The 57,671-nt window shown below is 69.5% G+C and carries 39 protein-coding genes (1 of these 39 running past the window's edge); 17 read left to right on the top strand and 22 right to left on the bottom strand.

Annotation, left to right across the window (positions count from 1 at the left end; genetic code table 11):
* Together glfT1 and RC2_RS15765 are read left to right on the top strand one after the other, a co-directional pair.
* Nucleotides 1-299 carry the 3' end of a galactofuranosyltransferase GlfT1 gene (glfT1, locus tag RC2_RS15770; RefSeq protein ID WP_068149055.1) on the top strand. 589 nt of this gene lie to the left of the window's left edge, so 299 of the gene's 888 nt are visible here — the last part of the coding sequence; the start codon falls outside the window, past its left edge; the stop codon is at nt 297-299.
* Nucleotides 300-374: 75 nt separating this feature from the next.
* On the top strand, nt 375-1,190 hold the full coding sequence (locus tag RC2_RS15765) for a class I SAM-dependent methyltransferase (RefSeq protein ID WP_068149053.1): 816 nt from the start codon (nt 375-377) through the stop codon (nt 1,188-1,190).
* On the opposite strand, the gene RC2_RS15760 is transcribed toward RC2_RS15765, so the two are convergent.
* A complete protein-coding gene (locus RC2_RS15760) occupies nt 1,177-3,045 on the bottom strand; it encodes a glycosyltransferase (RefSeq protein WP_068149091.1) in 1,869 nt (622 codons plus the stop codon). The two genes, RC2_RS15765 and RC2_RS15760, sit on opposite strands and share 14 nt — an antisense overlap.
* A gap of 145 nt (nt 3,046-3,190) precedes the next feature.
* Nucleotides 3,191-3,979: a glycosyltransferase gene (locus RC2_RS15755; protein WP_068149052.1), complete on the bottom strand. Its 789-nt coding sequence runs from the start codon at nt 3,977-3,979 to the stop codon at nt 3,191-3,193.
* Between the two features lie 103 nt (nt 3,980-4,082).
* Between RC2_RS15755 and RC2_RS15750 the strand changes: the two genes are divergently transcribed.
* Complete coding sequence (locus tag RC2_RS15750) at nt 4,083-6,293, top strand: putative glycosyltransferase family protein (RefSeq protein WP_068149049.1); 2,211 nt, start codon at nt 4,083-4,085, stop codon at nt 6,291-6,293.
* A 13-nt stretch (nt 6,294-6,306) separates the two neighbouring features.
* Here RC2_RS15750 and RC2_RS15745 read toward each other — a convergent pair whose 3' ends face one another.
* Together RC2_RS15745 and RC2_RS15740 are read right to left on the bottom strand one after the other, a co-directional pair.
* On the bottom strand, nt 6,307-7,284 hold the full coding sequence (locus tag RC2_RS15745; RefSeq protein ID WP_245811148.1) for a Gfo/Idh/MocA family protein: 978 nt from the start codon (nt 7,282-7,284) through the stop codon (nt 6,307-6,309).
* Nucleotides 7,284-8,384, bottom strand: coding sequence for a DegT/DnrJ/EryC1/StrS family aminotransferase (locus tag RC2_RS15740; RefSeq protein ID WP_068149045.1), 1,101 nt, complete (start codon nt 8,382-8,384; stop codon nt 7,284-7,286). The genes RC2_RS15745 and RC2_RS15740 overlap by 1 nt, the downstream gene beginning before the upstream one ends.
* Nucleotides 8,385-8,539: 155 nt before the next feature.
* On the opposite strand from RC2_RS15740, the gene RC2_RS15735 reads away from it, so the two are divergent.
* Both RC2_RS15735 and RC2_RS15730 read left to right on the top strand, forming a co-directional pair.
* A complete protein-coding gene (locus RC2_RS15735) occupies nt 8,540-9,265 on the top strand; it encodes a DapH/DapD/GlmU-related protein (protein WP_068149043.1) in 726 nt (241 codons plus the stop codon).
* Nucleotides 9,262-10,248 carry a lysylphosphatidylglycerol synthase transmembrane domain-containing protein gene (locus RC2_RS15730; RefSeq protein ID WP_068149040.1) on the top strand — a complete coding sequence of 329 codons (987 nt, stop codon included), beginning with the start codon at nt 9,262-9,264 and terminating at the stop codon, nt 10,246-10,248. The genes RC2_RS15735 and RC2_RS15730 overlap by 4 nt, the downstream gene beginning before the upstream one ends.
* A 20-nt stretch (nt 10,249-10,268) precedes the next feature.
* On the opposite strand, the gene RC2_RS15725 is transcribed toward RC2_RS15730, so the two are convergent.
* Entirely contained in the window at nt 10,269-11,972 is a 1,704-nt protein-coding gene (locus tag RC2_RS15725; RefSeq protein WP_068149037.1) for a hypothetical protein, read from the bottom strand.
* On the bottom strand, nt 11,969-12,985 hold the full coding sequence (gene rfbB / locus RC2_RS15720; protein WP_068149035.1) for a dTDP-glucose 4,6-dehydratase: 1,017 nt from the start codon (nt 12,983-12,985) through the stop codon (nt 11,969-11,971). The genes RC2_RS15725 and rfbB overlap by 4 nt, the downstream gene beginning before the upstream one ends.
* A 54-nt stretch (nt 12,986-13,039) precedes the next feature.
* Here rfbB and rfbA point away from each other — a divergent pair, with 54 nt between their 5' ends.
* Nucleotides 13,040-13,912: a glucose-1-phosphate thymidylyltransferase RfbA gene (gene rfbA, locus RC2_RS15715; protein WP_068149033.1), complete on the top strand. Its 873-nt coding sequence runs from the start codon at nt 13,040-13,042 to the stop codon at nt 13,910-13,912.
* Nucleotides 13,909-14,469: a dTDP-4-dehydrorhamnose 3,5-epimerase family protein gene (locus RC2_RS15710; RefSeq protein ID WP_068149030.1), complete on the top strand. Its 561-nt coding sequence runs from the start codon at nt 13,909-13,911 to the stop codon at nt 14,467-14,469. The genes rfbA and RC2_RS15710 overlap by 4 nt, the downstream gene beginning before the upstream one ends.
* A gap of 39 nt (nt 14,470-14,508) precedes the next feature.
* On the opposite strand, the gene RC2_RS15705 is transcribed toward RC2_RS15710, so the two are convergent.
* Nucleotides 14,509-14,964: a GtrA family protein gene (locus RC2_RS15705; protein ID WP_072681614.1), complete on the bottom strand. Its 456-nt coding sequence runs from the start codon at nt 14,962-14,964 to the stop codon at nt 14,509-14,511.
* An 81-nt stretch (nt 14,965-15,045) separates the two neighbouring features.
* On the opposite strand from RC2_RS15705, the gene dprE1 reads away from it, so the two are divergent.
* The 6 genes from dprE1 (at nt 15,046) to RC2_RS15675 (ending at nt 27,567) form a co-directional block, all read left to right on the top strand.
* Nucleotides 15,046-16,452, top strand: coding sequence for a decaprenylphosphoryl-beta-D-ribose oxidase (gene dprE1 / locus RC2_RS15700; RefSeq protein ID WP_068149027.1), 1,407 nt, complete (start codon nt 15,046-15,048; stop codon nt 16,450-16,452).
* Entirely contained in the window at nt 16,449-17,213 is a 765-nt protein-coding gene (dprE2, locus tag RC2_RS15695) for a decaprenylphospho-beta-D-erythro-pentofuranosid-2-ulose 2-reductase (RefSeq protein ID WP_068149023.1), read from the top strand. The genes dprE1 and dprE2 overlap by 4 nt, the downstream gene beginning before the upstream one ends.
* Nucleotides 17,210-19,141: a galactan 5-O-arabinofuranosyltransferase gene (locus tag RC2_RS15690; protein ID WP_174552345.1), complete on the top strand. Its 1,932-nt coding sequence runs from the start codon at nt 17,210-17,212 to the stop codon at nt 19,139-19,141. Before dprE2 ends, RC2_RS15690 begins: the two co-directional genes overlap by 4 nt.
* On the top strand, nt 19,138-20,934 hold the full coding sequence (locus RC2_RS15685) for a glycosyltransferase family protein (RefSeq protein WP_068149018.1): 1,797 nt from the start codon (nt 19,138-19,140) through the stop codon (nt 20,932-20,934). The genes RC2_RS15690 and RC2_RS15685 overlap by 4 nt, the downstream gene beginning before the upstream one ends.
* On the top strand, nt 20,931-24,185 hold the full coding sequence (locus RC2_RS15680) for an arabinosyltransferase domain-containing protein (RefSeq protein ID WP_082895538.1): 3,255 nt from the start codon (nt 20,931-20,933) through the stop codon (nt 24,183-24,185). The genes RC2_RS15685 and RC2_RS15680 overlap by 4 nt, the downstream gene beginning before the upstream one ends.
* A 67-nt stretch (nt 24,186-24,252) precedes the next feature.
* Nucleotides 24,253-27,567 (top strand): arabinosyltransferase domain-containing protein, encoded by a 3,315-nt coding sequence (locus RC2_RS15675; protein WP_068149011.1) that lies wholly within the window; start codon nt 24,253-24,255, stop codon nt 27,565-27,567.
* Nucleotides 27,568-27,590: 23 nt separating this feature from the next.
* On the opposite strand, the gene RC2_RS15670 is transcribed toward RC2_RS15675, so the two are convergent.
* The 14 genes from RC2_RS15670 to glf all read right to left on the bottom strand — a co-directional run bounded on the left by RC2_RS15670 (nt 27,591) and on the right by glf (nt 50,583).
* A complete protein-coding gene (locus RC2_RS15670) occupies nt 27,591-28,859 on the bottom strand; it encodes a lipase family protein (protein WP_139277431.1) in 1,269 nt (422 codons plus the stop codon).
* A 51-nt stretch (nt 28,860-28,910) separates the two neighbouring features.
* A complete protein-coding gene (locus tag RC2_RS15665; RefSeq protein ID WP_068149005.1) occupies nt 28,911-30,455 on the bottom strand; it encodes an acyl-CoA carboxylase subunit beta in 1,545 nt (514 codons plus the stop codon).
* Nucleotides 30,452-35,641 (bottom strand): polyketide synthase Pks13, encoded by a 5,190-nt coding sequence (pks13, locus tag RC2_RS15660; protein WP_068149085.1) that lies wholly within the window; start codon nt 35,639-35,641, stop codon nt 30,452-30,454. Before pks13 ends, RC2_RS15665 begins: the two co-directional genes overlap by 4 nt.
* A gap of 140 nt (nt 35,642-35,781) precedes the next feature.
* Nucleotides 35,782-37,704, bottom strand: coding sequence for a long-chain-fatty-acid--AMP ligase FadD32 (gene fadD32 / locus RC2_RS15655; RefSeq protein WP_068149003.1), 1,923 nt, complete (start codon nt 37,702-37,704; stop codon nt 35,782-35,784).
* A gap of 198 nt (nt 37,705-37,902) precedes the next feature.
* Nucleotides 37,903-38,892 carry an LLM class F420-dependent oxidoreductase gene (locus RC2_RS15650; protein WP_068104241.1) on the bottom strand — a complete coding sequence of 330 codons (990 nt, stop codon included), beginning with the start codon at nt 38,890-38,892 and terminating at the stop codon, nt 37,903-37,905.
* A gap of 244 nt (nt 38,893-39,136) precedes the next feature.
* Nucleotides 39,137-40,123 carry a cutinase family protein gene (locus RC2_RS15645; protein WP_072681610.1) on the bottom strand — a complete coding sequence of 329 codons (987 nt, stop codon included), beginning with the start codon at nt 40,121-40,123 and terminating at the stop codon, nt 39,137-39,139.
* A gap of 5 nt (nt 40,124-40,128) precedes the next feature.
* On the bottom strand, nt 40,129-40,665 hold the full coding sequence (locus tag RC2_RS15640) for a DUF732 domain-containing protein (RefSeq protein WP_068148995.1): 537 nt from the start codon (nt 40,663-40,665) through the stop codon (nt 40,129-40,131).
* A 122-nt stretch (nt 40,666-40,787) separates the two neighbouring features.
* Complete coding sequence (locus tag RC2_RS15635; RefSeq protein ID WP_068148992.1) at nt 40,788-42,653, bottom strand: alpha/beta hydrolase-fold protein; 1,866 nt, start codon at nt 42,651-42,653, stop codon at nt 40,788-40,790.
* A gap of 225 nt (nt 42,654-42,878) precedes the next feature.
* A complete protein-coding gene (locus tag RC2_RS15630) occupies nt 42,879-43,832 on the bottom strand; it encodes an alpha/beta hydrolase (protein WP_245811147.1) in 954 nt (317 codons plus the stop codon).
* 388 nt (nt 43,833-44,220) lie between these two features.
* Nucleotides 44,221-46,095, bottom strand: a complete 1,875-nt coding sequence (locus RC2_RS15625; protein ID WP_068148990.1) for an arabinofuranosyltransferase AftB family protein — start codon at nt 46,093-46,095, stop codon at nt 44,221-44,223.
* On the bottom strand, nt 46,073-46,978 hold the full coding sequence (locus RC2_RS15620; protein WP_068148987.1) for a decaprenyl-phosphate phosphoribosyltransferase: 906 nt from the start codon (nt 46,976-46,978) through the stop codon (nt 46,073-46,075). Before RC2_RS15620 ends, RC2_RS15625 begins: the two co-directional genes overlap by 23 nt.
* Nucleotides 46,975-47,487: a phosphatase PAP2 family protein gene (locus RC2_RS15615; protein ID WP_068149080.1), complete on the bottom strand. Its 513-nt coding sequence runs from the start codon at nt 47,485-47,487 to the stop codon at nt 46,975-46,977. The genes RC2_RS15620 and RC2_RS15615 overlap by 4 nt, the downstream gene beginning before the upstream one ends.
* Before the next feature lie 28 nt (nt 47,488-47,515).
* Nucleotides 47,516-49,375 carry a glycosyltransferase gene (locus tag RC2_RS15610; RefSeq protein WP_169818384.1) on the bottom strand — a complete coding sequence of 620 codons (1,860 nt, stop codon included), beginning with the start codon at nt 49,373-49,375 and terminating at the stop codon, nt 47,516-47,518.
* The gene (gene glf, locus RC2_RS15605) at nt 49,372-50,583 is read right to left on the bottom strand and encodes a UDP-galactopyranose mutase (protein WP_245811146.1); all 1,212 of its coding nucleotides are present in this window, start codon (nt 50,581-50,583) and stop codon (nt 49,372-49,374) included. Before glf ends, RC2_RS15610 begins: the two co-directional genes overlap by 4 nt.
* Nucleotides 50,584-50,831: 248 nt before the next feature.
* On the opposite strand from glf, the gene RC2_RS15600 reads away from it, so the two are divergent.
* Nucleotides 50,832-52,904: an N-acetylmuramoyl-L-alanine amidase gene (locus RC2_RS15600; protein WP_174552343.1), complete on the top strand. Its 2,073-nt coding sequence runs from the start codon at nt 50,832-50,834 to the stop codon at nt 52,902-52,904.
* Nucleotides 52,905-52,923: 19 nt separating this feature from the next.
* On the opposite strand, the gene RC2_RS15595 is transcribed toward RC2_RS15600, so the two are convergent.
* Entirely contained in the window at nt 52,924-53,745 is an 822-nt protein-coding gene (locus tag RC2_RS15595; RefSeq protein WP_068153031.1) for a Cof-type HAD-IIB family hydrolase, read from the bottom strand.
* Nucleotides 53,746-53,825: 80 nt separating this feature from the next.
* Between RC2_RS15595 and RC2_RS15590 the strand changes: the two genes are divergently transcribed.
* The 3 genes from RC2_RS15590 to RC2_RS15580 all read left to right on the top strand — a co-directional run bounded on the left by RC2_RS15590 (nt 53,826) and on the right by RC2_RS15580 (nt 57,562).
* Nucleotides 53,826-55,508, top strand: a complete 1,683-nt coding sequence (locus tag RC2_RS15590; RefSeq protein WP_068153028.1) for an ABC-F family ATP-binding cassette domain-containing protein — start codon at nt 53,826-53,828, stop codon at nt 55,506-55,508.
* Nucleotides 55,509-55,626: 118 nt separating this feature from the next.
* Complete coding sequence (locus RC2_RS15585) at nt 55,627-57,009, top strand: GntP family permease (RefSeq protein WP_068153026.1); 1,383 nt, start codon at nt 55,627-55,629, stop codon at nt 57,007-57,009.
* Nucleotide 57,010: 1 nt separating this feature from the next.
* The gene (locus RC2_RS15580; RefSeq protein WP_371828719.1) at nt 57,011-57,562 is read left to right on the top strand and encodes a gluconokinase; all 552 of its coding nucleotides are present in this window, start codon (nt 57,011-57,013) and stop codon (nt 57,560-57,562) included.
* The last annotated feature ends 109 nt before the right edge of the window (nt 57,563-57,671 follow it).

Below are 57,671 nucleotides of genomic sequence, written 5' to 3'. Positions count from 1 at the left end.
GGCTGCGCTTCGGGACGTGCCTGCAGACGGCGTACCTCCATCCCAACGGCAGCGACGAGTTCAAGCCGATCCTGGGCGGTCGCATGCACACCCAGTACCCCGACGACGCCGTGAAGCGGTACTTCACCTACCGCAACCGCGGGTACGTCCTCGCCCAGCCGGGCATGCGAAAGCTGCTGCCGCAGGAATGGATTCGGTTCGGGTGGTACTTCCTGATCACCACCCGAGACCTCGCCGGACTCCGGGAGTGGCGCCGCTTGCGCGCCCTCGGTCGGACCGAGCGCTTCCGCCGTCCCTGACCCGACGAACCGGACGCGTGGTCGACCGGGCGGTCCACTACGGTAGGTGTCCATGACACGAGTGCGGGGGCCGCGATGAGGTGGGGTCGGCGCATCCGGTCGTCGGCGCGCGCGAAGGTGGTGCGGGCCGTGCACGAGGTGGTCGCGGAGACCACCGAGGGCGCCGAACGTCGGCACCGCGAGCTGCTGGATCTGCTGGTGGGCCAGGCCCGCACGATCGCCGAGCTCCAGGAATCGGTGTCCACCCTCGAGTTCCGGATGCGACGTGATCTGCCGTTCGCCTCCGACGTCGAGGCGGCCGCGTCGAGTGCCGACTTCGTCGAGCAGCACCTGCCGAAGGTCCCGTCGTTCACCCACCCCACCGCCACCCTGCGGCACGCCGTCGACGCCGTGTCGATCGACGGCATGGCGCTCGAGTTCGGGGTCGCCACGGGCACGACGTTGAACGTCATCGCCGAGCAGTGGGCCGCGAACGCCAACGTCGGTGTCGTGGCGGGCTTCGACACGTTCGAGGGGCTCCCCGAGACCTGGCGTACCGGCTTCGAGGCCGGCACATTCGCACAGGACACGCTGCCCGAGGTCCCCGGAGCGCACCTCGTTCGGGGCCTGTTCCAGGAGACGCTCGGCCCGTTCCTGTCCAAGAACCGCGGCCCGGTGGCGTTCGTCCACATCGACGCCGACCTCTACTCCTCGGCCGACTTCGTGCTACGCCGCCTCGAATCCCGTCTCCGGGCGGGCACGGTGATCGTCTTCGACGAGTTCTTCAACTTCCCCGGGTGGCAGGCACACGAGTACCGGGCGTGGACCGAGTTCGTCGACCGAACCGGCGTCGACTTCGAGTACCTCGCCTACACCTCGAACAACGAGCAGGTGGCCGTCAGGCTCGGGTGACCTCACGGACGTCGAGGCCGTAGAGGCGGGCCCAGTTCTCGCGCGTCGTCAGGTCGGATCGCGCGGCGCGATAGGCCTGCGTCACCGCCGGCGTCTCCTTGCGCAGTCGGTCCAGCACCCGGCGACCGCGCTTCAGCAGCTCCAGCGCCCGCTGACGGTCGCGTACCCGTACGCGGACACCCTCCTGCGACCGGTCGGTGACGACGGCGTGAGCGAAGAGCGAGACGTGCCACCAGTGGGCGTCGTCGGCCGAGATGGCGACGGGGCCGGGATGAACCCTGCCGCGGAACTGCTGCACGATGCGCTTGGCCAGCACCGCCCATTCCATGCTGGGCTTGGGATTCGGTCCGGCCGGCGTGATGACCATGTCCGCGGGACGGACCCCTGGAACGTCGTTGGCGTTGTGCCGCTTGGTCTCTCCGTAGCGGGCGCGTTCCCGACGGATCGCGGCGGCGGCCTCCATGCCGCCGTCCGCCAGCAGCGCCGGACCGCCGAGGAAGTCCTCGACGGACTTGATGAGGGTGTACGCCATGCCGTACTGCATCGACACGAGATACCGCAACAGATCTCGCCGCAACTGCTTGGCCAACGCGACGCCGTCGAGTTCGGTGTGCAGTGCGGCCGTGATCATGCCGTTCCGGAGGTTGAAGTAGCGGTGCCACTCGTCCCAGTCCTTCCAGGCGAAATCGGCATGCCAGACCGCCGCCCCGGGCAGCGTGACCGTCGCGAATCCGTGTGCGCGCGAACGGTAGCCGTACTCGATGTCGTCCCATTGGAAGAACAGGGGAAGCGGGTAGCCGACCTCCGCCACGATCTCGGACGGGATCAGGCAGGACCACCAGCCGTTGTAGCCCGCGTCCACGCGGACTTCCTGCTGCTTCTTCTTCAACACGCTACGGTCGGCGAACGCGTCCTTGACGTGCAGTCCGGCCTCGAGCCGCTGGAGGTTCGCCACCTCGGCCCCGACGTGCACGCGATCCGGGTGCAGCAGGTAGAGCATCTGCGCACCTACGATGGCCGGCTCCACCGTCTTGTTGGCGAACGCGTTCATCCGCACGAATGCTTCCGGCTCGCACAACACGTCGTCGTCCATGAACACCACGTTGGCCGGATCGCCACCCTTGCCCTGCACCTCGTACAGACCGCGGGTGAACCCGCCCGCACCGCCCAGGTTCGGCTGGGTGATGTACACCAGCTTGTCTCCCAGATCGCCTGCCACACGCTGGAATTCCGCCCGCGTCTCGACCCGGTCGGTACCTTGGTCGACGACGTAGACGTGGTCGACGTCCCGCAAGGCGAGGGGATCGTCCGCCAGTGCGGCCACGGTGGCAGCGCAGTCGTCCGCCCGGTTGAACGTGCACACCACCACCGAGGTGGGGCGCATCCGTTCCGGTGCCGCCACCCGCCACGTCGCATCGTCCAGAACGAACTCGTCGGCCGACGTCATGATGCGCACGAACAGCGCCCCGCCGTCGAGGAACTGCGTCGTCGGCACGGTGAGGCTCACGCGGTCGTCGGCGTCGCTGATCGCGCGACTGTCCATGATGCGCTCGCGACCCAGGTAATCGGTGGCCACCACGTCGAGTCGCGCCCGACCGTCGACCCGTGCATCGAACGTCACCTCGGTGACGGTGGTCCACCGCTGCCAATAACTCGCCGGAAAGCGGCCGAAATAGCTGTTGGTCGAGACGACGCTGCGTTTGGCCACCGTGACCGCTGCGCGTGAACGCTCGGCGGATCCCTTGGTGATTCCGGCGTACATGTCTGCGCTGACCAGCGGTGACGGCCCGTCGAACAAGACCCGCTGTGCCACCATCGTTCCGGTCGGCGTCGGAACGACGGCGTCGCTGTTCATGATGGAAATCACCCTCCGCGTCGCATTCTCTCGGCATTGCCCGACGAGAAGCGGACAATCGATTGTCGAACGGAGTCAGGCTATCAATGTGGGCCTGTCAGGCCCGCATTCGCGACGGAGCGGCGGCGGCGAGCGCTCAGCTCGTTCAGTGCCGACGTAGCGCCGCACCCGCGGCCTCGCGAAGCCCGCGGCGGCGCGTACGGAGCTGCCAGAGTCCGCGCGCCATCGCGACGATGTCGGCCGGCGCGACCCGGCTGGGCTGATCGTGGTGCCGATCGGACAACCGAACGGGAACCTCCACGGGGCGGATCCCGGCGAGTTCCACGGCGTAGTCGAGTTCGGTGGTGAACAAGAATCCGGGTTCCGTCAGCGCGGGTGCGAGGTCACGCGCCATCGGCCCGTCGAGCAGGAATGTGCCCTGGGGGTCCCCGGTTCTGGTCCGCAACACGACTCGGCGGAGCGTGGCGAAACCCAGAGTCATCGCCGCCCGAAGAACGCCCCGTTCGACCTCCGATCGCGGGTGCGACTTCGAACCGATGTAGACGGGCGCCTGCACTGCCGACCGACGTGCGTGCTCGTCTGCGCCCGCCAGGTCGTCGAATCCGAAGGGCAGATCGTCGGCAGTGAGCAGCACCCTGTCGCCTCGAGAACGCAGGATTCCGAGGCGGAGGGCATTTCCCATGCCCTTGTCGCTGTGCAGCACTCTCAGTGCTGTCCGTTCCGCGTCCCAATCCCGTTCGAGTCGGTCGCAGATCGCCGACGTATCGTCGGTCGACCCGTTCTCGACGACCACGATCTCCGCGATTCGGTCGACGAGATGGTCCGCGAACGCCGTCACGGTCGACTCGATGACGGCCGCGGAGTTGTGCGCCGGGATGACGACGGACAGTTCCACCGCCCCGGCACCGTCGCGCGAGGGCGAGTCAGTGGGCACGACGGGGGCCTTTCGTGGTCGACGGCGGTGTGACGCGGAGGAACACTACGCTGCATTGAGCGAGTCGAACCATTGCTCGCCTCCGAACCGACGAAGGTGAGTCGTGCAACACCCTCCTGCGCTGGCCGGACGTGTCGGCCCGGCCGCCCTCCTCGCGGTCGCGGTCGTCGTCACTGCCGCCATTCCCCTCCTATACGACCGCTGGTTCTTCTACTGGGACGACAGTGCGGCCGCCTTCACCCCGGGCTGGCGGGTGATCGGACAGGAGCTGCTCGACGGCCGGTGGCCCGCCCTGGTCCCGGAGATGTGGGCGGGCGGCAACGTCACGGCCGAGGCCCTCTACGGGATCTACAACCCCGTGCTGCTCGCGGCCGCCGTGGTGATCGCCCTGGTCCCCAATCTCGCAGTCGGCATCACGCTCGTGAAGATGTTCTTCCTCGCCGTGCTGGCGGTGGGAACGTACGTACTGGCCAGGCAGTTCGGTGCATCGCGGCCGATGGCGTTCACCGCCGGCTACGTAATGCCGTTCGCGACGTACACGCTGTACTTCGACGCCTCGAGTTGGGCGTCGGGCCTGATCGCCTTCGCCTGGATTCCGCACGTGTTCTGGTCCGTTCGCGCGTCGGCGCACGGCCGGATCAACCCTCTGTGGGCAATCCTGTTCTCCGCCCTCGCGCTGACCACGGGAAATCCCTACGGTGCGGTCGGCGTGGTGGTGGTCTACCTGGCCGTCGGAGTCGAACTGCTCCGGCACCGAGGCCCCCGCGCCCTGTCCTCCATGGTGGTCACCGGGCTGTCGGCGCTCCTGATGTCGATCGTCGTCTATCTCCCCCTCGCGTTCACGACCGGCGTCTCGGTCCGAACGGCCACGGGCGTGACCAACGACGGCATGCTCCGACCCGGCCTCGGCGACATTCTCGACCTGTCCAATCCGACGCGACTGCCGATGATCGACTCGTTCGGTGATCCGTTCCTCACGATGCCGGTGGGGTACCTCGCGTGGTTCGTCGTGCCGCTGCTGCCGTGGATGCGCTGGCGAACGATGCGGACCTCGCTCGCCGGGGCGTCGTCGCTCGTGGTGTTCTTCGGCGTGTACGCCGTCCTGCTGCTCGGCCCGTCGCAACTGTGGCTGTTTCGGTGGCCACTCAGGCTGCTCGAGTACGCGCAGCTTCCGGTGATCGTCGTCGTCGCGGTCGTGCTCAGTGCGGGCCTGGAACGCGACCGCCTCCGCCTCCGCGCGGGCCTGACCGCCCTGCTGGTGGCGTTCCAGTTCTACACCGCGTGGTCCAGTGTTCCGGAGGACCTCGGCTACCACGCGACGGCGCTCGGCGTCGTGGCGGTGCTGACCGCACTGGTGCTGATCGTGCGCGCCGCGGACGCCCGGATTCACGCCGCCGTGTTCGCAGCAGGAACCGCTACGATTCTCGCACTGCAAACCACTCTGTGGTTCCCGGGAAATTACACCGTGACCCCGTGGTTCTTTCCGAGACAGGCGTCCTTCACCGCGGACCGGTTCGCCGACCGCTACGTCGGCAATACCTTTGCGATCGCCGACACCGAGAACATCCCGCTCGACCAGCCCCGCTCGCAGTGGGGCGACCTGGTCTTCGGCAACCAATGGCAGGCGGCAGGGGTCGACGCGGTCAACAGTTACGCCGGCATCAGTTACGCCGACTTCGTGGAGGCCCTCTGCCTCAACTACTACGGCGGGGTCCAGTGTTCCGACGCCGTCGACCGGCTCGAACGCACCGCCCCGGGAACGACCGTCTCCTGGATCGACGCTTTGCGGTTGCAGACCATCGTGGTGCAGAACAGCGGGCCCTACGGCGGGCCGCGTGCCTTCGACGGACTGTCGCCGACGGACTGGACCGTGATCGACGGGCCGATCGTCACCGTGGCTCGGCGCACGACCCCCCTCCCGTTCCCCGACGGGCGTGTGTCGGCGACGGCCGCAGGACTCGAGGTGCAGGACGACGTGACGACGTCGCCCACCCGAGAGAGCTTGCGCTACAGCGGATCCGGCGCGGTCACGTTCGCAATGCTGGCGTGGCCGGGCTGGTCCGCGACGGTCGACGGGCGACCCGTCGAGGTGGACGCCACCTCCGGTGGGCTGCTGCAGATCGATCTGCCCGCCGCTTCTGCGAACGGATCGACCGTCGATCTCGCGTACACCCCGCCGGGTCAGAGCCTCGGCGTGAGCGCCGCGGCAGCCGGCGTCCTCCTGGCACTGGCCCACTCGGTCCTGTGGAGCGTGCGACGGCGTCGAGCGACACCCGACGTCCGACCCGAGGCGGTCGAGACAGGCTCGCCGTGACCCCGAGATCGAGTCACCCGCCGAGGAGAGCGTCTCCTCGAGCGGCCGTGGTGACCTGATCGACCACGCGGTGGGCGGGCAGGATTGCCGCGCGCTCCGCCGCGGCGTCGTCCCTTCCCTCGACCAGATCGAGGAACCGATCCAGCTGTGCCGCGAGGGGTTCTTGGCTGTACTGCAGGGTGGGAATCTCGATGACGGTCTGCTGCTGGTAGCCGTCCCGGTCGGCGGGCATGTCGTCGGAGATGTGCTTGTAGATCGTGATGTCCCGACGGAGCAGGTCGATCTCGATGAGCCGCTCGGCTTCGAGGACCGACAGTTGCCGGACCTTGCGCTGGCTGACCCGGCTGGCCGAGATCGTGGCCACTGCACCCGAATCGAACCGCAGCACGGCATCGGCGCAGTCCTCCGCCACGTTCTCGCGTGACGACTCGTGGAAGTAGCCGAACTCCCCGCGCGCCGACACCGGATCGGCACCCACGAACGAGATCGCGAGATCGACGTCGTGGATCAACAGATCCGTCGCTACCCCCGTCGAGATTCTGGAAACGAAGGGTGAATGCCGAATGCCGTTGACCTGCCACACGTCTCCGACGAATTCGCGAGCCGTGCGGACTGCCGGGTTGAATCGCTCGAGCAGCCCGCACATCAGCGGTGTGCCGGACTTCTCGGACCGTGCCACCAACTCCGCGCTCTGTTCGTAGGTCGCGGCCAGCGGCTTCTCCACGAGCACCGGCTTCCCCAGCGCGAGTACGCGCGAGGCGATGTCGTAGTGGGCCGGAGTGGCAGCGGCGACGACCACGGCGTCGATGCCGTCCAGGTCGTCGAAGTCGGGGGCCCACCGGCATCCGAAGCGGTCCGCGACCGCCGCGCCGTTCTCCTCGCGCGGTTCGACCAGGACGGTCAGGTCGCACCGATCCGACGACGCGATCACCCGCGCGTGCAGCGACCCCATGCGACCGGACCCGATGAGCGCGACTCGTGGGGTGGCCATCATGCCTCCATTGCCGAACGGACCGCCGAGACGACGGTGGCGACGTCGTCCTCGGACAAGCGTGCGTGGACGGGGATCGACAGACAACGGCTCGCCACGGACGATGCGACCGGAGTCTCGTCGATCTGCACTCTCGGGTGCGCGCGATAGCAGTCGTAGTCGTACGCGGTCCGTGGGTAGTAGATTCCCGAACCCACCCCGGCCTCGGTCAGGCGATCGGACAGAGTGTTCCGGTCGATCGGCGCGTCCTCGTCGACGAGCACGGTGAACTGGTGCCAGACGTGTCCGCGACCATTCGATTCGGTCGGCAACGTCAGTCCGGGGACGTCCTTCAGGCCGGTGGACAACGCCTCTGCGTTGCGTCGCCGTTGTGCGATCTGCGCGTGGTACGCGCTCATCTGCGGCAACGCGAGGCTGGCCTGCAGATCGGTCATGCGGTAGTTGTGACCGACCATCTCGTACTCGTACCGCGCCCGCATGCCCTGATTGCGGAGGACGCGCAGGCGATCCGCCACGGCGTCGTCGTTCGTGGTGATCATGCCGCCCTCACCGGTGGTGAGATTCTTGGTGGCGTAGAAGGAGAAGCACCCGAGGCCGAAGGTACCCACGCCCCGCCCGTCGTAGGTGGCGCCGTGCGCCTGCGCGGCGTCCTCGACGATCGCGAGGCCGTGGCGCTCGGCGATCGCGATCAGCGGTGCCATGTCCGCCGACTGGCCGTAGAGGTGCACGGGGAGCAGCACCCGTGTGCGCTCGTTCACCCGCTCGGCCACGCTGGCCGGATCGAGCGCGAAATCGGTGGCCGCGATGTCCGCGAACCGCACCGTCGCACCCGCCTCGAGGATGGCGTTCACTGTCGCGACGAACGTGAACGGACTGGTCAGCACCTCGTCGCCCGGCTCGAGGTCCTGCACGCTCACCGCCGCGACGAGCGCGGTGGTGCCGTTGTTGACGGCGACCGCATGCCGCGCCCCGACGAGAGCGGCGAACTCCTCCTCGAGTCGGCGCACCTTCGGCCCTTGCGCCACGATCCCGGAGCGGAGCGTGTCGAGGACTTCTCGCTCGACATCCTCGCCGAACGAAACGCTCGAAATTGCAATCACTTGTTTTCTCCCGCGGCAAATAGCGTGGCCCGATAACGGACCGAGATCCGTTCGACACTAACGCCCGGACGTCGGTACCGGTCACCAGGCTCGCACCCACGGGTACGGTCGACCGAATTCGGCTCGACGGATTCACTCATGGAGGATGGTCTCTCGTGTCCACAACTCGAGGTCGAGACTGCCGTATCCACGACACCGCTGTCGTCGGCGACGGAGTCACCATCGGCGACCGGGTCACGATCGGTCCCTTCGTCGTGGTGACGGGGCCGGTCACCATCGGTGACGACTGTTGGATCGGAGCGCAGGTGGTGCTGGGTGCACCGCCGGAGATACTCGGAGCCGACCACTTCGCCGATTACGAGGAACCCAGTGACGGAACGGGAATCGTGATCGGCCCGGGCACCGTGATCCGTGAACTCACCGCGGTGCACCAGGGCAGCGTTCGCCCGACCGTGATCGGCGAGAACTCGTTCGTCATGAACCGGATTTCGGTGGGCCACGACGTTCAACTCGGCGCGAACACGATCGCGGCACCCGGGGTCACGTTCGGCGGACACGTCACCTTGGGTCCGGGGTGCAACATGGGCATGAACAGCACCATCCACCAGCACCGAGTGATGGGAGCGGGTGCCATGGTGGGCATGGGGGGCATCGCCACCAAGGACGTCCCTCCCTTCGCGACCGTCACCGGCAACCCCGCGCGCCTCCACGCCGCCAACACCGTCGGGATGTCTCGCAAGGGCTACGAGCAGTCGGACATCGACGTCGTGGCCGCCGCCTACACCGACGGACGTCTGCCGTCGGCCGACGCACTGACCACGGCGACAGCGGACCACTTCACCTGGTGGCGGGAGCGTTCCACCAAACCGCTCGTCTCATGACGGAGCCGACCACGACGACCCACGGCGCTCGGACTCACCTCGCGACCGCCGTGCGCGTGCTCGTCGTCGCCGCCATCGTCGTCACCGTCGCGCTGGCGGTTCGGTCGCAGTGGGCCGACGTCCGGGACACCATCACGACGCTGGGTATCTGGTCGCTGATCGGCGCCACGTTCTTCGTCTTCCTCGGAATGGGAGCGGCAGTCCGCGCGTGGCAGCACGCGCTCGGCTCGCTCCACTTCCCCATCCCCGCGTTCGACGCCGCACGCTGCTACCTCGTCGGACAGCTCGCGAAGTACCTGCCGGGCAGTGTCTGGGCTTTCGTGCTGCAAGCCGAACTGGTCCGCCGCGCCGGGGTCACCCGTGCCGCGGGCTTCACCGCGGTGCTGGTCACCGTGGGGCTGAGCACGACGTCCGCGCTCGTCGTGGGCCTGTTGGCCCTGCCGGCACTGTTCCAGCTCAGTTCGGTAGCCGCTGTCGGGGTGCTGTGCCTCGTCCCGATCTCACTGATCTGTGCATACCCGGCCGTGCTGACACGACTGGTGAACATGCTGCTGCGGCTGTTGCGTCGACCCCCGCTCACCGAGCCGCTGACCCGCCGCAAGATCGCCCTCGCACTCGGCTGGTGCGCGACCAGCTGGGTCTTCTACGGAATCCACCTCTGGATCCTTACCTCGAACTCCGTGGGACTGCACCCGGCAGGCCTGGTGCAGTGCATCGGCGCCCTCGCCCTGGGCATGTGCGCCGGGGTGCTCGTCTTCGTCGCCCCCTCCGGCATCGGTGTCCGCGAAGCCGTCGTGGTCGCCGCTCTCTCACCCTTCATGCCGTCGGGCGTCGCCCTCGGCTTGGCCCTGGCCAGCCGCCTGATCTTCACGCTCTGCGAGGTGGTGGCCGGCGCCGCCGCCGCCGCGTTGACCTCCGCATCGCTGCGTAACCGGCTGGTGCACAGCCGCTCTCGCACCAAGCCGACCGGGACACTCGGGTAGCTCCACACCGGAGTAGGAGCTCAAACCCCTTCTTTCCAGATTCCCGTGAAGGTCCCGCAGGTGATTCGGGACCCATTCAACGCACTGTCGATCGCACCGAGCAGCCCGGTCGGATCCTGCGGGCCGACCGCACCAGCGTCGATTCCCCTCGCACCGTCGCCTCCCGCCAGTTGTTCCGGAGTCACTCCTGCGAACAGAACGAGGTAGGAACCCATGCTGTCCATCTCGGTGGCGGTGTCGAGAATGCGATCCCGCGTATCTGCCACCAGCTCCATCGGCAGCATCCAATCGATCGGGAACGGATTCGTGAGATTCAAGGCTGGATAGACGACAGCATTGTCGGGGAGCACAGCCACCTTGCGTGCCGGATATGTGCGGACGCACCTATCTATGTCAGCGAGATAGGCGACCGTGGCGGGCGTTGTGCGGATACCCCTCATTTCCGCGGTCACCGACCCGAGGGAGGCCGTCAACAGCTCCCTCGGCTGGTCACGGTACGCGTCGACCGATTGCTTCGCGACGAGGAACGAGCCCGCGAGTAGCACGCCTACCACGGAGGCCGCGACGCCTACCAACCTCGATCCGCCGGCGTCCACCGAGTCCCCAGAGACGAACGACACAACGATCGCCGCGATCGACAACGCCATACTTCCGCCGAGCAGCGTCGGTGAATCGTATCCCCAGGACAGAGAAGACATCCACGCCAGAAACGGGAGCGCGAGCAGTCGCCACTGCACCCTGGCCCGACCGAGAATCGCAGACTTCAGAAACTCGAACGCAATAGCCAGCACCAGCATCCAGAGGAGAACGATGCCCCAATCACCAGCCCTGGAAAGGCCACCTCTCACGACGACCGCCAGGACACACATCAGGCTCGCCGCTGCACCACAGCGGCCCATGATGGTGGCCCACACGGATTCGTGAGTCGAGGTCCACGCAGCCACTGCACACGCCACGAGGAATACGACGAGGTAGATGCCGAACCCCTCTGCGGACTCGGCGGAGAGCAGGCGGTCCCCGACGGTTCCCGCGCCTCCGGTCAGCTGATCGAGAGCCTGGGCGCCGCCGTTCGCCGCACCGACAACGATCGCGTAGAGCGCCGGACACGCTGCCAGTATTGCCAGATCCAACAGAAGCCGATCTCTGCGACCTCGGCGGTGTTCGATCAACAGGAAGATCAACCCAGCGACCAACGCGGGCGCGAAGCTCTGTTTGGTCGTTGTTGCCGCGCCCAAGGCCAGTAGCCCCAGGCGGAACAGCCAGGTCGACGACCCCCGGGCTCCGCGGTCGAGCGCCCACCAACCAAGCGCGACGAAGAAGATCCCGTCGATCGTGTGCCACGCGTTCATGGGAAACAGGTGGATGTTGACCAATGCGGCCACCACGACGCCTACCGATCCGCAGAATCGGAGTGAGTCCAGCTTCACTCGGAGAGTCAGGAGGGCGAGCCACACCGTTGCCGCCATCATCTGAAGTGTTGCGATCATGACCGAGGCCGGGTACGAGGGGCCAGGCAACACGATGTCGACGACATGGAAGAAAGCCGACCCCAACGGTCGCGCCGAGATGAAGTCACGGTGCGGAATCTCGCCCTGCAGGACTCGCCAACTTTGCGCCAGCACGAACCCCTGGTCCGTGGGATTGAATCCGAACCGTTCCACGAAAAAGGCGACCCACACCGAGACGAGAGCGAATATCGAAATGCTCAGCCAGGACCATCTCACTTGGAGATGCCGGTGACGATCCGCTCGGTGCCGGCGTAGACGGCTTCGGTGGCGTCCTTCTGGGGTCGCCACCAGTGCTCGTTGGTTCGGTACCAGTCGATGGTGGCGGTGAGGCCGGCGCGGAAGTCGGAGTAGGTGGGGGTCCAGCCGAGTTCGGTGCGCAGGCGGGTGGAGTCGATGGCGTAGCGCAGGTCGTGGCCGGGTCGGTCGGTGACGAAGTCGAAGTCGTCGGGCGCCTTGCCGCAGAGCTCGAGGATGGTCTCGACGACGGTGCGGTTGTTCGCTTCGCCGTCCGCGCCGATGAGGTAGGTCTGGCCGAGTTCGCCGCGCTCGACGATGGTCCAGACGGCGTCGTTGTGGTCGTCGACGTGGATCCAGTCGCGGACGTTGGCGCCGGTGCCGTAGAGGCGGGGGCGCACACCGGTGAGGACGTTGGTGATCTGGCGGGGGATGAACTTCTCGACGTGTTGGTAGGGGCCGTAGTTGTTGGAGCAGTTGGAGATGGTGGCGCGGATGCCGAAGGAGCGGGCCCATGCGCGCACGAGCAGGTCCGAGGAGGCCTTGGTGGAGGAGTAGGGGCTCGACGGGTTGTACGGGGTGTCCTCGGTGAACCGGGCCGGGTCGTCGAGTTCGAGGTCGCCGTAGACCTCGTCGGTGGAGATGTGGTGGTAGCGCACGTCGTGGGTGCGGACGGCCTGGAGGAGGGTGGTGGTGCCGACGACGTTGGTGCGGACGAAGGGCCAGGGGTCGGCGAGGGAGTTGTCGTTGTGCGATTCGGCGGCGAAGTGGACGACGAGGTCGGTGTCGGCGACGAGTCGGTTCACCAGGTCGGCGTCGCAGATGTCGCCGTGGACGAAGGTGATGCGGTCGGCGACCGGGTCGAGGGAGGCGCGGGTGCCGGCGTAGGTGAGGGCGTCGAGGACGGTGATGTCGACGTCGGGGCGGGTGCGCAGGGTCAGGTGAACGAAGTTCGCGCCGATGAAGCCGGCACCGCCGGTGACGAGCATCCTCATGCGCGGAACAGTACGTGGCGAGCGGTCGCTTCTGCAGTCTGGGAGACTCCCCCGGTGCGAGGAATCATTCTGGCCGGGGGCACGGGCTCGCGGTTGCATCCCATCACGCAGGGGATCAGCAAGCAGTTGGTGCCGGTCTACGACAAGCCGATGATCTACTACCCGTTGTCGACGCTCATGCTCGCCGGGATCCGTGACATCCTGATCATCACCACCGCGCAGGACGCCGACCAGTTCGCCCGCCTGCTCGGCGACGGCTCCCGGTTCGGCATCTCCCTGACCTACACCGTCCAGCACGAACCCAACGGTCTCGCCCAAGCGTTCGTCCTCGGCGCCGACCACATTGGCGACGACGCCGTCGCCCTGGTGCTCGGCGACAACATCTTCTACGGCCCCGGCCTGGGCTCGCAGCTCTCCCGCTTCGAGGGCCTCGACGGCGGTGCGGTGTTCGCCTACGAGGTCGCCGACCCCACTGCCTACGGCGTCATCGAGTTCGACGAGCACGGCCGCGCGATCTCCCTCGAGGAGAAGCCCGCCGCCCCGAAGTCGACCTTCGCGGTGCCGGGGCTGTACTTCTACGACAACGACGTCGTCGGGATCGCCCGCGGCCTGACCCCCTCCCCGCGGGGCGAGTACGAGATCACCGACGTCAACCGCCACTACCTCGACGCCGGCCGCCTGCAGGTCGAGGTGCTGCCCCGCGGCACCGCCTGGCTCGACACCGGCACGGTCGAATCGTTGCTCGAGGCATCGAACTACGTGCGCACCATCGAACATCGCCAGGGCCTGAAGATCGGCGCCCCCGAGGAAGTGGCGTGGCGACGCGGATTCCTCAGCGACGACGAGCTGCGCACCCGCGCGGAGGGTCTGGTGAAGTCCGGCTACGGGTCTTACCTGCTGAACCTGCTCGAGAGAGGCCACCGATGAACATCCGGGAACTGCGGGTGCCGGGGGCGTTCGAGATCACCCCACGCCAGTTCGGCGACGACCGCGGCGTGTTCTTCGAGTGGTACAAGTCGTCCGCGTTCACCGAGGCCGTCGGGCACCCGGTGGACCTGGTGCAGGCCAACTGCTCCGTCTCCGCCGCCGGAGTGCTGCGCGGCATCCACACCACCGTCGACCCGCCCGGGCAGGCGAAGTACGTCACCGCCGTCACCGGCGCGTTCCTCGACGTCGTGGTCGACCTCCGCCCGGAATCGCCCACCTACGGCACCTGGGACTCGGTGATCATCGACGACGTCGACCGCCGCGCGGTGTACCTGCCCGCCGGCCTCGGCCACGCCATCCTCTCCCTCGAGGACCGCTCGACGGTGATGTACCTGTGCAGCCTCGAATACAGCCCCCATCTCGACCGCGACATCCACCCCCTCGACCCCGACCTCGCCATCGACTGGCCCACCCACGGCCGCGACGGCACCCCCCTGACCCACCAGCTCTCCGACAAGGACGCCGCCGCCCCCGCCTTCGCCGACTGGAACCACTGACCGGGCGGCAGGGACACCGCGCACAGGGACACCGGAGCGTCAGGACACGCGGAAGATGACCGTCCGCTGCACCACGAAGTTGATGACGGTGGCCGTGCCCTGCGCGATGACGAAGGCCACAGCGCTGTAGATCACGGTCTCCGGCCAGAGGTGGCCGAACAGGGTGTAGAGCACGTTCTGTACGCCGAACGTCGCGAGGTAGAGCAGCACGACGGCGACGAACCGCTTCCGGCTCGGCGCGGCGGCGAACGTCCACCGCCGGTTGATCAGGTACGCGACGGTGGTCCCGACGACGAACCCGACGGCCTTGGCCAGGGAAAGCTGCACGTCCAGCCCGTACTGCAGGGCGATGGTGATGGAGAAGTCGACGATCGCCGAGAGCACTCCGGTGACGAGGAAGCGCACGATCTGCGTGCGCAGATCCGGAGCGGCGTCGGCCGTGTTCTCCGTCAGGGGGAGCTCGACCGGGAGCGGTGCATGGGGCTGGTCCGACACGCGTGCGAGCCTAACCCTCGGGGCCCCGGACGCCTCCGCACCGCAGAGGACGGGAGCTGCGAGCCTGTAACCTGACTACCGATGTCCATCACCGATATGCCCCCTACCAGCGCGCGCACTCTCACCGGGTGGGCTCGCACGTCGCCCACCACGGCGCAGGTTCTCTCCACGCCGGACCCGGCCGTCGTCGCCGACGCCGTCCGCGTGGTGGCCGAGCAGAACGACAGCAAGCCGTCGCACCTGCGTCGCGGGGTCATCGCCCGTGGGCTGGGGCGCAGCTACGGCGACAACGCGCAGAACGGCGGCGGCCTCGTCGTCGACATGAGCGCGATGAACCGCATCCACTCGATGAACGCGGAGACGCACATCGTCGACGTCGACGGCGGCGTGAACCTCGACCAGCTGATGCGCGCCGCGCTGCCACTGGGTCTGTGGGTTCCGGTGCTGCCGGGTACGCGCCAGGTCACGATCGGCGGCGCCATCGGCTGCGACATCCACGGCAAGAACCACCACAGCGCGGGCAGCTTCGGCAACCACGTGCGGTCGATGGATCTGTTGCTCGCCGACGGCACCGTCCGGCACATCACGCCCGACGGCGAGCACTCGGCGTTGTTCTGGGCCACGGTGGGCGGCAACGGGCTGACGGGCATCATCCTGCGCGCCACCATCGAGATGACTCCGACGGAGACGGCGTACTTCATCGCCGACGGCGACGTCACCGCGAGTCTCGACGACACCATCGCGTTCCACAGCGACGGCAGCGAGAGCAACTACGACTACTCGAGCGCTTGGTTCGACGCGATCTCCGGTCCGCCGAAGCTGGGCCGGGCCGCCATCTCGCGGGGCTCGCTGGCTCGGCTGGACCAGCTGCCGACCAAGCTGCAGAAGGACCCGCTGAAGTTCGACGCCCCCCAGCTGCTGACGTTCCCCGACGTCTTCCCCAACGGTCTGGCGAACAAGTGGACGTTCGGGCCGATCGGTGAGCTCTGGTACCGCAAGTCGGGCACCTACCGCGGCAAGGTCCAGAACCTGACGCAGTTCTATCACCCGCTCGACATGTTCGGTGAGTGGAACCGCGCGTACGGATCGGCCGGCTTCCTGCAGTACCAGTTCGTGGTGCCGCCGCAGGCCGTCGAGGAGTTCAAGCGCATCATCGTCGACATCCAGCGCTCGGGGCACTACTCGTTCCTCAACGTGTTCAAACTGTTCGGCGAGGGCAACCAGGCCCCGCTGAGCTTCCCCATCGCGGGCTGGAACGTCTGCGTCGACTTCCCCATCAAGGCCGGACTCGGCCGCTTCGTCGCCGACCTGGACAAGCGAGTCCTGGAGTTCGGCGGCCGTCTCTACACGGCCAAGGATTCGCGGACCTCGGCCGAGACGTTCCACGCGATGTACCCCCGACTCGACGAGTGGATCGCTGTCCGCCGCTCCGTCGACCCCACCGGCGTGTTCGCCTCCGATATGGCCAGAAGGTTGGAATTGCTGTGACGATCGATGCCGTAGGCGACCCGCAGACGATCCTGGTGCTGGGCGGCACCAGCGAGATCGGTCTCGCCATCACCGCGGAGTACCTGGCCACCGCGCCCGCGCGGGTGATCCTCGCGGCGCTGCCGAACGACCCGAAGCGCGATGCGTCGGTGGCCCAGATGGAGGCGGCCGGTGCGCGCGAGGTCGAGGTGATCGACTTCGACGCCCTCGAGACCGACGCGCATCCCGCCGTCATCGAGAAGGCCTGGGCCAAGGGCGATGTCGACGTCGCGATCGTCGCGTTCGCCGTCGACTTCGACCCCGAGGAGCTGTGGCAGGACCAGCGCAAGGCAGTTCTCACCGCGAACATCAACTACACGGCGTCGGTGTCGGTCGGCGTACTCCTGGGCCAGAAGATGAAGGCGCAGGCCTCGGGACGCATCATCGTGATGTCCTCCGTCGCCGGTGAGCGGGTCCGCCGCTCGAACTTCGTCTACGGCTCCACCAAGGCGGGCCTCGACGGCTTCTACCTCGGACTGGGAGAAGCGTTGCGCGAGTACGGTCCTCGCGTGACGGTCATCCGTCCCGGCATGGTGCGCACCGAGTTCAGTGCCCACGTCGACGAGGCTCCGCTGACCGTGGACAAGGAAGACGTCGCCAAGCTCGCCGTCGCGTCCGCCCGCAAGGGCAAGGACCTGGTGTGGGCACCGGGCCCGTTCCGCTTCGTGATGATGGGGCTGCGGCACGTGCCGCGTCCGATCTTCCGCAAACTTCCCATCTGACAGTGCGGGCGGCAGCCCCGGCGCGGACGGCTCTCACCGTCGCCGCCGAAGCACTGGCGGCTGCGGCGGTGGCTGCGCTCGTCGTCGCGGTGGGCCTGACGGCCTTCTCGGTGGTCCAGTGGCCGGCGTTCAACTCCTCCAACGTCACGCGGGCCGTCACCACCGTGGGCCAGGTGGTCGCGATGGGCGTCCTCGCCGTCGCGGTGGTGCTGGCGCGCCGCCACGTCCGACCGCTGTGGTGGAAGCCGCTGTCCTGGATCGGGTTGTCCGCCTTCGTCACCGTCACGCTGGGCATGCCGCTGGCGGCGACGAAGCTCTACCTGTTCGGCGTCTCCGTCGACCAGGAATTCCGCACCGAGTACCTGACGCGTCTGACGGATTCGCCGGCGCTGCAGGACATGACGTACGCCGACCTCCCGCCCTACTATCCGGCAGGCTGGTTCTGGGTGGGCGGACGCATCGCGGACGCCCTCGGCCTCGCGGGCTGGGAGGCGTACAAACCCTGGGCCATCGGCTCGCTCGCGATCGCGGCCGTGATCGGCCTCGTGCTCTGGTCGGCCCTCGTGCGCCGTGACCTGGCGATCCTCGCGGCCCTCGGAGTCACCGCCCTGGTCCTGGCGTACGCCTCGCCCGAGGCGTACGGCGCGGTGATCGCGGTGTTGATCCCCCCGATCCTGGTACTCGCCTGGGGCGGTCTGCATCGTCCCGGCGCCTCCCGCGGCGCCGGCTGGGGCGCCGTCGTCGCCACCGGGCTGTTCCTGGGTGTCTCGGCGACCGTCTACACGCTCTACCTCGGTTTCACCGCGTTCGCCGTCACGCTCATGGCGCTCACGTCGGCGTTCCTGCGGTACCGCGCGACGAGAACGGTGCGCGCGGTGCTGGACCCGGCCCTGCGCCTGATCGTCGTGGCGGTCCTGTCCGGACTTCTCGCGCTCACCGTCTGGGCGCCCTACCTGGCGGCGGCGCTGACCGGTCGCACCGCCGAATCCGGTACCGCACTGCACTACCTCCCCGCCACGGGTGCCGAACTGCCGCTGCCGATGGCGCAGTTCACCCTCCTCGGCGCGCTCTGTCTCGTCGGCTCGGTGTGGATCCTGGTCCGCCTGAAGGATTCCCGACGTGCTCAGGCCCTCGGGATCGGGGTGGTCTCGGTGTACCTGTGGTCGCTGCTGTCCATGCTGGCCACCGTCGCCGGAACCACGTTGCTGGGCTTCCGGCTCGAACCCGTCCTGATCGCGCTGCTCGGTGCGGCCGGAGTGTTCGGCGTCGTCGACGGCGCCCGAGTGCTGTACCTCGTCGCCTCGGAGTCCCCCCGCGTGCGGACGGCGACCGTCGCCGTCGCCGTGGTCGGGTCCGTCGCGTTCGCGCAGGACATCCCGCACGTGCTGCAGAACGAGATCACCGTGGCGTACACGGACACCGACGGCAACGGCGACCGCGCGGACCGTCGCGCGCCCGGCGTGGCGTCCTACTACGGCGAGGTCGACGCCGCGCTGCAGGCCGCCCGTCCGGGGCCGCGGACCGACACCGTCGTCCTCACCTCGGACACGTCCTTCCTGGCGTTCCTGCCCTACTTCGGTTTCCAGGGACTCACCAGCCACTACGCCAATCCGCTGGCCGAGTTCGCGGCGCGGGCGGACACGATCGAGAACTGGAGCGAGCTCACCACCGCGGACGAGTTGATCGCCGCGCTCGACGCCTCGCCGTGGCGTGCACCGGACGCCTTCCTGTTCCGTCGTGGCGCCGACGGGTACACGCTTCGCCTCGCCGAGGACGTCTACCCGAACGATCCGAACGTCCGCCGCTACACCGTCACGTTCCCCGAAACCCTGTTCGACGACCCGCGATTCGACGTCCAGGACATCGGTCCGTTCGTGCTCGTCGTGCGGGAAGCCGACGCCGGTGCCGAGAGGACAGCCGGCTCGTGACCGGGGTGCTGACCGAGCCGACCGCCGGCGACGACACGACGGTCGCGCCGCGACGACGTCGTCCCGACGTCGTGGCCGCGAGCGTCTACCTCGTCCTCGCCCTGATCGTCCTCGGCGGTCAGTGGCGGCATCTCGGCTCGGGGTACCTGCGGTACTCCGGCCAGGATCAGACCATGTGGGAGTGGTTCTTCGCCGTCACCGCGAAATCGGTGGCGTCGCTGCAGAACCCGCTGTTCTCGGATCTGCAGAACGCCCCCGCCGGGGTCAACATGATGGCGAACACCGCCATGCTGGGCCTGTCCGTTCCCCTGACCCCCGTGACGCTCGCCTTCGGCCCGACGGTGACCTTCGCACTCGCCCTGACGCTCGGCCTCGCGACCACCGCCTTCGGGTGGTACTTCCTGCTCTCCCGCACGGTGATTCGCGCGCCTCTGGCCGCCGGCCTCGGCGGCCTGATCGCGGGGTTCGCGCCGGGCATGATCAGCCACGCGTCGGCCCACCCCAACTTCACGGTGCTCGGCGTCCTTCCCCTCCTGCTCTTCTGCCTGATCCGGCTGGGACAGGGCCGGAACGTCCGTCGACACACGGTGGCACTCGGTCTGCTGGCGGCGTGGCAGGTGCTCCTCGGCGAGGAGCCCCTGTTGATCTTCGCCATCGCGGTCGCGCTGATGCTGGTCACTCACACCGTGTTCGCGCCGCGCGTCACGCTCGCCGCGGTGCGGCGGGCCGCCGGGCCCGTCGTCGTCGCCGCCGTGCTCGCGGGAGTCCTGGTCGCCGGGCCCCTCTGGTGGCAGTTCCGGGGGCCCCAGAGCTACAGCCACCTGGACCACCAGCTGCCGGGCAATTCCCTCCTGTCCTTCGTCGCCTTCCCTCCTCAGTCGCTGGGGGGACTCGCCGTCCCGGTGCAGGACGTCGCGCTGAACCCGACGGAACAGAACGCCTACTTCGGCATCCCCCTGCTCGTCCTCGTCGCGGCGTGCGTCGTCGTGCTCCGGCGTCTGCCGCTCGCCCGAGCCGCGGCCGTGACGATCCTGGTGCTCGCCGTCCTGTCGATCGGCACCGAACTGGCGATCACCGAGGACCCCGTCGTCGGCTGGGCGCCGGGCGAATGGCTCGACCGCACTCCCCTGCTGGAGTCGGTGCTCGAGACCCGGTTCGTCCTCGCCGCCGTTCCCCTCGTGGCGACGCTCGTCGCCCTGGTGACCGATCGCGTCCTCGCCGCCCGGCCGACCGGCAGGCGCCGTCGCGTCGGCATCTGGGCCGGCGCCGTCGCGGTCGCGCTGGTCCCGCTGGTCCCCGTTCCGCTGCCGACGGCCGAGCGCACCCCGGCCCCGACCGTCCTCGCCGACGGCACCTGGCGCAGCGGTGTCGGCGGTGTCGAGGACCTCGACGGTGTGCACGGCACGGTGGTCACGGTGCCGATCCCGAGCCCCGGCAACGCCGACGCGCTCCGGTGGCAGATCGACGCGGGCCTCGACTACCGGATCGCCGGCGGCTATTTCGTCGGCCCCAGCGGGGAGGCCGACGGCGAAGCGAAGTACGGCGCCATCGACCGGCCCACCGCACTCCTGCTCGGCCGCGTCGCCCGGTCCGGGGAGGTCCCGGACGTTGCGGACATCGATCGCTCCCGTGCGCGCGAGGATCTCGCCTACTGGAACGCCGACGTCGTGATCCTTCCCGACGACGCCTCGCAGGCCGACGCCCTGCGCCGCACCGTCGCGACCCTCCTCGGCGACCCCGGGGCACGAACCGGCGACGCCACCGTCTGGGACGTGCGAGGCGTGCGGGAATGACGGGACGACAGGGGTCGTCGCCTAGCATCGGGGCCGTGTCGAACGCTGTCGCCGAGTCTCCCTCCACCACCCACCCGGCAGCACGGTCGTTCCGCACGGCCCGTCTCGTGGCCGTGATCACGGGCGTACTCGGCACCCTGCTCGCGCTCGTCACCCCGTTCCTGCCGGTCGAGCAGGATGCCGCGACGATCTCGTGGCCGAACGGCGAGTTCGAGTCCGTCTCCGCCCCGCTCGTGTCCTACCGCCCCCTCGCGCTGGATGCGACCGTGCCCTGCTCGGCGCTCGCCGCGGCGCCGGCGGACAGCACGGTGCTCTCCACGGCGGCGCCGGGCGCTCCCGACGCCCGTCGGGTCGGGCTGGTGGTCTCGACCGAGGCCGACCGCACCCTGTCGGTCGTGCTGCGGGACCAGTTGCTGCTCTCGGCTCCGGCCGATGCGCTCACTGGATGCGACGCCCTCACGATCACCTCGACGCAGGACGGCACCACGGTCACGCTCGGCGACCGGATCGGCGAGGTCGCCGGTGACCAGCGTCCGCAGACCGTGGGACTGTTCACCACGCTCGGCGGTCCCGCGCCCGACGGCACCGCGGCCACGGTCGACGTCGATTCCCGCTTCTCGTCGTCCCCGTCCGCCCTCAAGCTCCTCGCGATGATCGTGGGCGCCCTGCTCACCGTCGCGTCCCTGGTGGCTCTGCATCGTCTGGACGGCTCCGACGGACGTCGGCCCCGGCGCTTCCTCCCCGCGCACTGGCTCCGGCTCACCGGGGTCGACGTCGTGGTCCTGGGCACCCTCGTCGTCTGGCACGTCATCGGCGCGAACACCTCCGACGACGGCTACCTGCTGAACATGGCCCGCGTGTCCGAGAACGCCGGATACATGGCCAACTACTACCGCTGGTTCGGCGTCCCCGAGGCGCCGTTCGGCATGCCGTACTACGACATGCTCGCGGCGCTGACCAAGGTCTCCACGGCCAGCCCGTGGATGCGACTGCCCGCCCTGATCGCCGGCATCCTCTGCTGGCTGATCATCAGCCGCGAGGTCATCCCGCGACTCGGCCGTGCGGTCCGCACGCGCCCGGTCGCGGTGTGGACGGCGGGTCTGGTCTTCCTCGCCTTCTGGCTGCCCTACGACAACGGCCTGCGGCCCGAGCCCGTGATCGCGCTCGGCGCGCTCGTGACGTGGTGCTCGATGGAACGGGCCATCGCGACGGGCCGGTTGCTGCCCGCCGCGGTCGCCGTCGTCGTGGCGGCGTTCTCGCTCGCCGCCGGCCCGACGGGCCTCATCGCCATCGCGGCTCTGCTCGCCGGATCCCGTCCGGTCCTGCAGATCGTCGTACGACGACGCCACACGCTGGGACTGCCGGCGATGATCGCGCCGATCCTCGCGGCCGGAACGGTGGTGCTGACCGCGGTCTTCGCCGATCAGACGGTGGCGTCCGTGCTCGAGGCGACGCGCGTGCGGTCCGCCGTCGGACCCAACGTCGCGTGGTTCGACGAGCGGTACCGCTGGGACGCGCTTCTGAACATCTCACCCGACGGGTCGCTCGCTCGGCGGTTCGCGGTGTTCGCCATGCTGCTGTGCCTGGTGACGTGCATCGTCGTCATGCTGCGCCGCGGCGGTCGCATTCCGGGCACCTCGCTGGGCCCGTCGCGCCGCATCCTCGGCATCGTGATCGGCGCCCTCGCCCTCATGATGTTCACCCCCACCAAGTGGACCCACCACTTCGGCGTCTACGCCGGGCTCGCCGGCTCCCTGGCCGCTCTGGGTGCGATCGCCGTCATCTCCGCCACCGAACGCTCACCCCGCAACCGCACGCTCTTCGGCGCCGCGGTGCTGTTCCTCACGGCGCTCGCCTTCACCGGCTCGAACGGCTGGTGGTACGTCTCGAGTTACGGCGTGCCGTGGTTCGACAAGCCGCCGTCCATCGCCGGCAAGGGCTTCGCGACGGTCCTGTTGGGGCTGACCGTCCTCGCACTCGCCGTGGCCGCGTGGCAGCACTTCCGTGCGCCGTTCCGGCCGCCGCAGCCCACCCGATTGCGCCGATGGAGCGGAGCTCCGCTGACCGTCGTCGCTGCCGCCGTCGTCCTCTTCGAGGTCCTCTCGCTGGTGAAGGGCGCCGTGGCGCAGTACCCGGCGTACTCCGTGGCGCGGTCGAACCTGAACGCCCTCACCGGTGAGACGTGCGGCCTCGCCCGCGACGTGCGCGTGGAGTCCGATCCGAACGCCTCGATGCTGCAGCCCCTGACCCCCACGCCGGGCGTCGACCCGCTGGCCGGCACGTCGTCCACCGGCTTCACCCCCGACGGCGTCGCGAGCGACCTCTCCGCGGACCGGGAGACCTCGGGCACCACCGGCGGCGCCAACTCCGTCGACCCGTCCGACACCGATCAGACCAGCACCGCGAACACCGCCGGGACCGGCGGCGGTACCACCGCGGGCACCGGGGTGAACGGCTCACGCGTGGCCCTGCCGTTCGGGCTCGATCCCGCGACGACACCGGTCCTCGGCAGTTTCGGATCCGGCGATGCCGCCCCGGCGACCCTCGAGTCGAGCTGGTACGCGTTGCCGCGGACCGACGACTTCCTCGCGATCACGGCGGCCGGACGCATCAGGTCCGTGGACGCCGACGGCATCGTGACCCCCGGAGCGTCCCTCGAGGTGGAGTTCGGTGTCGTCTCGGGCGACGACGAGCAGGCCCTCGGCCGGGTGACCCCGATCGACATCGGCCCCGCACCGTCGTGGCGCACGCTACGAGTCGACTCGGCCGACATCCCCCGCGAGGCGAACGCGGTGCGGCTGGTGGCCACCGACGACGACCTCGCCGGGGACCAGTGGCTCGCCGTCACACCCCCACGGTTGCCGCGGACCGAGACGCTGAACACCGTCGTCGGGCCGACCGCGCCGGTCCTCCTCGACTGGTCCGTCGGACTGGCTTTCCCGTGCCAGCGGCCGTTCGACCACCGCTTCGGTGTCGCCGAGCTGCCGGAGTGGCGGATCCTGCCGGACCGCACCGGCGCCGAGTCTACCAACGCCTGGCAGGACTCCATCGGCGGCGGGCCGCTCGGCTGGACCCCGCTCGTCCTGCGGGCGGACACGGTGCCGACCTACCTCGCCGACGACCTGCGTCGGGACTGGGGGTCGCTCGAGAAGTACACCCCGATCGACCCGGACGCGGCTCCGGCCGGCGTGGACGTCACCACCGTGACCCGGTCCGGTCTGTGGTCGCCGGGTTCGCTGGGCTACCAGTAGGTAACCGGCGATTCGGGCGCGGCGTCACGGTCGCATAACATCGGTAGCCGTGCCTGACGCTCCCTCCGTGCCGCCCGCGACGACACCCGACCGCGAGAGCAGTGCAGCCGACTCGCGACCGGGCCGCGGGGACGACGCCCGGGCGCGGTACCGCACCACCCGGCTGATCGCCGTCGTCGCCGGTTTGCTGGGCACGCTGTTCGCCGTCCTGACGCCATTCCTGCCGGTCACGCAGGACGACGCGTCGATCCGCTGGCCCCAGAACGGGACGCTCGAGAGCGTCGACGCTCCGCTCATGTCCCAGGTCCCGCAGTCGATGAGCGTGACGGTGCCGTGCACGGCGGTGGCCGCCCTCCCCGCCGGCGGCGGCCTGCTGCTCTCGACGGCGCCCGCCCGCGGCGAAGGCGCGGCGCTCAACGCGATGTTCGTCCGCGTCTCCGACACCTCGGTGGACGTCCTGGACCGCAACGTCGCGATCGCGTCGGCACCGCGGTCGCAGGTCGAGTCGTCCGCCTGCACCGCCATCCGCTTCGACTCCGACATCACCGCCACCACCGCCGCGTTCGAGGGCCTGACCGACGACGCCGGCGTCCCGCGCGCCGGACGTCTCGACGGGGACTTCCGTCCCCAGGTGGTGGGCATCTACTCCGACCTGTCCGGACCGGCGTCGTCGTTCCCCGGCCTGACGGTGGACATCTCGGTCGACTCGCGGTTCTCGTCGTCGCCGACGCTGCTCAAGCTGCTCGTCATGGTCGGCGCGATCGGCACCACCGCCCTGGCGCTCGGTGCACTGGCCCGGCTCGACGGCATCGACGGGCGCAGGCATCGACGCTTCTTCCCGGCCGGGTGGTGGCGGCCCTCGGGTATCGACGGCGTCGTGGTCGGTGCGCTGGTCGGCTGGCACTTCTTCGGCGCGAACACCTCCGACGACGGCTACCTCCTCACCATGGCCCGTGTGTCGGAGAACGCCGGCTACATGGCCAACTACTTCCGCTGGTTCGGTGTCCCCGAAGCCCCCTTCGGGTGGTACTACGACGTGTTGGCCGCCTTCGCGAAGGTCTCCACCGCGAGCCCGTGGATGCGCCTGCCCGCACTGATCGCGGGTGTGCTCTGCTGGCTGGTCATCAGCCGCGAGGTGGTTCCGCGGCTCGGCCGCGCCGTCCGCACCAACTCGGTGGCGCTGTGGACCGGCGGGCTGGTCTTCCTCGCGTTCTGGCTGCCCTACGACAACGGTCTGCGGCCGGAACCGATCGTCGCGCTCGGTGCCCTGCTCACGTGGTGCTCGGTGGAACGCGCGATCGCCACCGGACGCCTGCTGCCCGCCGCGGTCGCCGCGATCGTCGGCGCGTTCACCCTCGCGGCGGCGCCGACCGGATTGATGTGTGTCGCCGCCATTCTCGCCGGCATCCGGCCGCTGACCCGCATCGTGGTCAAACGGCACCGTGCCGTGGGGACACTGCCGCTCCTCGCGCCGATCCTGAGCGCCGGAACGTTGGTGCTGATCGTCGTGTTCGCCGATCAGACCTTCGCCGCCGTCCGGGAATCCACCCGCGTCCGGACGTTGATCGGCCCCAACCTGCCCTGGTACAACGACTTCCTGCGGTACTACTACCTCTTCGTCCAGACCGTCGACGGCTCGCTCGCCCGCCGCTTCGCGTTCCTGGTGATGCTGCTGTGCCTGTTCACCACGCTGGTGGTGCTGTTGCGGCGCAAGCGGATTCCGGGCGTCCCGTCCGGTCCGGCGTGGCGATTGATCGCCGTCGTCTTCGGCACGATCTTCTTCATGATGTTCAACCCCACCAAGTGGACCCACCACTTCGGGGTGTACGCCGGCATCGCCGGGTCGCTGGCCGCGCTCACCGCCGTCGCGGTGTCCGCGAGCGCGTTGCGGTCCCGCCGCAATCGCACCGTCTTCGTCGTCGGACTCGTCTTCGTTCTCGCCCTGTCCTTCTCGGGCATCAACGGCTACTGGTACGTCTCGAGCTACGGCGTTCCGTGGTTCGACAAGGTGGTCTCCGTCAGCGGCATCCAGTCCAACACCGTGCTGCTCGGGCTGTTCTTCGCGGCCGTCGCGCTGGCCGGCTGGCACTACCTTCGTGAGGGATTCGCGGCGCCGCAGCCGAAACCCGGCACCGTCCGCGGGCGTCGAATCCGGAAGTTCGCCGCGGCTCCGCTCACCGTGGTGGCCGGGCTGATGGTGCTGTTCGCGCTGGCGTCCCTGCTCAAGGGCGCGGTGTCGCAGTACCCCGCGTACTCGCTGGGCCGCTCGAACGTCCAGGCGCTCGCCGGCAACTCGTGTGGTCTCGCTCGCGACGTCCTGGTCGAGTCCGACCCGAATCAGGGCATCCTGCAACCGCTTCCGGGCCCGACCGATCCCGAGCTCGGCCCCCTGGGCGGCGAGGATCCGATCGGCTTCAGCGCGAACGGCGTGCCTACCGACCTCAGCGCGGACGCGGTGGAGGTCAAGCCCGGCCAGGGCAACACCGACTCCCAGTCCGTCGGCGCCTCGTTCGAGGAGGGCCAGTCGTCCGGTACCGCCGGCGGTGTCGGCGCCGTCGGCGTCAACGGCTCCACCGCCGCACTGCCGTTCGGTCTGAACCCCGCCACCACCCCGGTGCTGGGCTCGTACCAACCCGGTGTTCAGACCCCGGCGCGCGCCTCGTCCAGTTGGTACGGCCTGCCGGCCGCGTCCGACGACGCCCCGCTGATCGTCGTCTCCGCCGCCGGCCGCATCTGGTCCGAGGACCCGGTCGCGGGCACCACCACCTACGGCCAGTCCCTGCGTGTCGAGTACGGCCGCACCCAGCCCGACGGCACCGTCGCCGTCCAGGGCGACTACCTGCCCAGGGACATCGGCCCCGCGCCGTCGTGGCGCAACCTGCGGATCCCCCGCGCGGACCTGCCCGCCGACACCGACGCCGTCCGCATCGTCGCCAACGACCCCAACCTCACCGGGGATCAATGGCTGGCGTTCACTCCGCCTCGGGTGCCCGTGGTGACCACCCTTCAGGACGAGATCGGGTCCGAGCAGCCGGTGCTGCTGGACTGGGCCGTCGGCCTGCAGTTCCCGTGCCAGCGGCCGTTCGACCACCGCGTCGGCGTCGCCGAGGTGCCCGGCTACCGAATCCTGCCGGACCGAGGTCTGGCCGTGTCCTCCACGGACACGTGGCAGGCCGCCGAGAACGGCGGTCCGCTCGGATTCACGGAGATGCTCGCCTCCCCCGTCGCGATCCCGACGTATCTGAACCACGACTGGGGCCGGGACTGGGGTTCGCTCGAACGCTACGACCGGTTCGACCCGTCGGCGACCGCCGCGGACGTCGAGGTCAGCGAGCGCACCCGCTCGGGTCTGTGGTCGCCGGGGACGCTGCGGGTCTACTGATCCCGCTGGTCCGACGCCGAGGACTACGGGCCCGCCGACGCGGGCTCGACCGGTAACGGGTCACCGCAGGTGGATCCGGCGGGCACGCCGGCCAGCCGATCGGCCAACCAGTCGACCGCGAGCAGGCCCCCGGTCATCGCCGTGTCCTGGTGCGAGATCTGGCCGAGCCACGCCATGGTCAGCGCGGGTTCGGCTGCGCTGCAGGCATTCCGGGCGAGAAGTGCGGTGGTGTTCGGCAGCACGATCTGATCGGCGAGGGACTGCACCACGAACAGCGGCACCCCCAACCGGGCCACGTCGAGGGTCTGCTCGGCGACGGCGCGCTGCCACGCCGGGTCCTGCAGCGGATCCTCCGCGAAGAACTGCGCCCCGCTCGCCCGGTCCACCAACAGCTCCACCGCCTGCTGCGACAGGCACCCTCGCCCCAACGACTCGTAGCGGTCCCGCGCCCGCTCGGTCAGCACCGACAGCGGCAGGTCCGGGTAGACCGACGGCCACGTCACCGCCACGCTGGGACCGATGCCCCACGCGACGACGGACCGGTACTGCTGGGAGAACAACGGGCCCAGCTCCACGGCGGGCGCGGCCGCCGCGACCGCCGCCAGCGTGAGCTCCGGCGCGTAGTCCGCGAAGGCCGCCGTCGCGAGCGCTGAGTGCCCGCCCTGCGAGTGGCCGAACGCCACGTAGGTCGTATTCGCCTGCGCCGGCGCATGACCCCGCGCCGCACGCACCGAATTGACGACGTCCTGCGCCTCGCTGCGAGCGATGAGGTAGTACGGATCGCCCTCCGTCCCCACGCCGACGTAGTCCGTCGCGGCCACCACCCAACCGCGAGCCATCACCGCGGGCACCCAGTTCGCCATGTCGAGAGCCGCGAGCGTCGGGTTCCGGTGCCGGGACGGCGTACAATCGTCGCCCAGCCCGAGCGTGCCGTGAGCCCACGCGAGCACCGGACGCCCGCCGGGTGGGGCCGGAGCGTCGGGAATCAGCAGCATGCCCGAGGACACCCGCGGCGACCCGTCAAACCCTTCCGAGCCGTAGAGCATGCGCAGCGCGGTACCGCCGGGCACGTCGAGATCGGCGATCTCCTCGACGCGAATCAGCTCGCCGGGAGCGACGCGCTTGTCGGGAGTCGCGTAGAAGTCGGCGAGCGACGCCTGGAACGTGTCGTCGTCGCGCCGGGTCTCGCCGGTGCGCGTCGCGATCACCACCACCACGACCGCCACAGCGATCACCACGACGGCGCCCAGCACCGCCGACACGGTCACCAGGCGTCGTCGTCTCACGGCCACGGGCGGAACGCTAACCCACCTGCGCAGCGGAGCACCGCGAAAACGGGTGGATCAGATGGGGAACAGGTGCTGCTTGCGAGGACGACGCTCGGGCGCCCGGTCACGCAGCAACCGCATCGCCTTGCGAATCTCGAGGCGCGTCGTCGACGGCTCGATGACGGCGTCGATGTACCCACGCTCGGCGGCGATCCACGGCGTCGCGACGTGCTCGTTGTAGAAGTCGATGAACTGCTGGCGAATCGCCGGCGCGTTCTCGCCCGCCTCGGCGAGCTGCTTGCGCGCCATGATCGACACGGCCCCCTCGGCACCCATAACGGCGATCCGTGCCGTCGGCCACGCGAAGTTGATGTCCGCGCCGAGCTGCTTCGAGCCCATCACGGCGTACCCGCCGCCGTAGGACTTGCGCACCACCACGGTCACCTTGGGAACGCTCGCGCAGACGTACGAGAAGATGAAGCGCCCACCGCGCTTGATGACGCCGATCTTCTCCTGCTCGAGACCCGGCAGGAACCCCGGCGTGTCGGTGACCAGCACCAACGGGATGTCGAACGCGTTGCAGATGTTGATGAAGTGCGACGCCTTGTCCGAACTCGCCGCGTCCAACGCACCCGAGAGCACCATCGGCTGGTTGGCGACGACACCCACCGGACGACCGTCGACGCGGGCGAAGCCGACGATGACGTTGTTGGCGGTCTGGGCGGTGAGCTCGTGGAACTCGCCGTCGTCGAAGATGCGCAACAGGATGTCGTGCATGTCGTACCCGGCGTTGTCCGAGTCCGGCATGAACACGTCGAGCGCGCGATCGTCCTCGGTGATCTCCGGCTCGAGGCCCGGGTTGATCACCGGCGGCGCCGAGTTGCAGTTCGACGGCATGTACGACAGGTACTTGCGCACCCACTCGAACGCGGCCTTCTCGTCCGCCGCCACGTGGTGGACGTTGCCGTACTCGGCCTGCTTCCGCGCACTGCCGAGATCGTGCAGGCTGACGTCCTCGCCGGTGACCGACTTGATGACGTCGGGACCGGTGACGAACATGTAGGCCTCTTCGGTGGCCACGACGATGTCGGTGTTGATCGGCGCGTACACGGCACCGCCCGCACACTTGCCCAGGATCACCGAGATCTGCGGGCACATGCCGGACAGCGGCTCCTGGCGGCGGCCGAGCTCGGCGTACCAGGCCAGCGAGGTCACCGCGTCCTGCACCCGAGCGCCACCGGAATCGTTGATGCCGATGCAGGGGCACCCGATGTCGGCCGCGAACTCCATGATGTGCGCGACCTTGCGGCCGAACATCTCGCCCACCGTGCCGCCGAACACCGTCTGATCGTGCGAGAAGACGGCGACGGGCCGACCGTCGATCAGGCCGTGCCCGGTGACGACGCCGTCGCCGTAGAGCGCGTTCGGGTCGCCGGGTGCGCGCACCAGAGCGCCGATCTCGACGAAGGTGCCTGGATCGAGGAGCATGTCGATCCGCTGGCGGGCGCTCGGAATACCCTTCTTGGCGCGCTTGGCGATGGCCTTCTCGCCCGCCGGTTCCTTCGCCTGATCGAGCTTCTCCCGAAGCTCGGCGAGTTTGGCGGCGGTGGTCGACGTCACGGGTGCGACTCGCTTTCCTTCGGTGTGGATGCTGCCGAGATCGTCTGCAACTTCGTCGTCAGGTCCGCCGCGATCGCCGAGATGTACGGCTCGTCGATCACGGCCAGGTGGTCACCACCGATGTACACGACGTCCAGGTTCGGCGCGTACGGACCCCACCCACCGTGCTCCTCGCGCTTGCCGAGTCGCGGCTCGAGGGCGATCGCGTCGTCGTGATACTTGTCCGCCATGTACAGCGTGACGTCGCCGTCGTAGTGCTCCGGCTGCGCCGTCTGGATGGCGCGGTTGTCCAGCCACGACGTCCGCTGATGCTCGATGATGCCACTCGGGATCTTGGCGCTGCTCATCTTCAACAGATCCATGATGATCGCGATCTGACCGTCGTCGTCGGCCTTCGCCAACCGCTCGTACGGCAGCGGATAGTCCACGTTGTAGAGCTTCTTGCCCACCTGCGCGTACCGCTTCCAGCGCAGCTCGATCTCCTCCGGGGTGTCCGGAATCGGCTCGTACGGCATCACGGTGTCGATTAGACCGACGTAGCGCACGTCCGCCCCCTCCGCCCGCAGCAGCGTCGCCACGGCGTAGGACAGCACCCCGCCGAGCGACCAGCCCATGAGGACGTACGGGCCGTCGCCCTGAATCTCCCGCAGGACCGGCAGATACTCGCGAGCCCGCTGCTCGATGGGACCCTCGGTGCGCTCGAGCCCGTACATCGGAGTGTCGGCCGGCAGGCGGCGCAGCAACGGCTCGTACACCACGCACGAGCTGCCCGCGGGATGGAAGACGAACACCGGCACGGCGGTCGATCCCTCGGGACGCGCCCGCAGGGTCCGCACCAGACCGGACACGTCACCGGCCTCGAGGAACGGCCGCACCACGTCGGCGAGTTGCTCGATGGTCTCCGAGTCGAGGATGTCGTCGAACGTCACCTCGCCCTTGGTGCGCTCGCTGAGCCGCTCGGCCAGCTTCTCCGCCGTGGGGTCGTCCAGGACCGGCAACGGGTTGAAGATGCCCTTCGCGGACTGCCCGGTGACCGTCGCCCACGTGGCGAAGGTCAACCGCTCGGCCGCGTCGCGCGGGGCGACGTCGGTGCCCGTGGCCTCGGCGAAGCTCTTCGCATCCGACGCGTCGCTGCTCGGGGCGGGGGCCGGCTCCGTCACGGGCCCGGCCGTGTCGGTGACGGGTACCTCGAACGCCGTCGCGACCGACGGCCCGGTGGCCTCGGAATCCGACGTGGACTCGGCGGTGGCAGCAGCCTCTCCGACCTCTCCGGCCTCGCCGGCCTCCCGGGCCTCCTCCGCCGCGCGCTCGCGGCGCTGCTCCTCGGCGAGCGCCTCGACCTCCTCGCGGTTCTCGAGGGCGTACCGGAGGTACTTCTCCACCTCGCGCAGGCTGGCGTCGCGGACGGCCTGCAGCTGCACCTGGGGAATGTCGAACTCGAACTCGACCCTGTTCTTGATGCGGACGGCCATGAGCGAATCGAGGCCGAGCTCGATCAGCGGGATCTCGGCCGGCAGGTCCTCGGGCGCGTAGCCCATCGACTCGGCGACGATGATCGCGAGCCGTTCCTCCATGGTCTGCGTGCCCGCGGGATCCCAGCGGTTGCCGAAGTCCTCGACCACCTCGGGCTCGTACTCGACACCGTCGCCGATCGCCGCGACACCGTCGCCGACAATCGGGCCGGCGACACTCGGGGCGGCGGCGGACACCGGAACGCCTCCGGACACCGCCGCGGTACCGCTCGTCACCACGGCCTCGGCCCAGGGGCGGAAGACACCGCCGTCGTTCCACTGCAGCTGCAGGGCGGCGCCGCCCGGGTGCGGCGTCAGCAGCGTGGTGATCGACCCCGTGGTCGGCGGATCACCTGCGACGACCGCACCGACGACGACGTCGGGCAGGACCTCGGACGCCAACCGTCGGACCAGGTCGTCGGCCGACGAGACGCGCGCGACGGGCGTCTCCCACACGGTGCGACCGTCCGGGAGGGCGACGCGAGCAGGCGAGCCGCCGAGAGTGACGTCGGCGTGCAGCCAGTGCTCCTTGCGCAGGAACGCGGTGCGCGGGATCGGCGCGTACTCGCCCGGGCCGATCACGGCGGCCAGGTCGACCGGGTGCCCGTGCACGTACAGCTCGGCCAACGCCGCGCGGAACGTTGCCGGTTCGCTCTCCTTGCGCTTGAGCGTGGCGATCAGCGTGGCGTCGGGAACGCCCGCGGCCCACGCGGTGGCCGCGACGGACATGAGCGCCACCGGGTTCGGGGCCAGTTCGACGAAGGTGGTGTAGCCGGAGTCGACGGCGGTCTTCACCGCCTGGGTGAACCAGACCGCGTGGCGCATGCCCTTGGTCCAGTAGTCCACCCCGTGGATCGGCTCGTGGCCGGCGCGGTAGAACGCTTCCTTGTCGACCGACGAGAACACCGCGGTCGTCAGCGGGTGCGGCTCGATGCCCATCAGCTCGGCGGCCAACTCGCCGAGGAGCGGATCGACGGCCGAGGTGTGCCCGGCCCCGCGCACGTCCAGGACGCGGCCCATCTTGCCGAGCGACTCCGCGTACTCCACCAGCTTCTGCACCGGCTCGGCGGGACCGCCGACGGTGGTGTGCGTGGGGGCGGCGTAGACGCTGGGCTCGACGCCGGGGAAGCGGTCGGCGAGTTCGGCCACCTCGGCGGCGGAGAACTCGACCAGGGCCATGGCGCCGGCCTCGGCGTCGCCGAGACCCTCCTGCCCCTCGCCCAGCAGGCGCGAGCGGGCGACGATGATGCGGACCGCATCCTCGAGGCCGAGGCCACCTGCCGCGTACGCCGCGGCGACCTCGCCCATCGAATGGCCCACGACCGCCGCGGGCATCGCGCCGTAGGAACGCAGGGTCTCCACCAGCGCCACCTGGATCGCGAAGATGGCGACCTGGGAGTTCTCGAATTCGTAGGTCTGCGCGTCGTCCGCGACGATCGCGCGAATCGAGTAGCCGGACTCGTCCTCGATCAGCTCGTCGACGCGGTCCAACGCGGCGGCGAACAGTGGCTCGGCCGCGTAGAGGGCCTTCGCCATCTTGCGGTGCTGGGCTCCGAAGCCGGAGAACACCCACACCGCGCCGTTGGCGGCGGGACTGTCGGACGACAGGACACCCGTGGCCGGTTTGCCGGCCGCGACGGCGCGCAGGCCGGTGATCGCCTCGGCGCGCGTGTTGGCCAGGACCACGGCACGCGACCGGCCGTGGTTGCGCTTGGCGAGCGCACGCGCGACGGACTCCAGGTCGGTGGTGCTGCCCGCCTCGGTCTCGAGCCAGTCGGCGAGTTCCGCCGCGGTACGACGACGCCGCGACGGCATCGACGCGGAGACCGCGAGCAGGACCGGGAGCGCGGGGTCGGTGGCATCGGCCGGGGTGGCATCGGACCGGGTGGCATCGGACGGGGAGACTCCGGCCGGCGAAGCCTCGGCGGAGCCGACGGCGCCCGTGGCCTCGGCCAACACCTCGCGCACCTCGGCGTCCGTCTCCTCGGGGGCACCGACGGACTCGCCCACCAGCGCCTCGGGGTCGACGTCGTCCGCGTCGAAGGGCACGGTGTCCGCATCGGACCCGACGGGTGCACCGTCGTCGATCCCGGCCGCACCGGGGACGTACTCCGCGACCACGACGTGGGCGTTGGTGCCACCGAAGCCGAAGCCGGAGACGCCGGCGACGGCCGATCCCGAGTAGCGGGGCCACTCGGTGGGGCTGTCGATCACCTGCAGGTGCGCGGTGTCGAACGGGATGTACGGGTTGGGTCCGGCGTAGTTGAGCGAGGCCGGCAGACGGTCCTCGCGCATGGCGAGCACGACCTTGATCAGGCCGGCGGCGCCCGCGGCACTCTCGAGGTGACCGAAGTTGGTCTTGGCCGAGCCCAGCAGAGCCGGCGCCTCGGCGGACCGTCCGCGACCGACGACGCGACCGAGCGCGTCCGCCTCGATCGGATCGCCGAGGATGGTGCCGGTGCCGTGCGCCTCGATGTAGTCGACGGTCGACGGCAGGATTCCGGCGTCCCGGTAGGCCGCCCGCAGGACGTCGGCCTGGGCGTCGGGATTGGGTGCGGCGAGTCCGTTGGAGCGGCCGTCCTGGTTGACCGCGCTGCCCTTGATGACGGCGAGGATGTCGTCGCCGTCGCGCTCGGCGTCCTCGAGTCGCTTCAGCACCAGCAGGCCACCGCCCTCGGAGCGGATCATGCCGTCGGCATCGGAGGAGAACGCCTTGATGCGGCCGTCGGGAGCGAGCACGCCCGTCTGACCGAAACCGAGGGTCGCCGCCGGCGCGAGAATCATGTTGACGCCGCCGGCCAGGGCGACGGTGGACTCGCCGCTGCGCAGGCTCCGGACCGCCTGGTGCACAGCCACGAGCGAGGACGAGCAGGCGGTGTCCAGCGCCACCGAGGGCCCGCGGAAGTCGAAGTAGTACGAGATGCGGTTGGCGACGATCGACGTCGACGTCCCCGTCAGCGCGTACGGATGCGGGTCCGTGTCGCTGATCGCGATCATCTGGTAGTCGTTGGTCGACGTACCGACGAACACGCCCACCGGCGCGCCTTTGAGGCCGCTGGCCGGGATGCGCGCGTGCTCGAGCGCTTCCCACGCCAGTTCCAGCGCGAGCCGCTGCTGGGGGTCGACGTTCGCGGCCTCGCGCGGGGACATGGCGAAGAACTCCGCGTCGAAGCTCTTCACGTCGTCGAGGTAGCCGCCCTTGGTGACCGTGGTCCGGACGGCCTCGGCGATGCGAGCGTCGCCGAGGAACTCCGACCAGCGACCCTCGGGAAGATCGCCGATGCCGTCGCGGCCCTCGCTGAGGAGCTCCCACGTCGATTCGGGGGTGTGTCCGGCACCGGGCAGTCGGGTCGCGAGACCGACGACGGCCACATCATGACCCGTCCCCGCCGACGCTCCGAGATAGAACGCATCGTCCGAGGCACCCTCCGGCGCGTCGGGTTCACCCTCGATGATGCGCGTGGCCAGCGACGCGATGGTGGGGTGCTGGTAGGCGACCGTCGCGGTCAGCGTCACGCCGACCAGCTCCTCGATCTCGCCGCTCAGCGCGACGGCATCGCGGGACGAGAGGCCGAACTCCTCCATCGGACGATCGTCGGAGATCTGCGAGACCGGTTGCCCGGTGACCTCGGCGACCCAGTTGCGCAGCCAGTCACGCAGCTGGGCGACGGTCATGTCCGGCGAGCCGGGAGTTCCCGTCGTGCTCGCCGTCTCGGCAGCCCCGGATTCCGCGGGAATCTCGGAGTCTCCGGTGCCGGTGTCCACGGTCGTCTCTTCTTCAGCCATCGAATCGCCAAACTACCCGCGGGGGGTGATCATGCTTCGGGAGCGGTCTCGTCCGGTGCGGCCTCGGGGGCGTCGGGGAACGCGGTCTGCTGATAACCACCGCGCAGGGTTCCCTCGATGTACGCCGCCTTGCAGGCACGACGGGCGATCTTGCCGCTGGAGGTACGCGGGATCGATCCCGCGGGCACCAGCAGCACGTCACGGGCGGTGACGCCGTGGCGCGCGGAGATCGCGGCCCGGACGGTGTCCGCGATCGGCTGCGGATCGGCCTTGCCGGCACCCGGTGCACGCTCGGCGACGATGACGAGCTGCTCGGACGAGTCGCCCGGATCGCGGCTCAGACCGCCCGCTCCGAACTCGAAGACGACGTCGGGAAGCTGGTTCGCCGGAACGGCGAAGGCCGCGACGAAGCCCGGACGCAGGGCCGAGCTCGACTCCTGGGCCGAGTACTCGAGGTCCTGCGGGTAGTGGTTGCGACCGTCGACGATCACCAGGTCCTTCACGCGACCGGTGATGTAGAGCTCGCCGTCGACGTAGACGCCGTAGTCGCCGGTCCGCATCCAGTTCGCGTCCTCGGGCACGCCGTCGGCATGGCTGCCCTCGCCGAGTCGGGAGACGAGCTTGTTGTGGAACGTCTCCGACGTCTCCTTGCTCCGGCCCCAGTACCCGCGTCCGATGTTCTCGCCGTGCAACCAGATCTCGCCGACGTGACCGTCGGCCACCTCGCCGGCGGCGTCGGCGTCGACGATCGCGGCCCACTGGCTGCGCGCGACGTATCCGCAGGAGACCTGCGGGATGGCATTGGGGGCGGACTCGTCGACGCGGACGATGCGGCCGGCGTTGAGCTCGCTGCGGTCGACGTAGATGACCTTGGCCTCGTCGGTGTGCTTGGTCGAGGACACGAACAGAGTGGCCTCGGCCATGCCGTACGACGGCTTGATGGCGGTCTTGGGCAACCCGTACGGCGCGAAGGCGTCGTTGAACTTCTTCATCGACGTGGTGGTGACCGGCTCGCTGCCGTTGATGAGGCCGATGACGTTGGACAGATCCAGCGTGTTGCCGTTCTTGGGCAGTCCGCGCTGCGCGGCGTGCTCGAACGCGAAGTTCGGCGCCGCGGCGAAGGTGCCCGCGCCGTCCGACACCGCGGCGAGCTCCTTGATCCAGCGCCAGGGCCGCTGCACGAACGCACGCGGGCTCATGATGGTGATGTACTTGCCGCCCAGCGCAGGCAGGATCACCGTGAGCAGGCCCATGTCGTGGAAGAGCGGCAGCCACGTGACGCCGCGCGAATCCTCGTTCAGCTCGATCGCATCGACCATCTGCAGGGCGTTGACGCCGACGGCTCGGTGCGTGATCTCCACACCGGCGGGCGTCCGCGTGGACCCGGACGTGTACTGCAGGTAGGCGATGTCGTCGATGGACGCCGCGGGCTCGGTCCAACTCTCGCCCACGGTGTCCGGAATGGCGTCCACCGCGATGATGCGCGGACGCTTGGCGGCGGGCAGCGCGCGGAAGAACTGGCGCACCCCGGCCGCGGAATTGGTGGCGGTGAGAATGGCCGACGGCTCGCAGTCGCCGAGCACCGCGTGCAGGCGGTCGCTGTGACCGGGCTCGTCGGGATCGAACAGGGGCACCGCGATGGCACCGGCGTAGATGGCACCGAAGAAGGAGATGACGTAGTCGAGGCCCTGCGGCGCGAGGATCGCCACCCGATCACCAGGGGTGGTGACCTGCTGCAGACGGGCACCGACCGCACGCAGGCGAGCACCGAACTGTGCCCAGGTGAGCTCGTGGACCTCGCCCTCCCGCTCACGGGAGTAGTCGATGTACCGGTAGGCGAGAGCGTCACCGTTCTCGGCGACGTTCTCCTCGACGTGGCGCACCAGCGTCAGACCCTCGCGGATCCGGATCCGGCCGGTTTCGTCGACGAAGTCGTCGAACGAGTCTTTCATCTCATCTCCTCCGAGGCGCTGAGCACCGTGTCTCCGTGGCGCAGCCGCACCGTGTCACCGTGGCGCACCCGCTGCGTCGCTCCGTGGCGCCGCCGAGCGAGCGCACCGCGAGTGGTCGTACTGGGGTGGGAATGCCGACAATCGACGCCCGACAATTGTCGACGCAGCCGACGATAGGGTACAGACCGCCCGCTCACGTCATTCCCCCGCCAGCAGCGGAATGACCGGCGCGAACGCTTCCATCTGTGTGGGGAACACTCCGACGTAGGACATCCCGGTGGCGGCACGGACCCCGCGCACCTGCTCGGCGATCTCCTCGAACGACCCGATCGCGATGTAGGGCGAGCGCAGGACGTCCTCGACGGTGAGCTTGACGTCGACGTCCATGTTGGGCGGGAAACCGTTGTCGAGCGCGCCGAGCACCATCTCCGCCGTCTGTTCCCGGTCGTCCGAGATCAGAATGGTCGTGATCGTCCAGTTCAATTCGATGTCGGCGAAACGGTCGCCCGCGGCACGACGAATGACCTCGACGCGCTCGATGCTCTTCTCCATGGTGATCTCGGAGAGCTTGAGCTTGCCCTCCTTGGTGGTGCTCGGCACCAGCGAGATGATGTCGGCATGCTTGGCCGCCAGAGCCAACATGCGCGGTCCACCGCCGCCCACGGCGATGGGCGGACGCGGCCCCTGCCGCGGACGCGGGCTGCCCTGCAACCCACGGACCTGGTAGTGCTTGCCCTCGAAGGTGCACTCCTGGCCGCGCAGCAGAACGTCGAGAATGGTGAGCGACTCGTCGAGCTTCTCGATGCGGACGCCGGGGCTCTCGTACGCGATGCCCGCCTTGTCGTACTCCTCTTTCATCCACCCCGCGCCGATCCCGAACTCGAGCCGACCGCCCGAGATCTGATCGATGGTGGTCGCGTCCTTGGCCAGCACGGCCGGGTGCCGGAAGCCGTTGGCCAGCACCGCCGTACCCAGGCGGATCTTGTCGGTGGCCACCGCCAGCGCTCCGAGCGCGGCGATCGGGCCCACCTGATTGCCCAGGTGATCGGGAATCATGAAGCTGTCGTAGCCGAGCTCCTCGGCCTTCTGCGCCAGCTTCACGAAGCGACGGGCGCCGCCCTCGTCCGGGTTTCCCTCGCCGCCGGCTGCGAAGCGGAACGGGCGCACAGGCGCAGCGGCAGCTGTCATTCGGTCGTGTCTCCTGTGGCTGGCGGTCGACGGGATCGGGCAGGGTTCCGCGGTGGCACTCGTGGTGGACCCCCATGGCCGCTCTCGGAGGTACCGAGGACACCGGGGGGACACCGGGGCGAGAACCGAGGAGCCACTCTAGCCGTTACCGGCTCGAGACCAAAAGCGTCTGTGACACGCACACACGGCCGTGCGGAAGACCTTGTCCTCTCGCCAGTCCGTCACGCGCGACACGCGTGCCACCTCACGAATGCGCCGGTGTCGGCGCCGATTCGACGAGTCCGGCAGCCCAGTCGCGCGTCCAGGCGACCGCCGTCGTGCCGTTGCCGTCGACGACGTACGACGCGTAGCTGCCGTGGACGGGATTGCCGGCCGCCCCCGCGAGGGCACCGAGCGACGACGGGATGTTGCGCAGGGACATCGCCTGCGGCGGTGCCGCGCAGATGAGGTCTCCGGGCGCGCAGATGCTGTAGGTCCGATCGGCCAGGGCCCCGAAGCCACCGCGCCGCTCGCCCGTCATCGTGATGCCGGGAACGTCGAGACCACCGAGGGCGACCTCCGCACCGACCCCGTCCACGGGCGGACCGATCTGCTGAGCACTGACACCGTCGCGTCGCCCGTCGGCGATGAGCGTGACTCCGAGGACACGCTCGGGCGGCACCGGACCGTCGCCGGCCCCGATCGCCGCGGCGAGGTCACCCACGATCACCGCGCCCTGCGAGAACCCGGCGAGGACGTACGACGTCAGCGGGCAGTCCGAGCTCCGCTGCGCGAGAACGTCGTTGGCCCGAGCGGCGCCTTCGGAGCGACTGACGTTGTACGACGCCTGCCCGTCCGGCGGGAAGGCGATGGGATTGGAGAACTGCGCGACGTACGGGACGGTGTAGACCTCGGCCCGGTTCGGCGGGAACCGGTTCTGCAGTTCGGAGGTGACCTTCAGCATCAGCGACGCCGGGTTGGCGGTGGGTGCGTAGGGATCGTCTCCCGCGTTCGATTCCCAGGTCCCCGGCACCGACAGGACCATCACGTCGGGGCACGACGCCGGCTGCGAGGTGGGCGGTGCGGCGTCGGGTTCGCCCGGACGACCGCGGTCCGGCGTGGTCAGCCGACCGGCGAGCAGGTACCAGAGCAGCAGCGCGACCAGCACCAGGACCAGGACCATCGCGATGGCGACGACCAGCATCCGAAGCGGTGATCGGCGGCGGGCGGCTCCCCGCCCTCGTGACGACATGTGCCCTATCCGCAGTAGGTCGACCGCGCCGCGTCGATGTACTTCTGCGCGGTGGCGGCGGCGTCCTCGGCACTGATCTCGGTGCCGCTCGCCGACGCCTCGGCGCCGACGTTGGCGGTGACGAAGGTCGAGATCTGATCCGCGGCGACACCTTCGCTCTGCGCCGCGCAGATGTAGTTGGCGGTGCCGATCGCGATGTCGCCGTTGCCGGCGACGGTCACGCCGTCGGCACGCAGACGGTCGAGGAAGGCGTCGGACCGCGGGTCGCGGGGAACCTCGGTGGGGCCGGGGTAGCCGCTGGGCACGGCCTCCTGCTCCTCGGCGGCGGATCCGGACGTGGCGGCACCCGAGGTGATGGTCGCGGCGCCGCTGGAGGTCGCGGACGGCGCCTCGCTGGTCGCCTGCGCCTCCGCCGTCGTCGACGCCGACGGCGTGGGGGTGCTGCTGGCCGACGAGTCGTCGCCGCCACAGGCGGTCAACAGAGCCCCGGCGGCCGTCGCCAGCAGGACGGGCGCGAGGAAGGAAACGACTCTCGATGTCACGTGCGGGTCCTCTTCCGGTCGAGACGGGTGCCGAGCGCAGCACACGCTACCGACCGGGGCTGAGAGAACTCTGTGCTCTCCGACGCCTCCTGACAGCTGACGTCGCCCCGGTCGGTCGCGTGTCAGGGAACGATCTGGACGTTGCCGTCGCGCACGGTCACGAAGCCGTTCTGGAAATTCTGCTGAACGCCGCCGGGAATCGGGAACTCGTCACTGGTCACGTACCCCAGCCGACCGTTCTCGTAGCCCACGCTCTTCCACGCGTCGAAGATCGGTCCGTTGCGGATCACCCAGGCACCCGTGGCCGGTGACCAGTAGATGTTCCCGCCCTCGAACTGCGTGAAGCGACCGTTGTCGCGCACCGCGATCTCGTTGGTGCGAGCGAACCCGAGCGGTCCGTTCTCCCAGCCGGTCTGGCCGTACTTCTCCATGATCTTCCCGAGCACGGCGTGCGTGCCGGTGTCCGGCGAGAAGTACATGGCGCCGATCTCGAAGCCCTGCACCGCGCCCGGGCGGTTCGGCGTCGCGACCTCGTCTCGCGTCGGGTAGCCGAGCGGCCCGCGCTCGTAGCCCTGGCGCGCCCACTCGTCGAGGATCGCGCCGCGGACGGCATGCGCGCCGGTCTGCGGCGTCCAGTAGATCATTCCGTTGCGGAAGGAGTTGTAGCGTCCGCGGCCGTCCGGCACGCCCAGTTCCCCGGAGGTCGGCATGCCGAGCACGCCTGCCGGCCCACCGAGTCCCGCGTAGGCGCCACCGATCGCACCGGCGACCACGTGCGTCCCGCTGTCGGAGGTGAAGATGCGTCCGACGCGGAAGTCCTGCGCGCGCCCACCGGCGACGTCGTACTCCGCCGTCAGGCAGTCACCGAGCCAGCCGTTGGCGCTGGCCGCGCCGCCGATCGCGCCGCCCACCGAGCAGGCGGGCTTGTCCACCTCGACGCCCAGCGCGGCGGCGATCTGCGGCCAGGCCTGCTTGACCTCGAACTGCCAGTAGTCCCACGTGTGCACGCCGGACGGCCGGTAGTTGACCGTGGCCGGAATGCCCAGCTTCGTGAGCTTGGTCGCGAACGTCTGCGACGTCAGCCGGGCCAGGATCTCGAGGCCCATGCCGGCGTAGTTGGTGCTGATGCCGGGAATGTCGGACGGCTGGTCGTACGGTCCGGCGGCACCACTGCCGCTGGAGATGTACAGGCTGGTGCCCTTCAGCTTCTCCGCGAGGACGTACGGATCGTGCTGAGCCCACAGATCGCCCGACGGCACTCCCCACATCGACCCGACGTCGAAACCGCCGGCGTCCTGCATGGCGTAGCCGATCGCCTGCGGCATGCCGAGCGTGGAGGTCGAGAGAATGCCGGAGAACGAGCCCGCGAACCGGAAGAAGCCGGGGTTGCGCGCGGCCAACGTCATGGCCGCGGTGCCGCCCATCGACAGGCCGGCAACGGCGCGGACGTCCGTCGACCGCCAGTCGCGCTCGAGGACGGGCGGGAGCTCCTTGGTCAGGAAGGTCTCCCACTTGTAGTTGCGGCCGTTGTTCTGCTCGACCCAGTCGGAGTAGAAGCTGGACTGACCGCCGACCGGCAGGATCACGTTGACGTTCTTGTCGGCGAACCACGTCTCGGCATCGGTCTCGGCGGTCCAGCCGTTCTCGACGTCGGTCGCGCGCATGCCGTCGAGCAACCACAGGGTCGGGAACGACGCCCCGGGGCTGCGGTTCCAGTCCCGCGCGAGCAGGATCTGGACCTGGATCGGCACACCCATGGACGGCGAGTTCACCCACACCGCGACGCGGCGATCGGTGAGCCAGTCGACGCGCGAGACGGACGCCCCGGCGTCGTTCTGCGCGCGCACGGGCGCGGCCTGCACGGGAGCGGCGGCCGCGGGTACCGCGAGGGCGGTCGTGGTCGCGCCGCCGACGAGCGGCAGCACCAGCGCCAGAGCGACGGCGGACATCCGCAGTCGGCGTCGGCCGGTCGTCCTCGGTACACGCATGGGGCTCTCTCGCTTCCTCGGGTGGCAACGCGGACGGCGGGCGCGGGATCCGCGGATCGCGACGCCGTCGGCGTGGTCGGTAGTTCTGAGTTCTACACGCCGGGCGGCCTCTCCCCCGAGAGGCTCGCTGTGACGGATGGTGCGAATGTTACTCGGTTGCGCGGTCCGGACAGACGAACGACCCCGACACCGAAGTGCCGGGGTCGATCGTCGTCAGGATTCGCGTCAGCCGATGTTGGCCCGCAGGTCGGGCATCATCTGCACGACCTGGTCGAACCAGTAGCCCCACCGGTGCGTGCCCTGACCCGGGAAGCTGTAGGTCACGTTGTTCGCGCCGATGGACGCCATCCGCACCTGGAAGGCGCGGCTGTTGGCCAGAGCCAGAGCCTCGAGGCCCATGCCGTTGGCGGTGTTGTAGTAGTCGAGCAGCGAAGCCGGACGGTCGTAGACGCCAGGGAGACCGCTGGCGGCCGAGACCCACACGCGCGTGCCGTTGTCACGCAGGCGCGGGGCGAACACGAACGGGTCGTTGCGCAGCCATGCCGGATCCCAGGGCGGTCCCCACATGGAGTCGACGTTGTAGCGGCCGGCGTCGAGCATCGCGACACGGATGGCCTCGCGCATGCCCGGAGCCGAGATGTTCAGGTAGCCGGACAGCGATCCGGCGTAGCTGAACTGGTTCGGGTGGTACGCCGCCAGCGTCAGCGCGGCGGAGCCGCCCATCGACAGGCCCACGACACCGTTACGGGTGCTGGAGAAACCGAGCTGACGACCCAGCTGCGCCGGCAGGTTCTGCGTCAGGAACGTCTCCCACTTGTACGTGGTGCGCTGCCCGTTGAAGTTGGAGGGGGCGTACCAGTCCGAGTAGAAGCTGGACTCGCCACCGACCGGCTGGACGACGTTGATGCCCTGGTCGGACAGGAACGAGCCCGCGTTGGTCTCGTGCTCCCAGCCGCTGATGTCGTTGGTCGCCCGCAGACCGTCGAGCAGGTACACGACCTTGCTGGTGTTGCCGTCGGCGGCACGCCAGACGCGGCTCTTGATCGGGCCCATCGATGAGTCGGTCCACACGTCGAATCCGGCACGCACCTCGGCGTTGGCGACGGGACCGGTGCCCACCACGGCGAGGCCGAGCGGTACGGCGGCGGCCATCACCAAGGACACGACGGCGCGACGCATGCGGCGGCCGACTCGGGGGGTGCGAAGGCGAGTTGCCTTTCGCGGCTGAGCGCTGGCATCACCAGCGGCTTCGGTCACGAACCCGTCACGCATACATTCGGCCTCTCACCATCACCTGTGCGGCCGGTCGGCCACACTGTTTCCTGAAGTTCGTACGGGCGACGTTCCCGTTTCGCTTCACGAACGTCGTCCCGCGGTTTCGTCCACAGCGCGCACGTCACCCGGTGGGCGAGTTCGCACGTCGACGCACATCATCTCTGCATATCCCCCGCGACGATGACAGCGTTACACAACCGAGATGCAAGATTCCAGCCGGTCGTGTCATGACGGCGCACGGTCCGAGGCGAAACACCACCACGCGACACGCCGTGTGTGACATAGATCTCACTCACGACGTCGGCCCGGTCGGTGTGCGCTCGGGCGGCATGGTCAGTCCGCACCGCTCGATCTCGTACTTCGGCACCCGGTCGATGCGGTAGGCCGCGAAGTCGAACGCATGCTTGAAATTCTGGACGAACCGTGCCCGCGTCAACTCGGACCGGTAGGACGTCAGCAGCGCCTCGGTGTCCGGGCACGTCAGCGCGACCTTAGCCTGCGTCACCCAGTCCTCGTCCAGATAGAACGGCAGGAACGGGTGGACGTCGACCATGCCGGTGTCGGCGACCACCCAGTCCGGGAACAGGTTCTTGTCGTGTCCGATGCGGCCGTTCTCGAGCCGCTCGGTGTGCGCAGCCAAGGGGTACGCGAGCCCCATCTGGTCGAGCACGCGCACGTCGAGACCGACGTTCATGCTCGTCATGCCGAGGTTCAGGAAGAACACCACGTGCTCGGCCCCGCCCTCGGGGATCGGCAGCGGCGGCGGCACCACGTCCCAACTGGTGAACTGCGCCGACGGCAGCAGCAGCCCGCCGTCGGGTGTGCGTTCGATCGCGTCGACCATGGCCCGCATCCGGGGGTAGTCGAGGTAGTCGCTCGCCAGGATCGGATGACGGTGGCCGGTGTTCTGCGAGTAGAACGCGCGCTCGTCGACGATGCCGCTGCGCCCGACCTGGGTGCCTTGCGGCATGGCCGTCGTGGTCGCCGCGGCCACGGCCCACACGAGCACTCCCACCCATACGAGCAGGGCGCTCACCAGCGCGATCGGGCCGCGCCGCAACGGAACGGGGATCACCGCCACGGGCAGCAGCAGCAGGAACAGTGCCGGCAGCAACGTCCGACCGTGCATGAAGTCGCCACCCACCCGCACGGCGTAGACCACCGACAACAGGCCGGAGACGAGGGCGAACGCCACCACGGCCGACGGCGTCCGGAGCCGGGACAGCCCGCGCTCGCGGTCGGGGCGGGCACCCGCTCGCGGTGCGGCGATCGTCCACACCACCACGGCCACCGCGACGAGCAGCAACGGCACCCACAGCGCGTAGGGGCCCACCAGGTTGCCCAGGTAGGTCAGCCCCTGCTCCCACTTGGCGCCGCCGGCGTCCTTCGACACCGCCGTGTTGGGGTAGGGCAACGCGTAGTAACCCATTCGCCAGACCTGGTACCCGACCGGCGTCACGCCGGCGACCACCACGATCGCCGCGCGCCGGGCCCACGACTGCGGCACCGCGACCACCATGAGCAGCGCGATCGCACCGACCAGCACGAGCTCCGGACGCACCAGCGGTGACAGACCACCCCAGAAGGCCAGGAACAGCACCGACCCGAGGCCGGGACGGGTCGACCGATCGGCCCACCGCAGCATCGCCCACCACAGGACGGCGATCCAGAAGATCACCAGGCAGGTCTCGAGTCCCGACGTCGCGAAGTCGCGGGCCGGGGGAATCGCGATGTAGACGACGGCCCCGGCGGGCAGGAGCACCACCGCGCGCCCGCCGTACAGCCGCATCGTGCCCAGCATCGCGACGACCACCGCGGCCGTCGTCAGCACCAGCGCGATGGTCAACACCACGTACTCCAGGCGCACGTCGGTGAGCCAGGAGAAGAACCACACCACGTAGGTCCAGGCCGTACTGGTGTTCGCCTCGACTCGCTCGCCCGCGTTGAAGACCGGCCCGTTGCCGGCCAACAGATTCCGCACGGTGCGGAGCACGATCAGTCCGTCGTCGGCGATCCAGCGTCGCTCCCACGCACCGAGGAACGCCACGACGGCGACCACCAGCACGCCGACGAGGCCGACGACACGGGCCCAGCGGGGGACCGAGGTCTCGGTCGGGTCGACTGCTTCCGTGCGCGTCGTCCCCCTAGGCGAGGTAGACAGCGACACCCACCACTCCGATCCACGCGATGGCGAGCAGTTGGAGCACTCGATCGCCGAGGGCGATCTCCTCGGGCTCGCCGGCTTCACCGCCGTCGACATCGACGGCGTATCGAAGAATAGCGACGGTGAACGGCACCATCGAGATGGCGAAGAGGGTGCTGTCGTTCTTCGCGTCCTGGTCGAAAGCCCACAGGCCGTAGCAGATCACGACGGCAGTGGCGCTCAGAGTCCAGACGAAGCGCAGGTAGGTGGTGGTGTAGTTCTCGAGCGACCGGCGAATCTTGGCTCCGGTGCGCTCCGCGAGCTGGAGTTCGGCGTAGCGCTTGCCGGCCGCCATGAACAGCGAACCGAACGCCATGATGAGCAGGAACCACTGCGACAGCGGGATGTCCGCCGCCACACCGCCGGCGATCGCGCGCAGCAGGAACCCCGACGAAACGATGCAGATGTCGAGGACGGCCTGGTGCTTGAGCCCGAAGCAGTACGCGAGCTGCACCCCGATGTAGACGGCCATCACCACGGCGAGGTTCCAGTTCGCCAGGAACGACAGCGCGATCGCCCCGCCGAGCAGCACGACGGCCATGGCGTAGGCCAGCTGCACCGGCAGGACCCCGGCCGCGATCGGCCGGAATCGCTTGGTGGGGTGGGCACGGTCGGCCTCGACGTCCATCGCGTCGTTGACCAGGTAGATGCCCGACGCCGCCATGCAGAACACCACGAACGCGAGGGCGACCGGCACCAGCACCGACCCCTCGGTGACCGACCCCGCGGCCAGCGGCGCCGCCAGCACCAGGACGTTCTTCACCCACTGACGGGGCCGCACCGCTTTGACGATGCCGGCCGCCAGGTTCGCCGGCGGACGGCCGACCTCGGTGGGTTCCTCGCTCATGACGCCGCCTTCTCGAGTCGAACCGCGACCGCTGCACTCACGGCGCCGAGAGCGGCACCGCTGAGTACGTCGGACGGGTAGTGCACGCCCAGGACCAGCCGCGAGAGCAGCATGGTGGGCACCAGAACCGGTGCGACCGGGAGCCCGGAGGCTCGCCCGATCAGCAGCGCGGCCGCCGTCGTCGACGTCGCGTGCGACGACGGGAAGCTGAACTTGCTGGGGACGCCGACGCCGATCCGGACGTCCGGATGGGTCGGTCGACGGCGACGCACGACGCGCTTCACGGCGATCGAGGCCGCGTGCGCTCCGACGGCCCCGACGACGACGGTCGTCCACTGCGGGCGTCGGGCCGGGTCGAATGCGGCACCGAGGCCGCCGACGGCGATCCAGCCGAGGGCGTGCTCACCGAGATGCGACAGGCCCCGAGCGGTGCGCACGGCACCCGGCACCGAGCCGACGGTCCGCTGAACCGCCAGCAGCGTGCGGACATCGGCGTTCGGAGTCGGCAGTGCGACCGGGGGCGAGCCGACCGCGTCGTCAGCCGACCGGGGTAGAGAAGACACGTTCCCACCGCTCCTTGCTGGTCAGTTCGGGGACGGCGCGACGATACTGCTCGGACACCTCGGGGAAGCGACGGAGCAGCTCCCGGCGCAGCGCGAGTGCCTCGCGGCCCAGCGTCGCCGCGACGGCCCGATCCCGCTTGCGGTAGACCACCCCGCGGCCGTCGGCGGTGGTGACCGTGACGCCGTCGACCTGCGAGAGCAGGAACCAGCGGGAGTCCATGGTCGGCACGTTCAGTTGGGGCGTCTCGTGGTGCCCCTTTTTGGCCGGTCGCAGACTGTGCACCAGGCCCCGGGCCAGTCGCGAGACCTTGGCGACCGCGCCGACGGGCGTGCTCACGTCGGGCACGTCGGCGCCGCTCGCGGGGGGCAGCGCCGTCGACGACGGGAGCACGACGGCGTCCGGGTACTCCCGTCGCGCACGGTGCACGTCGCCGAGTGCGGTGGGCAGGATGTCGACCAGGTTCTCGGGGCCGGCGAGGAAGTCGCGGACGGCCATGTTCTGGATCGCGACGGTCGAGTACTCCAGGCACAGCAGGTGCTTGGTGGTCGCCTTGAGCGTGTCGAGGACCAGTCCGCGCGCGGACTCCGGCGCGTGCAGGGCCGCGACCACGAGCCGGTTGCGCAGGTGGAAGTACGCCTGCCAGTCGATCGCGTCGTCCTTGTCGCTCCACGCCATGTGCCAGATGGCGGCACCGGGCAGCGTGACCGTGGGGAACCCGGCGGCGCGGGCGCGCAGGCCGTATTCCGCGTCGTCCCACTTGATGAACAGTGGCAGCGGCTGACCGATGGTCTCCGCGACGACGCGCGGGATGAGACACATCCACCAGCCGTTGTAGTCCACGTCGATGCGGCGGTGCAGGAGCGTGGAGTCGCGCAGCGGCTTCTCGGCGAAGTCGTGGTCGTACTCGACGTTGTCGGCGCCGCCCCACATGAAGCGGGACCGGTCGATGCGTTCGCCCATGACGTGCAGGTGGCTGCGCGCCTGCAGGTTGAGCATCTGCCCGCCGACGAGCGTCGGCACGGTGGCGAAGCGAGCGAGGGCGAGAGCACGCAGGATCGAATCGGGCTCGATCTCGATGTCGTCGTCCATGAACAGGATGTGCTCGGCGTCGGTGGTGGTCAGCGCCTCGTACATGATGCGGCTATACCCGCCGGACCCGCCGAGGTTCGCCTGGTCGTGGATGCGGAGGCGGTCGCCGAAGTGGGCGGCGACCTCGTCGAAGTCGGGCCGATCGCGCACCTTCCGCGTGCCCTGGTCCGGCACGATCACCGCGTCGACGACGTCCATCACCAGCGGGTCGGACGCGATCGCGGCCAGGGCGGCGACGCAGTCGGCGGGACGGTTGAACGTCGGGATCCCGACGGCGACGCGGCCCGACCCCGGCGCGGGCACGGTCGCGTACCACCCGGCGGCGTCGACGCGCACGTCGTCGTAGGTGGTGACGTCGAACCAGATCCATCCGCCGTCCTCGAACGGCCCGAGATCGATCTCGAACTCGAGGGCGGTCGAGCCGTCGGTGGCGGCGCCGTCGACGTGGATGCGGGAGCCGTCGGCCTTCGATCGGTAGACGTCGATCCGGCACTCGCCCGCGAGCTCCACCCGCAGCACGACGGAGGTGAGCACGCTCCACCGGCGCCAGTACCCCGCCGGGAACGCGTTGAAGTAGGTGCCGAAGGACACCTCGGACTCGGCGCCGATGGCCACCGAGGTCCGTGAGAGCGAGTGTGCCCGACGGGGATTGGTGGTCGCCTCGTCGGTGTAGAGCGAGCGCACGTCGAGCGGCTCCCCGGCCCGTGGCAACAGGATCCGGTGCAGCAGTGCGCGATCGGTCACGATGCGCCGTCCGCCGTCGCCCCCAGCGGGGCGCCGGACTCGAGGTGCGGCCGCAACGTGTTCTCGAAGGTGGTCAGGGCGCTGGCGATGGCCATGTGCATGTCGAGGTACTGGTAGGTGCCCAGGCGACCACCGAAGATCACGCGGTTCTCCGCCGTCTCGCGCTTGGCCCGCTCGCGGTACGCGGTGAGCTTGGTGCGATCGTCGGGCGTGTTGATCGGGTAGTACGGCTCGTCGCCGGACTCGGCGAAGCGCGAGTACTCACGCATGATCACCGTCTTGTCCGCGGGGTAGGACCGCTCGGGATGGAAGTGGCGGAACTCGTGGATGCGGGTGAACGGTACGTCCGCGTCGTTGTAGTTCATGACCGGCGTGCCCTGGAAGTCACCCGTCGGCAGTACCTCGGTCTCGAAATCGAGCGTGCGCCAGCCGAGCTCGCCCTCTGCGAAGTCGAAGTAGCGGTCCAGCGGGCCGGTGTAGACGACGGGTGCCGCCGGGCTCTCCGCGCGCAGCGCGTCCCGCACGTCGAACCAGTCCGTGTCCAGACGCACGTCGATGAGCTCGTGCGAGGCCATGTTCTCGAGCCACGCCGTGTAGCCGTCGACCGGCAGGCCCTCGTACGTGTCGTTGAAGTACCGGTTGTCGAAGGTGTAGCGCACGGGAAGCCGCGTGATGTTGCCCGCGGGCAGATCCTTGGGGTCCGTCTGCCACTGCTTGGCCGTGTAGTCGCGGACGAACGCCTCGTAGAGCGGGCGACCGATCAACGCGATCGCCTTCTCCTCGAGGTTGGACGCGTCGTCGACCGAGATCTCGCTGGACTGCTCCTCGATCAGCGCTCGCGCCTCCGCCGGCGTGAAGTATCGGCCGAAGAACTGCGACACGAGGCCGAGACCCATGGGGAACTGGTAGGCCTGGCCCTGGTGCAGCGCGAACACCCGGTGCTGGTACCCGGTGAACTCGGTGAACTTGTTGACGTACTCCCACACCTTGGTGTTCGAGGTGTGGAACAGGTGCGCCCCGTACTTGTGCACCTCGATCCCCGTCTCGGGTTCGGGTTCGGAGTAGGCATTGCCGCCGAGGTGCGAGCGCCGGTCGAGAACGAGCACGCGCTTGCCCAGTTCGGTGGCGCTTCGCTCGGCGACGGTCAGGCCGTAGAAGCCGGACCCGACGACGATGAGGTCATACCGGCCGTGCGAAGAATCGGTCACGGGTGACCAGGGTATCCGACGCCGTGTAGTGGAACCGCAACGTGCGGTTCGGCCGCGCGGGGACGGTCGTTCGAACACCTGGCCGAACCCTCTAGTAGAGGTTGATGGTTGACGCATCTGTGGTTACTGTGACGCATGTTGCGCATCAGAAGCCACTTCCGTCACATCCGTGACAGCGATGACCGGTGCGCAACGACGCCTACCAGGGGAGTACATCAGTGCACCGTCGCCCGAAGCCCGCACTCGTCATGGGTGTCGTCGCCGCGCTGGCGGTGACCACCCCGGTTGCCGTCCATCTCGTCGGGCAGCAACCCGCCGACGTGCAGACCACCACCGACACGGCCGTCGTGGTCCCCACCAAGATCGCCAAGCTCGCCCTGGCCAGTGCGCCCGACATCGTGATTCCGCTCGAGGAGCTCACCGGCCTGGCGCTGCCCGACATCAACCTCGGGTCGCTGCGCGATCTGCCGATCCCGGACAACCTCGAGATCCCGGCCATTCCCGGCCTCACCGCACCCGCCGCCCCCGCCCCGCTCGCACCGGGCGACGTCGCCGAGTCCGTCGAGATCCCGGCCAACGGCGCCGTGGTCAAGGAAGTCGCGCAGGACACCCCGTTCAGCATGGTGGCGCTCACCGCCGAGCAGCTCGGCAATGCCGTCGCCCGCGTGCGCGCCCAGCTCGAGGACGGCTCGTGGGGTCCGTGGAACGAGACGCAGCCCATCGACACCGGCCGCTCCGATTCCGACGTCCCCACCGCAGCTGCGGGCACGGAGCCGATCTACGTCGGCGAGACGAAGCGCGTGCAGTTCCTGCTCACCCCGACGGTGCCCACCCCGGCCGTCAATCCGGCCGACCCCGCGTTCCCGGCGCCGCCCGCTCCTGCGGATGCTCAGCCCGCACCCGCCGACCCCGCGCCCGCACCCGCCGCCCCCGCACCCGCCGCCCCCGCGCCCGCCGCGGACCTCGGTTACATCCCCGCGTCGTCGTCGAGCCCCCTGCGCACGCAGCCGGCCGAGCAGACCGGCCAGACCCTCGCGGACGCGGCAGCGGTCCTCATCACCCCGGGGACGTCGGCGGCCGACGCCACGCTGACGGACATCGCGGCGCCGCTGGCCGGCTCCGGCCCCGCGGTCATCTCCCGCGCCCAGTGGGGTGCCGACGAGTCGATCCGCTGCGGCAGCCCCACGTACGACGATTCGTTGGGCGGCGCGACCGTCCATCACACCGCCGGCAGCAACGACTACACCCGCCAGGAGTCCGCGGGCATCGTCCGCGCGATCTACGCCTACCACGCGAAGACGTTGGGCTGGTGCGACATCGGCTACAACGTGCTCGTCGACAAGTACGGCCAGATCTTCGAGGGCCGTGCCGGTGGACTCGACCGCAACGTCGAGGGTGCTCACGCGGGCGGATTCAACGAGAACACCATGGGCCTCGCGCTGATGGGCGACTACAGCCGCGTAGCCCCGACGCAGGAGTCCATCGACGCGGCCGGGCGTTTCCTCGGCTGGCGGCTCGGCAAGGCCGGCCTGGACCCGATGGGCCGGACGACGATGTACTCCGAGGGCACGCAGTACACCTTCGTGCCGCAGGGTAACGCCATCGATCTGCCGGTGATCTTCGCGCACCGCGACGTCGGCAACACCGAGTGCCCGGGTGACGCCGCGTACGCCCGCCTCGGCGACATCCGCACCATCGCGGCCGCCAATCTCGGCGGCGGCACCGCGCCGTCGCCCGTCACCTCGCCCGACACCGTGGTCGGCGGCGACACCGTCCCCGCACCGCCGAGCACCGACGCCTCGGGCCGGGACAGCAGCGCCGCCCTGCGGGGACTGGTGTCCGACCTGCTGCGTATGGGCGTGCAGAACCCGGTGGTGCAGAAGTGGGTCGCCGAGGGCGGCGAGAGCGGACGCCTCGGCGCCGCGCTGACCGGACTGCTGCCCATCGCCGACGGACTCGAGAAGGCGGACTTCGTCAACGGCTCCATCTACACGACGCCGACCGGCCAGGTGGTCTCGGTGCTGGGCAAGATCTACCAGCAGTTCATCGCGCAGGGCTCGGAGTCCGGTTCGCTCGGCCTGCCCGTCACCGACGAGTACGACATCCCCGGCGGCAAGCAGACCGACTTCACCAACGGCTCACTGATCTTCGACCAGGTCACCGGCATCGTGACCACCGTGATGAAGACGTTCGTCGACACCTACACGACGGAGATGAATGCCGGCGCTCCCGCGGCGGCTCCCGCTCCCGAGGCTGCCCCTGCTCCCGAGGCGGTCCCTGCCGCGCCGGCCCCGGCACCCGAGCCCGCCCCGGTGGGCTGACCCGGCCGTCGTCGGTAGCTCAGCTCCACCAGCGTTCGACGACGCGGGCCACCCCGTCGTCGACGTTGGTCGCGGTGACCTCGTCGGCCGCGGCGATCGCATCAGGATGGGCATTGCCCATCGCGACGCCGTGGCCGACGGCCGTCAGCATGGGGACGTCGTTGGGCATGTCGCCGAACGCCACCATGTCCGCGGCGTCGATGCCCAGCGTCCGCCCCACCTCGATCAGGCCCGACGCCTTCGACACGCCGGGCGCGCTGAGCTCGATCAGACCGTTGTCGGTGGAGAACGTCACGTCGGCCAGATGCTCGACGTGCGCGGTGATCGCCGCCGCCATCGCCCCACTGGTCATCGACGACTGGCGAACCAACAGCTTCACGGCCGGCGCCGACAGCACGTCCTCGGCGGAGGTCTCGGTGTTGTCGGGGTTGAGCCAGGCGTGCTCGTAGCCGGGTTCGCTGACGAACTGCGGTGTCGCGGAATCGTGCGCGGATTCGCCCACGCGCTCGACGGCGAGACCGCACCCGGGCAGGAGGGAACCGACCACGGCGGCGATCTCCGCCAGCGCCGTGACCTCGAGCGTGCGCGCGGAGATCACCCGGTCGGTCTCACTGTCGTAGAGCACCGCGCCGTTCGCGCACACCGCGCGCGGCGCCAGGCCGAGCTGATCGACGACGGGAGTGATCCACCGCGGCGGCCGACCGGTCGCGAGGACGAAGACGTCCCCCGCCGCCACGATCGCGTGCACGGCGGCGCGGGTACGGGCACTGACGCGCTCGTGCCGGTCGAGAAGCGTTCCGTCGACGTCGGAGGCGACGAGGCGCGGTCGGGTGGGCTGCATCGCTCGAGTCTGCCCGACCGCACCGACGCGGCCGAATATCGGGTGACTCCTGCCGGGGTGCCGCCGTACGCTGAACGCCCGTGGCTCATCTCGAACTGGTCGACGTCGACCTCGCGCTCCCGGACGGTCGACCGCTCCTGAACGGGGTCTCGTTCCGGGTGGGGGACGGCGCGAAGACCGCCCTGATCGGCCCCAACGGGGCCGGAAAGACCACCGTCACAAGGCTTGTCGCCGGTGAGATCGAGCCCGATTCCGGAACGGTGACCCGATCCGGCTCGCTCGGCGTGATGCGCCAGTTCGTGGGCAAGGTCCGGGACGAGACGACGGTGCGCGATCTCCTGCTCTCCGCGTGCGCGCCGGGGGTGCGGACCGCGGCACGGGCCCTCGACGACGCCGAGACCGCCATGATCGAGCGCGACGACGAACGTACCCAGATGGCCTATGCCACAGCCCTGTCCGACTGGGGCGACGCCGGCGGGTACGACCTCGAGCCGTTCTGGGACGAGGTCACCACGGCCGCCCTCGGCGTCTCGTACGACCGCGCGAAGTGGCGGGCGGCCGCCTCGCTCAGCGGCGGCGAGCAGAAGCGTCTCGTGCTCGAGGCTCTGTTCGCCGGTTCCGACCGACTGCTGTTGCTCGACGAGCCGGACAACTACCTGGACGTGCCGGGCAAGCGGTGGCTGGAACGCACCATCGAAGCGTCGGACAAGTCGATCCTGTTCATCAGCCACGACCGAGAGCTGTTGTCGCACGCGGCGACTCGGGTGGTCACTCTCGAACCGGGCGTGGCCGGTGCCGCGGCGTGGGTCCACGGTGGCGGCTTCGCCACGTACGCCGACGCCCGTGTACGGCGGACCGAGCGGTTGGACGACCTGCGGGCCCGCTGGGACGAGGAGCGGGCCAAACTGCAGGCGTTGGTGCTGCGGCTGCGCGAGAAGGCGAAGTTCAACGACGGTGTCGCCTCGCGCTACCAGGCGGCGCGAACCAGGCTCGCGAGGTTCGAGGAGGCCGGCCCACCGGAGGCGGTTCCGTTGCGGCAGAACGTGTCCGTCCGTCTGACGGGTGGTCGCACCGCCAAGCGTGCGGTCGTGTGCACCGGGCTGGAGCTGACCGGCCTGATGGCGCCGTTCGACACCGAGATCTGGTACGGCGACCGCGTCGCGGTGCTGGGCTCGAACGGATCGGGCAAGTCGCACTTCCTCCGCCTGCTCGCCGGTGGCGGATCCGATCCCGCACCCGAGCACCGCCCCGTCGACGAACTCGACCTCGCGGTCGTACCGCACACCGGCACCGCGGTGCTGGGCTCTCGGGTACGGCCGGGCCTCTTCGCGCAGACCCACACACGCCCGGATCTCGAAGGGTCGACCCTGCTCGAGATCCTGCATCTGGGAACCGCGCATCGGCCGGGCATGGGACGGGAAGCGGCCTCACGGGCGCTCGATCGGTACGGCCTGTCGCGGCAGGCCGAGCAGAGGTACGACGACCTGTCCGGAGGCCAGCAGGCACGACTGCAGGTCCTGCTGCTGGAGCTGTCCGGGGCGACCCTGCTGCTCCTCGACGAACCGACCGACAACCTCGACCTGGAATCGGCGGACTCGCTGCAGGACGCCATCGCCGCCTTCGACGGCACCGTGATCGCCGTGACCCACGATCGGTGGTTCGCCCGCAGCTTCGACCGATACCTCGTGTTCCGATCGGACGGGCGGGTCACCGAGTCGGACGAGCCGGTGTGGGACGAGGCACGGGTGCAGCGGCAACGCTAGGGCCGTGTTCCGCTGGGCGATCGGAACGTGACGATTGGGACACGGTGCCCGTGCGTTCGGCTCGGGGGTCGACCACCGGACCTTAGGGTCGGGTCACACCGAGGAGAGGCATGACCGCGTGGACATCATGGAGCCGGCCTACGGAACCGCGTATCTGCTGACCGTCGCGGCCGTCGCCGTGGCCGTCTTGCTCGTCCTCATCATGAAGGTGAGGCTGCACCCGTTCCTCGCGCTCGTCCTGGTCAGCATGGTCACGGCCGTCGCCGCCGGCATCCCACTCGCCGACGTCCCGGACACCTTGCTGGCCGGGTTCGGCGGCACGCTCGGCAGCGTGGCGTTGCTCGTCGCACTGGGCGTGATGCTGGGTCGACTGCTCGAGAAGACCGGCGGCGCACAGGTTCTCGCGGACACCCTGATCTCGCGATTCGGGGAGAAGCGCGCGCCGTTCGCCCTCGGCGTCGCGGCACTGATCTTCGGCTTCCCGATCTTCTTCGACGCCGGTCTCGTGATCTTCCTGCCCATCATCTTCTCCGTGGCGCGGCGCTTCGGCGGCTCGGTGTTGCTGTACGCGCTGCCCACGGCCGGCGCCTTCGCCGCGATGCACGCCGTCGTGCCACCGCATCCGGGCCCGGTCGCCGCGGCGGACCTCATGGGTGGCGACATCGGACTCACCCTCATCGTCGGCGTTCCGGTGGCCGTCGTCGCCTGGTTCGTCGGCGCCTACCTCGTCGGTACCCGCCTCGGTCGACGGTTCGTCACCTCGCCCGCCGCCATGTTCGGAGACTCGGCGGACGACGACGAGCGCATCGCCGCGGACCCCCCGAAGTTCGTGGCCGTGCTCGGCCTGCTCCTGTTCCCGCTGATCCTGATCTGTCTCAACACCGGCATTTCGACGCTGCAGACGGCCGGGACGGTCCCCGACGACGCGGCCTGGGCCGACGCTCTCGTCCTGATCGGTCAGACGCCCGTCGCCCTGCTGCTCACGGTCCTGCTCGCGCTGGTCGTCCTCGCGCCGGGACGCTTCTCGGTGCAGCGGGCGACGGACCTGATGGACGACGCCCTGGGCCCGGTGTGCGCGATCATTCTCATCACCGGTGCGGGCGGCATGTTCGGCGGCGTCCTGCGCGCCAGCGGCATCGGGACATCTCTGACCGAGTCGCTCTCGGGTCTCGGCTTCTCCCTCATCCTGCAGGCGTTCCTCATCGCCACTGCCCTCCGCGTGGCGCAGGGCAGTGCGACGGTGGCCCTGACGACGACGGCGGGTCTGGTGTCGGCGCAGGTCGCCGAGCTGGGCCTCGACGACTTCCACATCGCCTTGCTCGTCTTCGCCATCGCAGCCGGATCCACGGTGCTGTCCCACGTGAACGATTCGGGCTTCTGGCTCGTCAGCCGCTTCTTCGGCATGGACGTCAAGACCACTCTGAAGACCTGGACGGTCCTGGAGACCACCCTGGGTCTCGCCGTCTTCCTGCTGGCTGCGCTGCTCTGGGTAGTGTTCTGAGGTGACCACCGATACCGGCGCCACCGACCCGGGCGCCTCGAACGGCCCACCCCGCCACATCGTCGTCATGGGGGTGTCGGGAACCGGCAAGACCACCGTCGGCAAGCGGGTGGCGCGGAAGCTCCACGCGTCGTTCGTCGAGGGTGACACCCTTCATCCGAAGGCGAACATCGACAAGATGTCGGCCGGCCATCCCCTCACCGACGAGGACCGGGCACCGTGGCTCGCAGCGATCGCGGCCGAGATCCGTCGTCTCGACCAGGACGGCGGCACGTCGGTCACCGCCTGCTCGGCATTGCGGGTGACGTATCGCGATCAACTCCGCACGGGATATCCGGAGCTGTTCTTCCTTCACTTGCAGGCGGACTACGACACCTTGCTGGCCCGCATGACGCGTCGCAAGCACTTCATGCCGCCGTCGTTGTTGCAGTCGCAGTTCGACACCCTCGAGGAACTCGAGCCCCGTGAGCACGGCGCCGGCATCGCGGACGTCGACGGGATCGACACCGTCGTGGCGGCAGCGCTCACGGCCCTCGGCGTTCGCCGCGACTGACGCGCCGGGCGGCGCGACAGGGGTTGCGGCGCAGCGCATCTCGACAACCGAGCCCTGAAACGCACAACACCCCCCGACCGTGTGGTCGGGGGGTGTCGTGGAATGGTTG

The sequence above is a fragment of the Rhodococcoides corynebacterioides NBRC 14404 genome (assembly GCF_001894765.1).
GTDB lineage: Bacteria > Actinomycetota > Actinomycetes > Mycobacteriales > Mycobacteriaceae > Rhodococcoides > Rhodococcoides corynebacterioides.
Note: the sequence above shows the minus strand (reverse complement) of the source record. Positions and strands in the feature narration are given on the sequence as shown.

What these genes read in the sequence shown, in the direction of transcription:
- RC2_RS15650 (WP_068104241.1), bottom strand. Translation starts at nt 38,892, where the DNA reads ATGACAGCTGCCGCTGCGCCTGTGCGCCCGTTCCGCTTCGCAGCCGGC.
- RC2_RS15595 (WP_068153031.1), bottom strand. Translation starts at nt 53,745, where the DNA reads ATGCAGCCCACCCGACCGCGCCTCGTCGCCTCCGACGTCGACGGAACG.
- RC2_RS15600 (WP_174552343.1), top strand. Translation starts at nt 50,832, where the DNA reads ATGGGTGTCGTCGCCGCGCTGGCGGTGACCACCCCGGTTGCCGTCCAT.
- RC2_RS15620 (WP_068148987.1), bottom strand. Translation starts at nt 46,978, where the DNA reads ATGAGCGAGGAACCCACCGAGGTCGGCCGTCCGCCGGCGAACCTGGCG.
- RC2_RS15680 (WP_082895538.1), top strand. Translation starts at nt 20,931, where the DNA reads ATGACGGGACGACAGGGGTCGTCGCCTAGCATCGGGGCCGTGTCGAAC.
- RC2_RS15710 (WP_068149030.1), top strand. Translation starts at nt 13,909, where the DNA reads ATGAACATCCGGGAACTGCGGGTGCCGGGGGCGTTCGAGATCACCCCA.
- RC2_RS15635 (WP_068148992.1), bottom strand. Translation starts at nt 42,653, where the DNA reads ATGCGTGTACCGAGGACGACCGGCCGACGCCGACTGCGGATGTCCGCC.
- RC2_RS15765 (WP_068149053.1), top strand. Translation starts at nt 375, where the DNA reads ATGAGGTGGGGTCGGCGCATCCGGTCGTCGGCGCGCGCGAAGGTGGTG.
- RC2_RS15645 (WP_072681610.1), bottom strand. Translation starts at nt 40,123, where the DNA reads ATGTCGTCACGAGGGCGGGGAGCCGCCCGCCGCCGATCACCGCTTCGG.
- RC2_RS15730 (WP_068149040.1), top strand. Translation starts at nt 9,262, where the DNA reads ATGACGGAGCCGACCACGACGACCCACGGCGCTCGGACTCACCTCGCG.
- rfbB (WP_068149035.1), bottom strand. Translation starts at nt 12,985, where the DNA reads ATGAGGATGCTCGTCACCGGCGGTGCCGGCTTCATCGGCGCGAACTTC.
- RC2_RS15760 (WP_068149091.1), bottom strand. Translation starts at nt 3,045, where the DNA reads ATGAACAGCGACGCCGTCGTTCCGACGCCGACCGGAACGATGGTGGCA.
- RC2_RS15745 (WP_245811148.1), bottom strand. Translation starts at nt 7,284, where the DNA reads ATGGCCACCCCACGAGTCGCGCTCATCGGGTCCGGTCGCATGGGGTCG.
- fadD32 (WP_068149003.1), bottom strand. Translation starts at nt 37,704, where the DNA reads ATGAAAGACTCGTTCGACGACTTCGTCGACGAAACCGGCCGGATCCGG.
- dprE1 (WP_068149027.1), top strand. Translation starts at nt 15,046, where the DNA reads ATGTCCATCACCGATATGCCCCCTACCAGCGCGCGCACTCTCACCGGG.
- RC2_RS15630 (WP_245811147.1), bottom strand. Translation starts at nt 43,832, where the DNA reads ATGCGTCGCGCCGTCGTGTCCTTGGTGATGGCCGCCGCCGTACCGCTC.
- pks13 (WP_068149085.1), bottom strand. Translation starts at nt 35,641, where the DNA reads ATGACCGTCGCCCAGCTGCGTGACTGGCTGCGCAACTGGGTCGCCGAG.